The following is a 57,671-nucleotide window of genomic DNA, read 5'->3' on the forward strand; positions in this document are numbered from 1 at the left end:
AAATCGAGTCTTAATTATCAGCGATAAAGGCTATCGCTCAAACTTTAGTGTCTTTATCAGCGATACTATTGTCGATCTTCATGCTTTGGCAGGCGTTGATACATTTCAATGCTTTCCATATTATGTCTACAACGAAGATGGCAGCAACCAACGCGAAAACATCAGCGATTGGGCGCTTGAGCACTTTCGCAGCCAACTTGACGAGCCAAGCATCGAAAAATGGGACATTTTTTATTATGTCTATGGGCTGCTGCATGCGCCGCGCTACCGCGAACGCTACGCCGCCAACTTACGCCGTGAACTACCGCGCATCCCGATTGTGGCCTTGGCTGATTTTCAGGCCTTGGCCCAAGCAGGCCGCGAACTGGCCGAACTGCACATTAATTACGAAAGTCAGCCTGAATACAACTTACAATGGCTCGAAAACCGCGACGAACCACTGAATTGGCGGGTTGAAAGCATGAAACTCAGCAAAGATCGCACAACCCTGCGCTACAACAACTTTCTGAGCTTGGCTGGCATTCCGGCGGCGGCCTTTGAATACAAGCTGGGCAACCGCTCGGCACTCGATTGGGTGATCGACCAATATCGGGTCAGCACCGATGCACGCTCGGGCATCAGCAACGATCCCAATCGCCACGACGATCCTGAGTACATTGTGCGACTGATTGGCAAAATCATCACCGTCAGCCTCAAAACCGTCGAGCTTGTGGCGCGAATTGGGGAGCGTTCCCTCACCCCCTAACCCCCTCTCCCGCCCAGCAGGCGAGGGGGAATCGCTCTAGGAATTTGCTCCCCTCGCCCGCCGCCGTGGGCGAGGGGCTGGGGGTGAGGGCATGCTGGCTGTTGTCAATCCAATGAACCATTTATACTTCGTGCACTTCGTGGATCGCTATTAATAACCCTCAAGCATAACGAAGCATGTAGAAGGAGAGTTCATCAATGAATCTTGATCAATTATTGGACGAGTTCGAGCAATTAACCTATAGCCAACGGATCAAACACATAGTGCAACTTGGCCAACAAGCCACCAATGATCCGCAGATTGACCAATTAATTGCCCAATTAGCCCAAAGCCCCAGCATTTACCAACGCCGCTTGGCCTTATTTAGTTGTTATGGCAGCCATAATAGTAGCCTGATTCGCCAATTTATCGGCGATCCGGCGCAATCGTTGGTGCAGCTTGCGATCAAATTAATTGTGGTGTATGGCAGCGATGCCGATGTTGAAGCCAGTTTGCACCAGCTCGCCCCAGCCTTATGGCGCAGCATGCTCAAATTATTAAGCCAACAACAACGCTTCGAACTGATCGACGCATTTTTAGCGACACTTGAGCCAGAGCAACTGCCGCGCTACCAGATTTTTGGCTCACAAGCCTATTACAACCAGCACCAAACTGCGATTATCAATAGCTTACAACCCCAAGCCTGGAGCCATTTTGCCCGCTTCAAGCCGCAGGCAGCTGCCGAAGCCTTAGCAATCGTCTTACAAAATAGCGACCTCAGTACTTGGCATCGGCAGACGATTTTCTATCAAGCGCTGCCCGAACTCGCCAAGGATTATCCCGATCAAGCGCTTGCGCTAGTGCAAATAGCCTTAAATCAACAAATACCCTTAAAATCCATGCCATTGCAAGAGTTGGCCTATCGCCGACCACAAGCAATCGCCGATCTCATTATTCAACACCAGCAAGCAGGCGCGATCAAATGGGGCAATTTACTGAAAAAATTAAGCTTGGAGCAAGTGTTGCGGCTGGCCGAACTAAATCTTTTGCCACGGCCAGCCTTATGGCTTAGCAAAACCCCGATTGAATATCGATCAGCCATCTATGCTGCGCAGCATCGCCAATGGTATCAAGCTGATGAACAACAAGTGCGCTTGCGCGAAGATGCACTCTGGCAGGCCTTACCACGCCAAGAGCGCCAACACGAGGCTCGACGAGTGCAGCAGATGCCAGCTTTAAATTTTGATCTGCGTTTGAATATTCGCCATGCTGCCTATTTGCCTTGGGACGAAGCCTGGGAAACCTTGCAACCAGCACTCAAACATAGCGATGCCGAATATCGCGGCGAAGCACTTGCCGCATTAATCAACATTGTGCGCTATCAGCCTGAACAAGCTCAAGCCGCCTTAGATCTCGTGCAAGCTCGGCGCAACGAACAAGACCCAGTACGGGTGCAGATGCTGACCGCCTTGAGCGAACTGCCAGTGCGGCGTTGGCAAACCGAACACCTACCCAGCATCGAACAAATTATTCGGGCTAGCCTTGATGCCCGCGATTGCTCGGATGCCAGTATTCGCTTGTTGCAACGCTGGCTCAGTAAATTGCTAGCAGTGCATCCACAGGCTAGCATTGAATTAATTGGCCAAATTAGCCGCGAACGAGGCAAGATTTTTGTACAAAGCTATGGCCGCGAACTCAACGCCAGCGAAGCCCAAGCCTTGTGCACCGTGCTTTTGCCAATTATGCAGCCATGGGAGCGCCGCCAACAAATCGAAGATATTCTGAGCATTGTCAATTTTATCGGCAAAGCGATTAAAGCTGTACCCGAATTATTGCGCATGCTCGAGCAAATCGCCGATGAACAACTCGATTGGGCGGCTAGTCGGGCTTTGTATGCCCTTCACCATCATGCTCGTAAAACCTTTAATCAAATTGTGCCACGGCTGCTGGCCAACGACCCCAGCTGGATCACCCAGCCACTAGTCCACAATTTTGTGCATACCAAACGCCAAGATTTACTCACGCCATTTTTGCCAGTTCAACGCTACAAAGGCAAATTCAGCACTGGCAAATCGGCCTATCTGTTGCCAATTCAACGCGGTTTTGAACGCTGGACAACCAAACAACAACAGATCTATGCTCAAGCGCTGATCAAACAAACCGAGCAAACCGATCATCAACACCCACATTTGGTCGAGTATGCCCAACGCTTGGCCTACCTGAGCGAAGTCGCGCCAACCCGCTTAATCGAATTGGCCCAACTTGATGCCCCAATTGTAGTCTTACGCGATAAAGCGATCGAGGCCTTGAGCCGCCGCGAAACCAGCGATGGCGTGGCAACCTTAATCGAAGCCTTGGATGATGCGCGGGCACGCGTGGCAATTTATGCCTTGCGGCGGGTTTTGCTGCGCATGCCAACCGATCAAGCGCTTGCAATTTTGCGCAACGTCCCAAACACCAAAATCACGGTTGCCAAAGAAACCCTGCGACTGATCGGCGATCTCAAAAACCAAGCGGCCTATCAAGAGTTATTACGCTGGAGCACACTCGAGTTACATCGTGATGTCTGGATTGCCTTGGTGCATGCGCTGAATAATTATCTAAGTCAAGCCGAAACCTGGGCGATTTTTGAACGCTTGCTTAACCATGACGAACCAACCGTCGTCGAGAGTCTCACGACGATTTCGTTAGCAGGCCAACCACCAAGCATGCTGCCTCGATTGATACAACTGTTCAAAGCATTAATTGAGCATCCCAACCTTGAGGTGCGCAAAGCAGCAATCGGTCGCTGTTACTATTTTTATGGTATTGATACTCAGCGAGTCCTGGCTGAACCATTGACCAAGGCTCTGAATTCAGGGGTTGAGAAGCTCCGAGATTTTGCGGTTACAGCGCTTATTAATATCTATGCAATTAAGGATATAGCGGTTATTAGTAAAATTGTGCACGACAATTTGGCAAATCGGGCTGTTATCAACGCACTGATGAGCAGGCTAAATAGCCAAGTACGATTCGGGCAAACGTCCCATGCAGCAGCAAACGCAGTTATTGCCGAACTAGCTCATGACCGATTAACTACCCACTTGCAAATTCAATTAGCGGGGCTTTACTACGATGAGCAAGCGTGGTTTAACTTCATACAACAGCTGCGCCAACAAGATTTGTTGAATGTTGATAATTTTCGGGCAGTGTTGGAAGTGATGGAAAACGTCACAAATACCATTTGGGTTGGCCAACCTGAGCAACTTGAAAGCTACTTCTACCAAGCCAGCGATCCCTATCTGCGGCGCATTGGTTTGGCGGCTTTTTGCTTCAAAACCAAACGGCGGGGTTGGTATCCTGACGATTATCAACGGCTAGCTGAATATCAGGCCGACCCTGATGAACTGGTAGCAGCGACAGCTCAATTTATCTTTGCGCCGCAACCTGATGCGGCAAAGCCAACTAAGTAGAGTGATTTCCCCTCACCCCCGACCCCTCTCCCACTGCGGCGGGCGAGGGGCGTTTCAATCGTCATGATGGGATGGTTCCCCCTCGCAAGGGTAGGTCTTAAGATCCCTCACCCCCGACCCCTCTCCCACTGCGGCGGGCGAGGGGAGCACTGCTGGATCGGTTCCCCCTCGCTCGCTCGGCGGGAGAGGGGGCTAGGGGGTGAGGGCATGCTAATCGCCAGTGAATTCCACCCAACCACTGTTAAAAACCAACCCTTGTAAAGAGGGGGCTAGGGGGTGAGGGCATAGCTCTATTCGCTCGCACTACTCATCAGTAAAGCGCGAATTTCCCGCGCACTCATAATCAGATCGGAGATGAGCATACCCAGTCGAAGGGTCGTATCGCTATAGCAAATCAAGACAGTATGTGAATCGACGGCAAACAACGCAAACGTCTGCTGCAAATCACGGAATATGATGTAGGTGTTGATCGGCTCATTCAAGGTAAGAATGAGATTTTTGGTAAGCTGAATGCCGTGGGGCAAGCGCACAATTGCATGATTGTCGTTTGCAGCAGCCATAAAATCGGGGTGCGAAAGCACAATATTATGCAAACTTGGTAGTTTTTGCTGAAGATCAAGCACATATTCTTTGATCAGCGTATAGGTCATCATCGAATGCCTCACCTATATCCCTATATTGGGCCACCAGCATTGCTACACGCATGGGATGAGCGTTCGCAGCGCCACATCATTCGTACTATTGCCGATGTTGATCAATGGGTTGCAACCCAACCAACATCGCGCCACAAGCAGCACCTAACCGCTAGCTTTATTATTGATCCCAAAGCCACGCTTTGGATCGCTGATCAGCGTTCTGAGCATGTGGCTTGTGCTCGTGGTGACCATGTTTTGGCGGCTGGCGAAATCACATTTATTTTTGAGGCAAGGTTATTAGTAAGCTGTGAACTGACCAATCAATCAACTGGCTATTGCCCAGAGCCAAGCACATGGTCTGTCGTTCAGCCAGTGCTTGATCAAATTGGACTGCCGCATGCTGGCGGCTGGGCAACAAGCTACGATTTTCGGCGTTGCCCAGCCTGTGACATGATTAATCTGATCAAAGATCAATAGTTTGTCTGTGCTATCTGTGAACATGAATTGCCATTGGAATGGAATTGTTGAAGTACAAAAATCAGGCATTCTAGGCGCTAACCTGATCACCACCCCTCCGCCCCGCCTCAAGGCGGGGAACGCAGGGTGTTTTCATCCCCCTGCACCCCCTAAAGGACAATTAACGAATGCCAAAAGCACAAAGCTAAACTTAACTATTTCAAGCTCTGGCAGCCGCAAGGTAGGCATTTTTCAGGGCGATATAATTTTCGGCAGTGCGGCGAATCCGCTCAAGATGCGCATCATCTAAAGGGCGAATTTTGCCTGGAATGCCCAAAACCAGCGAATTGGGCGGAACGATCATGCCCTCGGTAACCAAAGCCCGCGCCCCAATCAACGAGCCGCGTCCAATCTGAGCATGGTTCAAAATCACCGCGCCCATGCCAATTAGCACATCATCGCCAACCGTACAACCATGGACAATCGCGCCATGACCGATGCTTACGCCTGTGCCGATCGTCAGCCAAGCATCAGGGTCGGCATGCAAAATCGAGCCATCTTGAATGTTACAACCTGCGCCAATTCGAATCAGGCCTTTATCGCCGCGAATCACAGTCATCGGCCAAACGCTCACATCGGCGGCCAACTCGACTGCACCACAAACCAAAGCTTGAGGCGCAATATACACCCCTTCGGCGCATGAAACCCGATCGCTGATGCAAGGAAATTGATACTCCACCGACACACCTCTAGGCTAAAACATGACCACGCAGAATCGTCAAAGCCTCGCCGCCAATCCGTGAGCTAATGATTTGGGCCTCTTGATCGAACTGCACCGCCACTTCTAAACGACCAGGTCGGCCCATTGCATCGCCTTGTTCAGCGCGATATTGCACCAAATTACTGCCATCGGCTTGAGCGATCGCCCCAACCCCAACCAATAACGCACCCAATGGGCCTTGGGCCGAGCCAGTCACAGGGTCTTCGTCGATACCAATCACGGGGCCGAAGAAGCGTAAATGCACGGCACTTTCAGCATCAAGCCCTTCGAGGCAGTAAAGCACCAAAGCTGTTAATTCATGGCTTTGGCAGAGAAAGCGCACATCGTTCATATTGGGCTTAATCGCCAAAAGATTGGCCAAATTATGACAACCAATATAGCCGTAATTGCCACCCCGAGTTGGTGGAATATCGCTGCGAATATCGGCTTCATCTAAACCGAGTGCGGCGGTCAGCGCCACAATTTGCAGCTCAAGCGGCTCAAATTCGGGCACTGGAATATCCAACCAAACTTTACAAGCCGAGGTCTTGCTCTCTTGCAACTCGACCGCCAAAATCCCCGAGGCGGTTTCAATTTGATAGCGCCCAGGAATCACTAAATGGCCGCGTTCGGCCAAGGCATGGCAAGCAGCAACCGTAGCATGGCCACATAAAGGCACTTCGACCGTCGGAGTAAACCAACGTAATTGCAAATCGGCTTGGCTGCTCGGTAATACGAAGGCCGTCTCAGAAACATTCATCTCGCGGGCTAAACGCTGCATCACCACCGGATCAAGCCCAGCAGTATCGAGCAACACCGCCGCTGAATTACCAGTAAACGGAACATGAGCGAACGCATCAACTTGGACAATTTCTCGCCAGCGTGGCATGGAACGATCCTCAAACTAGGGTTAATCTAGCTTCATTCTAGCACGATGGCTGCTCGTTGTGGTTGCCATTGCTTCGTTCAAGCACCTATTTTGCTCATTTTGGATACAAACCGCCCCGCATCCTGTATGCTGGATCTTTCAAGAATAGGTTTTTAACAAAAATCATCAACGATCACCACCCTTCCGTCCCGCCTCAAGGGGCTTTAATCTCTTGCGTGGGTAGGTTTTTAAAACCCGCCAGCATGCCCTCACCCCCGACCCCTCTCCCACGGCGGCGGGCGAGGGGAGATCCAATAGTCATGATCCAGTGTTTCCCCCCGCCTGCTGGGCGGGAGAGGGGGCTAGGGGGTGAGGGCACAAACAAGACCCAGCACATATGATGAGCGATCATTAATCCCCCTGCATCCCCTCAAGCGCAATCAGGGGCATCACGCATCCAGCAATGAATTAATGAATTGGTCGTTCGAGGTGGTATGCTATAAAAACCTACTCTAGTCCCAAATCAACGGTAGAAGGGCAGGTCATAACTCATAAGGCTTGTTTACGCAGCCGAATCGCGCCATCAACCAACCCAACTACAGCCCAAATCAAGCAACCACCAAGTAATTGCAGGCTCGAAAAACCCAAGCCAAAGCCAATGACCAACAAACTCAGCACAATCGCCACATGCAGATAGATGCCACGGGCTTGATACTCGGCGGGATTGCTGGTCAAACGTTTGGTCAGCCAAAGCATACCAATCGCCACCACCAAGCCTAAAACTGCATACAGTTGGTTGCTTTGCAGGCTAGGATAGAACAACATGAGGATTAAACCAAAACTTAGCGCATTCAGTACCCGCGCAATCAGCAAACTCCAGCGCTTGTTAGTGGGATGATTAACCGTTCTCATCGTAAATCTCCAATCAGATATTAAACTTGATTTAGTATACAAGCTTAATCTACGCGCAACCAAGCTTGTTGGATACAGCCACGTAGACGATGATGAATGGTATACTATGCACTTAAATCATCCTCGGACTTGACCAACGTTTCGCCATAACCAACCGCATAGTCCATTGGATACGCCCGAGTTGGTCGGCCCAAACCTACGCAATCTAGGCGCATGGTGGTAGCCCGGCCAAAGCACGAAACCCGAGATCTGTGGGGGGTGCACGGCCAATTAATTGACATTTAACACCAACCTGTTATCATGATATCGTTTCCGGTATCGTTTCCAGAGCTTTTCATGTACATATTGAGGTAGCGCTGTGCGTTCAAAACAATCGACAGTCACCATCCACGATGTAGCCAAGGCAGCGGGCGTTTCGGTAAGCACAGCCTCGCGAGTGCTTAATAATAAAGATGATGTATCGCCTGAAACCTATAAAAAAGTGCGCCAAGTTATCGACGACTTGAATTACACTGCCAGCCTCGCCGCCAAAAGTATGCGCAGCCGAACCACCAACGTGATTGGTTTGTTGGTTCCAGAGTTGATCGAAGTTTATTATCATGAAGTGATCAAAGGCGTGGGCGCAGCAATTGAAAATTCGGGCTACGATTTATTGATTTATACCAGTGGCAGCCCGACCCGCAACAAACGGGCCTCGTGGGAGCGCGAGCATGTGGCCTTATTGAGCAGCGGCCTAACCGATGGCTGTATTATCGTCTCGCCCTCAGCCCCCACCTTCCAAGAAAATGCCAAAATCGTGGTGATCGACCCCCATGGAGCGGGAGCCGAAGTGCCCTCCGTCGTGGCAACCAATCATGAAGGGGCAATTCAAGCCGTCGATTATTTAGTAAGTCTTGGGCATCGCCGAATTGGCTTTGTGCAAGGCCATCCCTCGGCATGGAGCGCCTTACAACGCTTCGAAGGCTACAAAGATGGCTTAGCAAAAGCCGGAATTGAATTCGAAGCAGCTCTAGTATGTGAGGGTGATTTTACCTCAGCTTGTGGCAAAAACGCCACCTATCGCCTGATGAATCAGCCCAATCCACCAACCGCCATTTTTGCCGCTAACGATCGCACAGCCATCGGAGTACTCGAAGCAGCCAAAGAACTAAGCTTGAATGTACCCCAAGATCTCTCGGTAATTGGCTTCGATAACATTCCCGAAACCATGCAAACTACACCCCGCCTGACCACGATCGATCAATCGATTCGTGAAATGGGGTCGTTGGGGGTTCAACTATTAATTGATATGTTGCAAAATCGTGAATCAAGCCAGTTATTGCATACCGTGCCAACCCGCTTAGTCATTCGCGATTCATGTTGGATGCTCAAACAATAAACCAGCTTCTAAAATTTCGCGAGATCTAGATCGCTTAGGTATATCATTGCTCTATGAGTGACCCTGATGGTGCAGGCATCAGGGTCAGGTAAACGGATTAATCGCGGTTAGTGGGCAAACTCCTGATCTGGTGCATCCTCTTTATGGTAGAGACCAAGGCCATCGACGATCGTAGCACTGGCATGGTTCAGGCCGATAACCTCCATGAGTTTGCCTTGGCGACGACCCTTGAGCACCACTTTATCAATCGCCCCAACCGCCGCACTATCCCAGAGATGGGCATGGGTCAGATCGATAATCATTTGCTGCACATGCTCATGCCACGGAATGGTTTTCAGGAAGGTCTCGGTTGAGACAAAGAAGAGTTGGCCATGCACATGAATCGTCATGACCTGTCCTGTCGAATCCAGCGCGGTGGTAACGCTGAAGATCTTGGCAACGCGTCGCGCAAAGAAGATCGCACTGAGCAAAATGCCAATCCCAACCCCAATCGACAGATCATGGGTGTGTACCACCGCAACCACGGTGGCAATCATCACGATCGTTTCACTGCGGGGCAGTACCCGTACCTGTTTCAATGCTGCCCAGTCGAAGGTTCCAATCCCCACCATAAACATCACCGCCACCAAGACCCCCATCGGAATCTCGCGTAACCAATCGGCGGCAACCAGCATCAAGAGCAAGAGCCAAGTTCCTGCCGCGAAAGTCGAGAGCCGCCCACGTCCGCCTGATTTCACATTAATAATCGATTGACCGATCATGGCACAGCCCGCCATCCCGCCAAAACACCCTGCAACAATATTGGACAAGCCTTGACCAACCGCTTCTTGTTGTTTGTTGCTCGGAGTATCGGTCACATCATCAAGTAAGGTCGCAGTGAGGAACGATTCCAATAAGCCAACGATCGCCATGGGAAAGGCATAGGGTAGGACAATCCAGAGGGTTTCCAACGTTACGGGAACCGCTGGAAGGGCAAAGATCGGCAAACTCGTGGGCAATTGCCCCAGATCACCAACCGTGCGCACCTGCAATTTAAAAACCAACGTGATAATCGTCATAATCACAATGGCCACCAACGGCGATGGCACGGCTTTGGTAAGGCGCGGCAAGCCATAGATAATCGCCAAACTGCCAACCACCATTGCATACATCACCCACGATGCGCCCGCAAACTCCGGCATTTGGGCCAGCACAATCAGAATCGCCAAGGCATTGACAAAGCCGATCATCACTGCCCGCGGGACAAACCGCAGCAACCGATCAACCCGCAGGATACCCAAACCAATCTGCACAAACCCAGTCAGAATCGTCGCAGCAAACAGATATTGTAGCCCATGCTCCTTGACCAAGGTTATCATCAGCAAAGCCATCGCTGCTGTCGCCGCCGAAATCATCCCAGGTCGCCCACCGACGAGCGCCGTCACAAATAAGATTGCTACTGAAGCATACAAGCCCACTTGGGGATCAACTCCCGCAATTAACGAAAAGGCAATCGCCTCAGGAATCAGGGCTAACGCCACGACCAGCCCCGATAAAAGATCCGCACGGATATTAAAAAACCATTGCTTCCGCCAAGATGTACCAATCACAAAAACTCCTTAGCCCAATTAATGAAACGCAGACACCCGCCTATAGCTCATGCAGAAGCAACATACGGGAAAACAAACCATACGGAGCAATCATGCGAGGCCCGAAGCACAGGGTTCCACCATCCATGGATATCAACGCCTATCCGACGTTGGATAGCGGGTGCTTCCGGCATCAAGAGGAGCAATCAAGATTAACATGAATCTCGATTGCAATCTGAATACCATCGTGGAAGAACTTACACAAGCATAGGAAGTTTTAGAGATTTTGTCAAGATTTTGAGAGATTTTGCGAAAAGACAGAACTCCGAGTATACTCAGGCTATGAAAGTATCAATTCGCGAAGCTGCCGATTTACTTGGGATGTCGCAAGAAACCTTGCGGCGCTGGGAAGCAGCGGGCAAAATTAATGCCGATCGGACGAGTGGCGGCCATCGGCGCTATGACATGGGCGAATTACGTCAAGTTCTGAGTCAGTTGTCGCAACCAACCCATCGGGTCACAGTGGCGTACATCCGTGTAGCCAGTGTTGATGATCAGCCGCTTCTCGCCCAACAACGCCACATGCTCGACGGATTTTGTCGAGCACATGGCTGGGACTATGAAGCGATATACGATTTTGGCTCAGGCCTAAGTGGCGAAAAACCAGGCTTACAACAGCTCATTCAGCGCATTTGTGCCCGCGAGGTCGAGCGGCTCGTGATTGCCCATCGGCAGCGTTTGCTCCGCTTTGGTGCTGAGGTGATTCTAAGCATATGTGCCAGTTTTCAAACCGAGGTCGTTATTGTCAGTCCTATGCTTGACCTCACCGATGAAGCGGAACTGGCAACTGATGCGGCTGAAGTCGCTGCGTTGCTTGCTGCCCAGCGTGCGAGTCTTCAAAGCCAACATGCACCCGATCAATAATGCGCTTAAATCGCTGTCCTTGAATTACGAAAAAAGCGTTGTTGGAAGCGCAACGCCACCCCAACCAAAGCAATCATCACGGGAACTTCAATCAAGGGGCCAATCACAGCGGCAAAGGCTGCGCCCGAATTAATCCCAAACACCGCTACCGCCACCGCAATCGCTAATTCAAAATTGTTGCTTGATGCGGTAAATGCGAGGGTGGTAGTTTGAGCATAGGTTGCACCCAAACGCTGCCCCATCCAGAAACTCAGCAAGAACATCAACACAAAATAGAACAACAAGGGAATTGCAATCCGTATCACATCCAACGGAATTTGCACAATCAAGTTGCCTTTGAGGCTAAACATCACCACAATCGTCCAAAGCAAGGCAATTGGCGTAATCAGGCTGAGGCGTGGCAAGATATGGGTCTCATACCATTCATGGCTTTTGTGGCGTAGGATCAGGTAACGCGTTGCTATTCCAGCCAGCATGGGTAAACCCAAATAGGTCAAAACACTCTGGGCAATCTCGCCCATCCCAATCGATACAATACTGCCTTGCAAGCCAACGATCGGCGGGAGCAGCGTCATAAACACCCATGCATACACACTATAGAACAACACTTGGAAAATGCTATTGAATGCGACTAATCCAGCAGCATACTCGGTATCACCCCGTGCCAAATCATTCCAGACGATCACCATCGCGATACAACGGGCCAAGCCAATCAGAATCAGGCCAAGCATATATTGCGGGTAATCACGCAGAAAAAGAATCGCCAATAGAAACATCAGGATTGGCCCAATCACCCAATTTTGCAGCAGCGAGAGGCCCAGCACGCGCCGATTGCGGAACACCTGCCCCAATTGTTCATACTTAACTTTGGCAAACGGCGGATACATCATCAATATGAGTCCAAGGGCAATTGGCAGATTGGTTGTACCAATTTGGGCACGATTGATCAGCTGCTCGACATCGGGGACAAGCGCACCAATCAAGACACCAAGTGCCATCGCAAGGAAAATCCAGAGCGTCAGGTAGCGATCAATCAACGCGAGACGGCCATGGGGCCGAAGTGGAATCAGCCCACCATTTGAAGCATTCATGAAAATTATTTCCTTACCCCAAGCAACGTTGGTGGCTCGTTATCCCTCAGGAGGGTCATCGATTGGCTGTGCTTGCACCAACGTTATGGGTAAAAGTGGTGCTGCACAGCGTCCACAGCGTTCTGGGACACCTTGACAACATTCACTGGTCAGATACCAAATCACGGAATCCATCAAGCTAAGATTGGCCCGATAGCGTAAAAAACGCCCTTCTTGCGCGACGATCAAGAGATCAACCGCCACCAGGGCTTTCAAATGAAACGATAAGTTGGATGGAGGAATCTCCAGTTGGCTGGCGATTTGGCCTGCAACTTTTCCCGCTGGTTCGGCGGTTACCAGTAAGCGATAAATTTCTAGTCGAATCGGTGAGGCCATAGCCTCAAAAATCCGCGCAATTTGGTTTGTATTCATATTTCAATAGTACAACAACTCTTGAAATATCACAATAACCAATCAATTGTTTCGTGATTAGAGTACGGCAACGATCGATTATGGTCCTGATCTGGTTGGGTTAATCAACGGTCATTTAATCAATTGGCATAATCACCCTCAGATATGATACGCTGCTACAATCTCGTTTAAGCATTGCATACGCCGATGATTAGCGCTTGGAGTGTCGCATGGCAGAACCTTCAGTCCAGTTAAGTGCCGCTGATTTAGAGTTGAGTGCCGCTGATTTAATTGATGAACTTTTTCATGTGATCCGTGATGTTGCCACCGCATCACAGGGAATTCATTATGCCCTCTATAGTTCTTTGCGCAACAATCCATTATCGGCTGATCAAGAGATGTTATTCAGCTTACTCAACTCGTATGATCGGAAATTAGCAGCCTACGCCGCCTTTGTTGATCAATGGCGCAGAGCGCAAATTTCTACTAAGTCTGAGCTTGATCAAGCACCTGAATAGCGGAGAGATCGTAGTTTTTTCGCAAAATTATGCTTAGCGCTAGGCTAATCGCGCTTAATTTCCAGCAAATTAATGACTTAAATCAAATGGGCGACCGTACTGGTCGCCCATTTACTTATCCAACTTGAGTATAACACGGCTGTCTAGGCGATAAAACGGCCCAACGGCGATTTTTTTTGCCCCGCCAATTCGCTACAATCCTCAGCATTCACCGCATAGATCAATTTCAATCAGGGCAGATTAAAGGGGGCAACTGATGGATTCCCAAGTATTTGAGTTTCAAGCGATCGATCCAAGCAAACCCATATTGGTTGGCGGCAAGGCTGCAAATTTAGCGGCGCTTACTCGCATCGCAGGCATTAATGTTCCTGATGGTTTTTGTGTTTCAACCGAAGCCTTCAACAACTTAATTCGAACAACCCCAGCCTTGGGTGAATTGATTGATCAAGCAAGCTTGCTCACGCTTAACGATCGCCATCAAATAGGCGAGCTAAGTACAAGCATTCGCCAGTTAATCGCAGCAATCACGATTCCGACAGAGCTTCATACAGCAATCAGTCACATGCTTAGCACGTTTGACCCAACCACGGCTTTTGCAATCCGCTCAAGTGCAACCACCGAGGATTCTCCGACCACCTCGTTTGCTGGTCAGCACGATAGCTACCTTAATATTATCGGCGAGGCAGCGATTCTCAAGCATATCAAACTCTGCTGGGCATCGCTCTTTACTGAACGTACGATGATCTACCGAATCCAACAGAGGCTGGATCACCGCAACCCAGGATTGGCCGTCATTATTCAAACCATGGTGTTGGCCCAGGTTGCTGGAACCATGTTTACCGCTGATCCAATCACCGCCAATCGAACGATCGTATCCATCGAAGCAAGTTTCGGGCTGGGCGAGGCCTTGGTTAGCGGGCGGGTGAATGCTGATACCTATCGCATGCAAAACGGCAAACGAATTGCGACAAGCATCACCAGCAAGCACCTAGCAATCTATCCATTAGCTACTGGCGGCACGCGTGAACAGCCAATTAGCACAGAACAACAACGCCAGCCAGCGCTGAACGATGCTCAAATCGCGCAGCTTGAGCAAATCGGCAGAACCATCGAGCGGCATTTTGGCCAACCTCAAGATATCGAATGGTGTCTGGCCGATAATACTTTTTATATTGTTCAGAGCCGTCCAATCACCACCCTCTATCCGATTCCTGAGGCCAACGATCAAAGCAAGCATGTGTATATCTCGGTTGGGCATCAACAAATGATGACCGATGCGATCAAACCTTTAGGATTATCACTATGGCAGTTAACAGCGGCGCGACCAATGGTTCACGCTGGCGGGCGCTTATTTGTGGATATCTTTGCTGATTTAGCCTCGCCTATCCGAAGAGTAAATATCATTAATGCTTTGGGTACGGCAGATCCGCTGCTTAAAGATGCGCTGATCAAATTGATTGATCGTGGCGATTTTATCCCGGCATTGCCTGATGATTCGCACAGCCCAACCCTTAGTCAGCCGAATTCTGGGGAGGCCTCACTCGAATTTCAATCCCAAATCGAAAACGATCCAACAATTGTCGCCAATTTGATCAAACAGAGTGAGCTGGCGCTCGCTCAATTAAAACAGGGCATCGTAACTCAATCGGAATCGGCGTTATGTAAATTCATTTTGAAAGACATCCAACAGCTTAAGCAGTATCTTACCAATCCTCAAAGCTTTGGGGTGATTATGACCGCCATGAATGCGGCTGCTTGGCTTAATCAGCGAATGCAGCAATGGCTGGGCGAAACTAATGCTGCGGATACGCTCTCGCAATCGGTGTCAAACAATATCACCTCGGCCATGGGGCTGGCACTGCTGGATGTTGCTGATCTGATTCGACCCTACCCAGCCATCATTGAATATCTAACGGCTACAAATGATCAGGCTTTTTTGGATGAGTTGGCTCAATTTGAAGGCGGCGAGGCAGTTCGCAAGGCAATTATGAACTATCTCGAAAGCTATGGCATGCGCTGCACCGGAGAAATCGATATTACCCGACCACGCTGGAGTGAAAAGCCAGCGACCTTGATTCCAATGTTGCTCAACAATCTCAAAAGCTTTGAGTATGGCGCGAGCCAACAAAAATTTGAGCACGGACGACAGGCAGCCTTGGATAAAGAACAGGAATTATTGGAACGCTTGCAGCAATTACCCGATGGTGGGCAAAAAGCAGCAGCAACCAAACGGGTGATCGATCTGCTACGCAATTTGATTGGCTATCGTGAGTACCCCAAATATCATATTGTCAGCCGCTATTTTGTCTACAAACAAGCCTTGCAAAAAGTAGCCGATCAGCTGGTTCAGGCCAAGGTGCTGCGTGAGCCAACAGACCTGGATTATCTAACCTTTGACGAGCTTTGTTCAGTGCTCAACCACCAAACTCTAGATTATCAATTGATCAATCAACGCAAAGCTGAGTATAGCCACTATCAAAAACTAACGCCGCCACGGGTCATGACCTCTGATGGTGAGATTATAACTGGCAGCTACCAACGCGATCAACTGCCAACTGGAGCACTGGTGGGGTTACCAGTCTCAGCAGGAGTCATTGAAGGTCGTGCTCGCGTTATCTTAACAATTGAAGCAGCCGAGCTTGAAGCCGGAGATATTCTAGTCACCACCTTTACCGACCCAAGTTGGACTCCCTTATTTGTTGCGATCAAAGGTTTGGTCACTGAAGTTGGTGGCTTGATGACCCATGGGTCGGTTATTGCCCGTGAATATGGGTTAGCAGCGGTGGTTGGGGTCGAGAATGCTACCAAGCTCATCCAAGATGGGCAACAGATTCGGGTCGATGGCACAGCCGGCTCTATCGAACTACTTTAGGTTAATTCCGACGCTGTTGCGGATTTCGCGCAACAGCGTCGTATTTCAAGCAGATTCAGCCCAGCGACCGAATGACAGATGCCACAGCTATGCTAGCATCAACCCAGCGCAGGATTGGCCTGCGCCATCTAATGCTAGGAGATGTAATGAATCTCGTTATTCGGCAATATGCCGACCAAGACCGTGCCGCAGTCGTGGATCTCTCGATTCGAGCTTGGACACCAGTGTTTGCTTCGATGGAAGCTGCCATGGATGGCGCTGTGTTCAAGCATTTCTATCCCGATTGGCCGACCAACCAACAACAAGCCGTCGAAATGGTTTGTGCCGCTGAAACTAACCAAACCTGGGTCGCCTTGATTGATCAACAGATTGTCGGCTTTGTGGCGACAACCTTGCATCAAGCCAGCAGCATGGGCGAAATTGTCATGTTGGCGGTTGATCCCGATGCTCAGCAACAAGGAATTGGCGCGGCCCTAACCCAGTTTGCGATCGAGCATTTTCGCAATGTTGGGATGCGGGTAGCCATGGTTGAAACTGGCGGCGACCCAGGCCATGAGCCGGCTCGTCAAACCTATGCCAAACAAGGCTTTCGCTTGATGCCAATCGCTCGCTACTTTCAAGCCCTGTAATTAAAGGAGTACCCGATGCATTCTTGTTTTCATGGCGCATTACAACGCTGGCGCTAAGCACCTTCGGCTGAGGCCTGATCGTGATAGCCCGTAGGAAAGCGATCAGCAACCAGATTGAGGGCAATCCCATGTTCAAGCTATGCTTTAAGCCCAGCCAGAATCAAACAAAAACCTTCAGTTGAATCAACTATGTGTTTGCCCATCGCCTCCGCCAGCCTATGTGCAATGGATTTAGACTAAGGTCGGACTCTGATCAGTGCCTGACCATCCAAACCACCCTGATCCCTACCAGAAGTTTACGCCTCACCAACCGTGATTGTTATGTATCAGAACTTATCGTCACGAAGAATCCGGCTCAGCCAGTCACGTGGTGCCTCCTCTGCATTACCCCTGCGTGCCACGTACCCGACATCGTTGCCCAACCTTATCTATCTCACGTACCCATAGTACGCTGCTTGCGACGAGGAGGCAGGTCAGCCAGTCTCGCGCGTTTAGAGATACCGTACTGAAGGCACGCTGCAATACTGGCACGGTGATCACCATCGTATGGAGTACAAGCGACATGATTACTGCACCCCACAACCAAAGATTCTGGAAAGGATGGAAGAATGCGCTCTGGGTATAGGAGCGAGCATTGAAGACGTTGCACATTTGGAACAGCATCAGGGTCGTGAATGCCATCGTCCGCGCATACTCCATCGTCTGTGACCCATTGATTAGGCCATCAGGCAAGGCAGCATCAAGCACCAACAACGTTCCAACTGCCATAACAACACCAACCAAGAGAATGCGCATCCACATCCCGCGCGGAATGATCCTGCTCCCGTGTGAGCGCGGAGGCGCATGCATAACGGCGGCATTCGCTGGCTCAAGTCCAAGCGCTAGGGCGGGAGCACCGTCTGTGACCAGATTAATCCACAAAATCTGGGTTGCCAGTAGGGGAACAATAATCGCATCATTGCCAGCGCTCAATCCCAAGACACTGGCGAATACGACCCCGCCGAACATGGTTAAGACCTCGCCGATGTTCGACGAAAGTAGGAAAAACAAGAACTTCTGAATGTTCGCAAAGATGGCACGACCTTCTTCGACAGCAGCCACAATCGTGGCGAAATTGTCGTCGGCGAGAATCATGTCGGCGGCTTCCTTGGACACATCGGTTCCGGTTATTCCCATCGCCACCCCAATATCAGCTGCTTTGAGCGCTGGCGCATCGTTAACGCCATCACCAGTCATCGCGACCACCGCACCGTTCTGTTGGAGCGCTTTGACGAGGCGGAGCTTATGTTCAGGGTTAACTCGTGCATAGACTGAGCAGTCTTGCACGAGTTTGCGGAGGGCCGCTTCTGACAACGACTCCACCTCTGCTCCCGTTACCACTTCAGCAGTCTCAGCAATGCCTAACTCCAGCGCAATCGCCATCGCCGTTTTGGGATGATCGCCAGTAATCATAATCGACCTAATGCCAGCCATTTTCGCCCGTTCGATCGCTACCTTGGCTTCGTCGCGCGGCGGGTCGATCATCCCCACCAAGCCAAGCAACACCAAATCATGTTCAAGCTGATCGCTGAGCGCGTGGGAATGCTCAAGCGCATCACGAGGCAGGACGCGGCTGGCAATCCCGATGATCCGTAATCCTTCACCCGCCAACTGCTCGTTTATTGCCCGCAGTATTGTGCGACGCTCCTCGGTTAAGCGACGTGGAGCATTCGCAACCCATTCCGCCGTACACTGGTTCAGCAGGACATCGGGCGCACCTTTGGTAAAGACCAACAGGCGCTCTGGATGCGTACTATCGGTATGGACGGTGCTCATAAGTTTGCGTTCTGAGGAGAAGGGGACTTCGCCTACACGTGGGAGGCGGACGGCAAGTGTTTCCTCCGTAAGACCGGCCTTCTGTGCGGCAACGATCAGCGCTCCTTCAGTTGGATCGCCGAGAATCGTCCAGCGTCCGTCACGTTCCTGCACTACAGCATTGTTAGCGCGATTCGCTGCCGATAGTGTGGCGGTGACCTCGCTGTCCACGGCCTCGTTGTATGGAGCGTCACCGACCTGCCGAAGTTCTCCATCCGGCCCATAGCCCATGCCCAAGATCTCGACACGACCACTCGCAGTAACGATGGTGCGCACCGTCATCTCGTTCCTTGTGAGTGTCCCTGTTTTGTCAGAGGCAATAATGCTAGCCGAGCCAAGCGTTTCCACTGCTGGCAACTTGCGGATGATTGCTTTGCGGCGTGCCATGCGTTGCACCCCGAGCGCCAAGACTGCCGTCACGATTGTCGGCAAGCCCTCTGGTACGGCAGCCACCGCAAGCGCAACCCCCAAGATCAGCACAGCAACGATGGTTTTGACATCCCGAACCTCTTCTAGCAACAGAATGGTACCAATCATCATGATGGCCATTCCCACAACGACTATGCCGAGCCATTTCCCGGTACGATCAAGTTCCTGTTGCAGGGGCGTGTGCTCACTCTTGGTCTGCCGAAGTAGCCCAGCGATTTTGCCCATCTCGGTCTGCATGCCAATGGCAGTCACGACCATTCGCCCACGGCCATAGCTCGCCGTCGTGCCGCTAAACAGCATATTTGAGCGATCGCCGAGACTTGCGGCTGTGGTGAGCGGGTCGATATCCTTAGAGACGGGTAGGCTCTCCCCAGTCAACGAGGCTTCGAGGGTATGCAGAGAGATCGATTGGATAACACGACCGTCAGCGGGAATCGTCGCACCTTCTTCGATCAGGATAATATCGCCCGGCACCAGTTCTGTCGCCGCGATACGCACGGGTTCCCCATTGCGAATAACGGAAGCTTCAGCCGCAGCCAGCGCACGTAACGCAGCTACAGCACGCGCTGCACGTTCCTGCTGAATAAAGCCCAAGATTCCGTTCAGCAGCACAATCGCAACGATCACAATCGCCTCATAAGGAAGCGCCTGATCACGCTCGTAGAGCCATGCCACGAGTGATATCGCCGCCGCGATCAGGAGTACAATAATGAGGACGCTCTGAAACTGTGCTAGGAACGTCCGCCAAGCGGGGATCGGCGGCTCGGCAGTAAGTTCATTGGCTCCATATTGGCTGTGGCGACGGTGCGCCTCTACCGTCGTCAACCCATGAATCGCGTCGCTGTCTAGTGTAGTGATCACCACATCCATCGGTTGCTGAAAGATAGCGACAGCAGGGCTACTCGTCATATAATGTCCTCGTATACGCTATTCAAGTCGCATCAATGGTGGTATGTGGGGATAGTCTTTGCCGACATAACTGCGTTGAGGGACATATATGAACCACAGGTGATAACAGCCATCCTATCATTCTTGTCTGTGTATTACGCATAACGGCCCTCAGCTTGAGCACAATCATCCAGAATGGTTACTGGCTGACGGGCTGGATACCAAAACGTGCGGCAAGATCGGGAGTGATCAAACCTAGTAAGGCATAACCAAACCCAGTAATGATAATCCCCAGAACCAAGAAGCCAAGACCAAGTGCCATTACGCCATATGATGCCCCAAAAGCCATTGCGGAAAGGCTCAGTGATGTGACCAGCCCAGCAGCCGTCAATTGGGTGTTGCGAGCCGCGTTGGCAACGGGTTTGCCATTGGCATCTTTCAAGGCTTCATCAGCATTATTCGTTCCGGCTGGTGCGCCATCGGGAAGGGCAAAGCGCCCCATTTGGGCATACGATAGGCCTTGACCACTTTCAGCAGCATGGTGTTGAATGATGTCGGCCATGCTCAAAGCAGTTGCAATATCGGTCACTGGCGTATTCGGAATCGACGCATCATCAGGTGTGGTAATTTGTTGAGCTGCAAGTTTGTCGCCAACAAAATCATTAATATAGATCCCAGCGCCTGCGGTGACCAAGCCACCGCAGGCAAAGACAACGCCAATCACCATGACGACCGTTGGAAAGAGTCGTATCGTTTTCATACCGACCTCCACGCTGCGATGCAGCATTCATAGCGGTTAAGTATAGGCTCCCGCACAAACATGATCATTGCGCCTCAGTCGTTTGCGCCATACTGATTGGCTCCATGTGATGGATGGTCAAGAGCATCGTGCTTGCAATCTCGGCCCGCACGCTATGCGCAACGGCAGGATTGAGGAGAAGGATCTGTCCCGCATCCAAGGGATGATCGATCCCTGCAATGTGGATGGTCAACCTGCCGTCAAGTGCCTGAATGCTGACGATTCCTTGGGCAACGTGGTCAGGAAGCTCACCTCCCGCATCAAAAGCAAATAAGATGAGCGTGACCGGTGCTTGACGGAATAGGGTTATCTGACGATGCCCCTGAATCGCGGGGTGCGCCTCATTTAAGAGGTGATCAACAGCATCAGCAAGATGCAGAATCTGATTGTTGCCAATACCGCGTGTGACGGGATGGTCGCGGAGCCGAGGTGCTCCGTTAGGTAAGAGAGTAGGTTCGATCATAGAACATCCTTAGTATGAGCGCATGTGCCAACATGCAGATAATCGGGCAGCCATCCAGCCCACGCACCGACGATAGTCTCCTTGGTTTCTGACATGGATAAGCAAATTGGCAAGCGTTGGATCAAGCAGATAGTACGACGGATTAGTGTAGGTGATTTCCAAAGAGCACGGAAGGCGGGTGGAAACCGTGCGTTGTCGGATAGCAGCTAATACGCACTTTGGTCGTTCAACCACTAAGGTTATGGTCAATTTTGTGCGACCTAGCTACCCAAGTATGAGAAGGATGGTGAGGTGGGCGCTGCGAAAGCACCGTTAACGTAATACTGACCTTGTTCCATGGTCTATAGCACGTTCGAGACCATGGGTTTGAGTAGGTTATCCATTTCTATCGATTTTGGATCGAATATGTTAGCTTAGGTAGATTCATTTCGAACATCCCTACGCGCTTTTTCGTAGGCTTTCGGCTGAAGATTAATACATGTTGTATGTTAGTAAATTTTTAAATGCCGAATACACCATGCTACACCATTGCCTTGATAACACATTATGTATTACCCACCTAAGCCAAAGTGTGAGCCACCACCGATGTCGGGAAAGCACCTGACAATGTGTGACAACAGCTTCGCAAAAATTAACGCTAAGCTAGGTTAGCATTATTGGAAGAACCGATGGCCTAATACTCAAACTCCATTCATCCTTACAACTAAATCCATAAAAGCGGCAGTCTTTGTAAAGACTGCCGCTCCAAGTAACTGATAATGCAGGTTATTCGGTTACTGGTTGGAGACCAAAGCGTTTGGCAACTTCGGGAGTGATCAAGCCTAGTAAGGCATAACCAAGCCCAGTAATAATAATCCCCAGAACCAAGAAGCCAAGTCCAAGTGCCATTGCGCCATATGAAGCACCAAAGGCCATTGCGGAAAGGCTCAGTGACGTGACCAGCCCAGCAGCCGTCAATTGGGTGTTGCGAGCCGCGTTGGCAACGGGTTTGCCATTGGCATCTTTCAAGGCTTCATCAGCATTATTCGTTCCGGCTGGTGCGCCATCGGGAAGGGCAAAGCGCCCCATTTGGGCATACGATAGGCCTTGGCCACTTTCAGCAGCATGGTGTTGAATGATGTCAGCCATACTCAAAGCAGTTGCAATATCGGTCACTGGCGTATTCGGAATCGAGGCATCGTCGGGTGTGGTAATTTGTTGAGCTGCAAGTTTGTCGCCAACAAAATCATTAATATAGATCCCAGCGCCGATTGTGCCTACACCGCCTAACGCAAAGATAATACCGACGGCAACGACCAGTTTAGGAAACAAACGTAAGGCTTTCATAACATCCCCCTGTTTTGAATGTTGTTGAATATCGATCCGCTGCGTGAATGGTGTGTATCTGTATCGATTCGCTGTTCGAACGTTGTTTGTTATCGATGTATGCAGTATACGCCGAGCTACACCACAATTAAGTTAAGAGACGACTACCACAGGAGAACACGTCACAATCCTTTAACCACTTGGTGCTTAATCATACATAGCGAGCTTGATCTCTTAGAATCAGGCCATAAAATCGCTAATTTCGCAGCCAGTAGGAGTTTTCAATGGATTGGCAAGCATGTTCAGAACGTGCATTGATCGCTGAGATCGATCATCAATTACGCCATCGTGCCCGCGCCTCACTACAGCTCTGGCAAATACTTGCCCCGCAGATTGACCCAGCCCAACAAGCCTATGGCGATTTGCTGCAAAGCCATTTAGCGCAAACGCTCGAACTAGCAGAGTCAATCAATGAGTGGCTTTTGGTACAGATGGCCAAACAAGTTGCTGATTAATTGCTTGGTGCAGCAGGATCATTAATCATGGTTAAAGCCTTGGTCGCGATCGCTTGAAGTAGCTCACGTAATGCGGCAGGTTGCAGCACCACCACTGGAATATCAAGCTCCAGCAAGCTAAAGGCGACCCATTCTAAGTGCACGGCGGTGCGGCACAACAGAACCCCATGTGGCGTTGCCTCAAGCCTGCCCATAGCTGGCGGAATAATGTGGCGGGCATGTTCGATGGTTGTTTTGAGCAGCACCTCAACCTCGTTAGGCTGATCGGTAGCATTCAGGGCTGACTGCACAATCGCGATGATATCAATTGAGGCTGGCCGTTCGAAGCTTGAATCCAACAGTTGCATTGCCTGAATGCGATCCAAGCGAAAAACCCGTATGGCCATACGCAAATAGCAATAGCCCACCAGATACCAAGCGCCTTCGTTAAAGACAATGCCATAGGCATCGATTGTGCGTTCAGTTAAAATCTGTATAGCAGACAAATATTCAATTTGAACTTGTTGGCAGCGTTGCACCGCCAAACTCAACTGCATCAACCAAGTAGGTTCAATTCGCCGCGAGCGCATGCCCAGTTGCATGCTGATTGCCGCTTGTAGGGCACGGGCATGCTGCACCAAACCAGCAGGCAGTACCCGCTCGATCTTGGCTAAGGTTGTTTCAGTGGTCGATCGCTCAACCGGAAATTGCAATTCCCGAATCGTTAATAAACCTAAACTCAAGGCGAGCGTTTCTTGTTCGGTAAATAACAGTGGTGGAACCCGCTGCCCTGGTTTTAAACGATATGAGCCGTGAATCCCTCGTTCAGCCTCAACCGGAATCCCCATATCTTGTAATTGTTGAATATAGCGGCGAACAGTGCGCGGATGAATTTCGAGCCGCTGAGCTAGCTCGGTTCCGCTAATGTGTTGGCGCGATTGTAAGAGTTCGAGCACACCCAAAAGCCGACTGGTTGGCGAATACATAACATTTGCTCCAAATTAGGGCCAATATTGTCCTAATTCTAGGCTATGCTCAAACCATCAGCAAATAATTAAAGGAGCAATCTCATGGGATATGTACCAGCCGGTTATTGTACGGTTAATCCATTTATTATCAGCAACCAAGCCACTCAGCTTAATCAATTCTTACACGTGGTGTTTGGGGCACAGCCAGTTGAGCAAGCCTATACCGTCGATACTGATGGCTTAGTGCTGCATTCAGAGCTTAAACTTGGCGATTCGACCTTGATGGTGGTTGATCGCAAGCCAGATTGGCCGTGGACACCTAGTTTCTTACAAGTCTATGTTGCCGATCTAGCCCAAACCTTACAAATTGCTGTGGCTCATGGTGCAACGATTGTGACCGAGCCAACCCCGATGTATGGCGAACTTTTTTCGCGTTTCGTTGATCCATGGCACAATCTTTGGTGGGTCTATCAATATATTGGTATGGATTCGTGGGAAGCAACTGATTCTGCGGACGAAACATGGGATACTCAATCACCTGAGTTGAATTATATTCATCGCACGCTGATGCAAACCATGCCACGTTTAGGCCAAAAGGCGTAGTATTCAGCCTAAGAGTGGTTAAATTAAACATTAAAAAAGACTGGCAGCTCGTTGCATTACTAGCTGCCAGTTTGGCTATTTAATCGCCTATTGAGGAATTGGCGGGGTTGGCGTGACAGTTGGTGTTGGGTCAGGGTTGATCACGGTTGGCTCAGGATCTTTGCCATAGGGGTCGATAATCAACATGCCCAACTTGCCATTCAAATATTCGCTGGTATCTGGGTTGTAGCCAATTAGCAAGGTAGTAGCGGTAGTTCGGAATTTGATCATCGTTTGGCTTGAATTGGCATAGGTTATATCGCCGTGAATGTTGGCATAGCCAGCATATGGCGCTGCTTGGGTAACTGGACAGGTTTGAACTGAGCTAGAACATTGACCAACTGCCAAGCGATTATCGCTAGTCAAGCGAAAGCGTCGAATCGTGTTTGATTCAAATAAATCGGTGGTATGGCGATATTGCCATTGCAAATTGCCATATAAGCCATTAACACTAACATTCATCCGTGCATCAGGATGGTATAAGAGCGGATGATCACCGTTCGTGCTAAATTGCACCTGAGCATAGCTCCAAAAATCAGGGTAACTCTGCAACAAATCGTTTGGCAGATCAAGTTCGCACGAAAGGTAGCCAGCACCTTGAAAACGGGCATAATCGGCTGGGCTGAAATCTACATTGCCAACCACGCTACAGTCAATCGTGTTCATTAATAAAATTGGTGGATCTTGGCTTGGAATGTCGGGTGTACCAAGCCGAACCAAACAACCATCAGCCGTCTCAAAATCCCAAACTGCCATCCATGTATTTGGGGTTGAAAGGTCAACTCCGGCCAACCCGCAACCTGGTGGTGGGGCTGGCGTATCAGCCTTAGCTTGGTTGGGTTGATTGAACCAGAATGAACCTAACCCGCAAACCAGCACTGTTACTATCAATACAAGCCGCATCTATAGCCTCCCTAATCGCATTTGAATCACTAGGGTTTCAGTATAGCGGACTTGTGGCTCAAAAAAGTCTCATATTGCACCCAAAAAGTCTCACTTAGGTTTAAACGAGCCAAGCAGCAGCTGCTTTAGGTTATCGAGGAGTGTAGAATGGCGCATGTACTTAACCCAATCTTACGTACAGTACTCAATCAATTTGATCAGCCAACCCAGCTTGGCAACATTCAACCTTTGGCAACGCCAGCCTTACTTGGGCAATGGTACGACCTGTTTGGAGCGCATCCAAGCGAACGCCAACGTGGCCAGATTATTCAGCTGGTGGTGGTTTATGCCTTGTTGGGCGATACCCATATTCGACCCGAAGATCCGCATGATTTAGCTGAGCTTTTGCAACAACTTCGCGCCGGCAATCGCGATCAGCGCTTGATTTACTGGCGCTTTTTGCATGAACATAAACTTCCAGTCCACGTCCTAATCGATCAGCTTGGTTTAGCCAAGGCTACCTTTCATCGCGATATGAAAGATCGTTTGCCCTTGATTTTGGATCAAGCTGCTGATTGTTTATTAAGCATTTTACAACCTGCGCTGCAATTGGAACGTCCACCAGTGCCAAGCCACTTGTATGGTCGCAGCCAATGGTTGGTCGAAGCTCAGGCACTGCTCAACCATCAACGCCATCTTTGTATTATTGGTGCACCTGGCGCGGGCAAAAGTGCTAGCGCCGCAACCCTCGCTGCTGCTTGGCAAGGCCCAGTGTTTTGGCTCAGCTTACTCCCCGATTTGAATGATCAGATCGAAAGTTGTTTACCCTTGATCGGGGCATTCCTTCAGCACCATGGAGCCTACAACTTAGCCCAACATTTGGCAATCGAAGGTGGTAAGTTGAATAGCAACGTGGCGTTAGGCCTGATTCGACGCGATTGTGCCAGTTTGCCAGCAGCTCCCTTATTTTGCCTTGATCAAGGCGAGGTTATGTTAAACCAACCTCAGCATAGCGCCTTACACTCATTTTGGCGAGCCTTAGCGGCAATTCCCAATCTGCATCTGCTGATTATCGGCAATCAGGTTTTTAGTAACGATCTGCCAACTATTACGCTAGAGCCATTGGATAGCACAGCCTTGCAGGCATGGTTCAATGCTAGCACAACCGCTCAGACCGATTATCCGTGGGAGCAATTTCTGGCGCTGATCGCTGGCAATGCTCATCTGATGCGGATTGTGATGGTCTTAATTCAGCAAGAACCGAGCTTGGCAGCGATTTGTGCGATGCTGGAGGCGCATCCAAGCGTTGGCTATTTAATTGAGCGAATTATTACCATGCTCAGCCCCAACGCCCAACAACTATTAACTGTGTTGACCAGTTTTCAGCAACCAGTGCCACGCAGTTTATGGCCAAACAAAGATCTACAACAGCTTGAGCATTTTGAATTGCTACAAACTGGCTATCACGATACGCTTGAGCTTTGGCCGTTGCTGCGCAAACATTTTTGGCAACAACTGAGTAATGAGCAACGCCAGCCATTGCATGAACACGCTGCTCAAGTTCATGCAATGCTCGGCCAATGGACGCTAGCCGCTGAACATGCGATTGCCGCCGGGGCGTATAGCCAAGCAATTATTTGGTGGTTTCCCCAGCGGCATAATGAAATTCGTGCTGGCTACTTTGGGCGTATGCTGCATATGCTGCAATTAATTCCACTTGATCAAGTACCAGCCCGCGAGGCTCAAACTTTAGCAATTGGCCAAGCAGAGTTGGCCCGCTTTACCGGAAACTACGAGCAGGCTCGGGCTGGTTTAGCAGCAGTATCATACACGGGCAGCACTTCAATTCGTGCTTATATTCGCCAATTAGAAGGCGATTTATGGGAAGCTCAAGGCTATATTGAGCAAGCAATGGCTAGTTATGAGCGGGCAATCACCATTTTGGATACCAACCAGCAGCATCAAGAAGCAATTTTGCACGTCAAACGCGGCTTGATGCACTTAAACCATGAGCGTGATTTTGCGGCTGCCCATCAGGCCGCCGCCAAAACCCACTTTATTGCGGCGTTGCTCAGCGCTGAAATTGCTGATGAAGAGGGCAACTATGCGTTGGCCTTGCAAGGCTACCAAACCGCGCTTGACCATGCCTGCACCCTCAACGATCAAGCCTTACAAGCGCGGGCGCATGCGAGTTTAGCAATTGTCCATGCTCGCCATGAAAACCCTCAGGCAATTGAACATTTTAATGTTGCGATTCGCTACTACCATTCGATTGGCAACAATGTGCGCGTGGCCCGCAATCAAAGCAACTTGGCTTACTTTTTGGTAGCAATCAACCAACCACACGAGGCGATTACGCTCGCCGAGCAAGCCTATAGCTTTTTCAAACAGATCAATTCACGGTTTTGGGTTTCGTTAAACGCCATGACCTTAGCCGATGTCCACTTAAGCCTTGATCAATACCCAACTGCCGAGCAATATGCCCAAGAAGTGCTCCACTACGAAGAAACGGGCCATGTTCCCTTTGGGGTCTATATCTTAGGTCGCGTCGCAACCCTCAAACACGAATTTGATCTGGCGGAGCGCTATCTACAACAATCGATTCAACTAAGCCAAGCCATCCAAGATCGATTTATCGAAGCGCGGGTTTGGCGCGATCTGACTAAGCTTTTTCATCAAACCCAGCGCCATACCGAAGCCAAACAGGCCATCAAACAAGCCTGCGATTTGTATCAGCAATTGGGCTTGAGCAAAGAGCTTGATCGCAGCCTACAATTGGCCCAAGGCTACAATTTGCAATTAATCGCAGGCTAAACTCGATTAACGATCGAAGCAGGTGGAATTTTACAATCCACCTGCTTATGTCAAATTAATTCCAAGAATTAAGCACGGTGTTATGTGTTAAGTGCCATACCTGCTGCGGGACATTCCAATTTGACATGCCTACTAGATCGTGCTATAATCCTAGCGCCTTAGTAAACAAGGCAAAAATAAATGTGGTGGCTGTAGCTCAATGGCAGAGCGCCTCACTGTGGCTGAGGATGTTGAGGGTTCGAGCCCCTTCAGCCACCCCATTCACACTAATACCCTGATTGTGGTGATCTTACTTGATCAAAACAATCAGGGTATTGTGTTATATTCAGACTTTACCACATGCCAATTTGCAAATTTATTGACAACATGTGAGGTTTAGCGCAGAGGCGCAGAGAAGAACTCTATTTCGCGTTCTTCGCGGTTCACCCTTCGTGCTCTTCGTGGCCTTCGCGGTTTCGTCCTTCGTGCTCTTCGTGGAGCAAATATTACTGCGGTGCATCGGCTAGCACAAAAATATCTAAATCACGGTCGCTATTGATCAATTTGGTTAGCAACGAGCCGCCACGCAACTCGTCCCAACGTGAGCGCACAGGCCGCCCAATAAAGATACCAGTCGCATGTTGCTCATGGGCAACTTGTAGCATTGCCGCCGCTACATCTTTTTCCTCGATAATCACCACTTCATGGCACAACTCTTCGGCATAATCGAGATGTTCACGCGCCGCCAAACGATAGCCACTCGAGCCACCACCAGGCGGGCGAATATGCACGCCGATCAGCAATGCGCCCATCCCATAGGCCAAGTCGGCGGCCCGTTGCAGCAAATACATCGCACTAGGATTAAAGCCAATGCCTACGAGCCAACGGGGGCGTTCGGCACTATCGCTCAATGGGCGGCGAATTTCCAGTAAGGCATGGGTGGCGGCGCGGAGTTGATTGAGCACATCAAGCCGCAGCGCAGTCTGGCGAGCCTGCTCAGCATCGGGTGGCGCAAGCAAAATGCCCTCATCCAACTGACGAATAATATCGGCTGGCTCAGGGTCAATCAACACCAGCTCACTGGCCTGCTCCAAGGCACTTTCAGGGATAATCGGACTAGGCGTGATGTTGGTTAGGCGGGTAAAAATTGGCGCAATTGTGGTCAGGTTATAGGCATAAATCGTTGACCACACCGCAATTCCAGCCATGCGCAATTGTTCAACCAACTGCAATGGCTCAATCGGCTGATTGGGCAAGCCATGTTGATGGGCTAAATTACCTAGCACAATAATTTGAGGCGGGTCGTTGAGGATTGTTGCTAGATCAAGCGCCTCGATTCGTTGATTGTTCTGGCGCTCATAAATTAACGGTAAAGGCCGCAAACCACGGGCAAAATCGCATAAATAGTCGCTCGAAGCATTAAAGGCAATCCCAACATCATAGCCTTGGGCTGCCAATAATTGGGCATCGGCCATTAAACGTCGGGTGCAGCCAATGCCTGGCGCTAAGCTCAAATAAATGCGATGTTCGCCATAACGGTATGAAGCGGAATCAGATCGCATGAAGACCTCATTGGCATGAATTGAGCTTTATTATACTCGCTGCGTCAATCGCGTGCCAAGAGCATTTCAGGCAAAACTCGTACCACAATCGGGCGACCACGTAAATCGCGTTGGCCATAGAACAAAGCTCGTCCAGCTTCTAATTGCTCAACTTGCTTGGCCAACGTCGGGTTAGCCAAGCCAAAACCTAGCAAAAACGCCCCAAAAAAGATTGTAAACGCGCCGCCAAAGGTGTAGCCGCTGGCAAACGCCATCACTGCCCAAATCCCCCAGACCCAAATTGGTAAGGGCTTCATATCAGGCAATGGCTGAAAATCGCGAGCAGTTTCGGCCTTCAACAAGCGTTGGCGCAGTTTGCGCCAATTAATTTTGGTTTGATAACCATAAATTCCAATCGGAATGATTACGCTAATCGCTAGCATACCCAGCAAATCATTCAGCTTAAAGCCGAATTGGCTAATTTCCGAGCCAAGAAACAGCAGGCCAAGCGCGATCAAAACACCACCAGCAATACTCAGCCAACGCCCAACTTGGCGTAATTGTTCAGTTAAGCGCATCGTGTGCTCCTATGGTTGTACTTGGTAGATGATCCAGCCATCGGCTTCGTAAACTTTGCTAGCAGCCTGTTCGAGCAAGCCAATATTGGCCTGCGGATAGGCTTTTTGCTCGTTTGGCCCCCACACCACATAATCGACCCGCTGGCGGGTCAGCACTTCGCGCAGTTGATTGATATCGGTAGCATTATAAATTGCGCTGATATCGCCTTGGCGTTGCGCAACTTGCTGATTTGCATCAGGCTGTTTGCTGCGCCACAAGCTTTCGTGTGAGCCTGGCCAAGCCAATAAGGTTGGCCGACCACTCAAGGTTGCTAACTCACCGCCATCTTGATAGCTATTGCCTGGCGCAGTTGCTAAAACACTATCGATTGGGGTATTGGTTTTGAGCCAAAGCCCAGCCTTACGAATCGCCTCATAAAAATGGGTTGAACTTTCCACTGCATCAAGCGTCGCGCCACTTGAATCCCACGAGGGCGAGGTTTCGGGGTTAAGCACTGAAATTGGGTAGACCAACGCCCCAGCAAAGAGCAAACCAAACAAGGGCAACCACAGCGCATTCGTCCAGCGTCGCCATTGAGCATTGCTCAATAAACTCCAAATACTGGTAGCAGCCGCAATTCCCAACAGCATCCATGCTTGATAGTAAACCTTGAAAATCGTGTTCATGCGATTATCAAATAGATCGCGCAGATAGATAAAATCGACAACCACAATAATTAATGCAGCTAAACCAACCAAGACTAAGCTAAAGCCTTCGGCATCGCGCTGGTTACGCTGCCACGCTGTTTGCCAACAAATCACGGCAATCGGCAAAAAGACGATCGCAGGAATTCCAACAATCAAGCCTAGTAGCAGCACTGCGCCAGTCACGGCCCATAATTGCCAAACCTTGATCGTGCGGCTAAGCCAAGCGATAATCGGCACTAAGAACAAGCCAAAGATCGCCAGTAAATCGGTCCAGCCGGAATGATCGCGGGCGGGAGCCATAATTTTACCCAAACTGCCAATAATTGGAATATTGGCAAATGGTTCGGGTACGTTATCGCGGCCTGCAAACGAGCTAAAGGTCAGCAGGAACGGCATATACAACAAGGCCGCCGCCAAGACCACCAAGCCAACCTGACCTGCAAGCTGTAGCCAATCGCGGCGATTCGGTTGTGGCGTATGCCCACGCCATAAGCCTACCAAACCCACAGCATACAACACGCCAAAGGTTGGCGCATCCCATGAATTGGCTGCATACAAGCCGCCAATCACCAAGCCAGCCATGGCCAATTCAAGCCAATCGTGCTTGGAAAAACGCACCATCGCAGGCCGCACAAAAATTGCCAAGGCCAAAGCAATCGCCAGCAGCGTCAGCGGAATCGACAAGACATGCGGGTGCATATCGGCAAGATAAAAACTGAAGAACGGAAATTCGGTAATAATCTCACGCTGATGCATACCAAGCCGTTGCTGATTATCGACAATGATCATGGTTTCTTGATTATCATCGAAAATTGCGCGTGATGGCGGCCAAGCCTCAAATTTCTCGCCCATTGGCGGCAAGGTCGAGCTTTTAGAAGCCTCTGGAGTATCCGATTTGAGCGTATTCGGATCGACGGTTACTGGATGAATGCCTTGTAGTGCTTGCCACAAGACTGAAACTCGTTGGTCATCGGTTAGACGATTAACTTCTGGAGAATTGACGATCTTCTGCAATGCGCCAATTTGGTTGCCTGCAAACAACACCAGCACACATGCCAATAAGCCTAATGCTGCAATCAGCACCAACCGCAACCGTGATAGCAAATACTCACGCCACCATAAACCGGCCATGGTTGTAACCAAACCAGCAACCCCAAGGCTGGCCAAACCCATAATCGTGGCCAAACCGAGATTGAAGGTTTCGCCGAGCGTTACACCACTAAGCACACCCAAAACACTGATGAGCACATAGCCAAAATAATAATAATTAACGCTAAACCCCGCCAACCATAAATCGCTTGGCGGATAGCTAGGGCTATTCAGCACAGCGCTAAACAGCATCGCTTCCATCGGTTTTTCAGTGCCATGAATTCCTGAACCATACATTCCATGCAAACGCAACTGAATGCCTAGCCAGAAAACTAGGCCAAACAGCAACTCATAGGCCAGCCATTGCGGCCAATATTGGCGCATTGCTGCCAGCAAACGCGCTTTATCGAAGGGTTGTTGCACAAACCAACCGAGTGTGCCAAGGCCAATTAGGCCCAAGCCAACCGTCACACCATCGAAGCCCGAAAGATTGAGCATAGCTCCCATCCAAGCGATCCATGCAACAACCAACAAGCCCAGCGCTTTGCTCCATGCCAAGCCCCGCCCTGGCAAATGCCCAAATAGGCGCATACTCAAAGGCAGCGCGAGAGTTCCAATTAAAACGATGCTTAGCCACCAAGCAATCATAACAACTCACTATGGCAGATTCTTCAAGCGCTCCTGCGCCGAACCTACCCACAAGCCCTCGGGCGGGGCGATACTCAAATAAGTTTCGTATTCGCGGCGAGCTTCGGCGTTATTGCCTTGCAAGCGATAAACTTCAGCCAGATGGTAGTGCGGGTCGGCAAATTGGCTATCGGCAATAATCGCTGCACTAAATTGTGCTGCCGCTGCATCAAGTTTGGTACGATCAAGCTCGGCCCAAGCAAAATAGCCTTGACCAAGTTTGGTTTGGTTTTGCGGGGTTGGTCCAGCGTTATAGGCTTGTTCGTAGGCTAGCACCACTTGATCGTAGCGTTTCAACGAGAGCAACACATCGCCCAAAAGATGGTGCAAGCCAATGTCGTTGGGGTGTACATCAGCAGCCCGACCCAAAATCGCCGCCGCCCGATCAGCCTGCCCCGATTGCCACAATTGCTTGCCCGCCTCGAAGGCATAGCCAGCATTATTGGGGTCGCTCTCGTACAAGGCTACCGCTGCCTCAACTTGGTTGCCCGCCTGATCAACTGGCGTATTCGCCACAACTGGCGCTGGCACAACTCCATCACGCCATTGCATCGCCAATTCGCGCAGTTGCGGCGTGGTTTTGTAGATTGTAACGCTATTATGTTGATAAACTTGCTGTAAACCAGCCATGGTTACAAATTTATCAACGCCCATTGGGTCACGCAGGCGCTCAATTTGGCCAACATACACATAATCAACGCCATATTTATTCAGCAACCATTGAGTGCGCAACACATCAAGGCTACTATACATCTCCATCACATCGCGGATGCGTTGATCAACCAATGGGCCAGGCCGTTGTTCACCAGCGTGCAAGGCGCTAATTACGGTTGGCAAGCCAGTGTTAGCGGTAATCCGCACTCCAAAAGCCCGATAAAATTCTTGCTCCGATTGCAGCAAAATTTCGGTGCCAGTGATGTTTTCGGTGATCCAGCGAATTGCAGTCAAATCGTCGGCCAAATTGACCACACCATTGTTGACGCTATATTCGGCAGTTTGCATATAGGCTAAGCCATCGAGGGTCAAGCCTTGCAAAGGTTTATCGAAGCGCATGCCAACGCGGCTGAGCGTGCCAAAAATTGGGAAGAACAGCGCCAACACCACTCCAGCACTAACCGCCGTTTGCCAGCTATATTTGGCGACGCGTGAGTTACGTAAAGCTGAGGCAATATGCGGCAAGAGTAAGGCCGCACTCAAAGCCCACAAGACCCAAACTTGATAGCCAAACTTGAAGACCGTGTTCATGCGCTCGGAATCGCCCGGGCCGCCGTCCCACGAACCAGGCGCAAGGTGATCGCGGATGAAAATCAGCTCGACACCCAAGGCGACCAAGCCACCAACCAAACCGAGCACAATCGCCCAACGCGCCGAGGGTGAGGCTACGCGGTTGATAAAGCGCCGAATTAAGCCCGCCAATAGCAGGCCAATCAGCCAACGCACCGGAATGCCAGCACTAAAAATTGGCTTGTAAATCGTCGCCAGATCCGGCAAGACCGAAGGCTCAGTAATCGCGCTCTTGGCTGCATCACTGCGCGTCAAGTAATAGACGATCACTGCCGCTGCTGCCAACCCATAGCCAATCAGCCAACGCCCGCGCGTCGCCTTAACCCAGTTCCAGAATGGCGTTGGCTCGGCTCGTTTGAGCGGCAACAACAACCACGTTGTGATCACCAGCAAAAACAGCCCATAAATCGCCAACCATGGCACTAAAGCCGTGCCCACCCGAATCGGCCAAACCCCGCCCACCGGAGCTTTGTAGCTGCCCAAGAATGGCGCATACAACAGCAAACCAAGCGCAACCGTGGCCACGCCCAGCAAACTATAGCCTAGCGTCGTCCACCAACGGCGTTGCGGTGCTTGCCAACCACGCGCCATCAAGCCGATAATTAGCACCAAGCCATAGGTTGGCACATCCCAAGCATTGGCTGCCGCCAACGAACCCACTGCCAAGGCCGCCAAACCAAAGGCTGGTAATTGTCGGCGCAAGCGTCGTCGCCGGCTCACTTCCCACGCCAAGGCCACCACCAGCAAAGTAATTGGCAAGGCAATCAGGTGTGGGTGCAAATCGGCAAAAATGACGCTCCACAGCGGAAATTCATTGATCGTATTCAGGCCATCGCTAACCGTGACCCGACTTGGCCCCCAGAACCATGGCACGCCGCCAGCCAAGCGCCGCGTGAAGTTTTCGCTCGTACCATTGGCCAGCCCATCGCTGATCATCGCAGCTAAGTTGCTGTCGCCATCGAGCGGCGCACAAGCAGTTTCGCGACCTTCGCCACCCAACTCGCAGGCCTGCCAAGCTCGCACCACGCCGCCAATTCCAGTTGAGGTGCCAATTGGCAATACACCTGCTAGATTGCCGAGCAAGGCCACAGCAACCAAGGCCATCGCCGCCACTTTGAGCCGCCGCGTCACCACCAAGCCCACCGCCCAAGCGCCAAGCCCGATCAATGCGCCAACTGTGGCAACCGCCAAGTTGAAGCCAATCGCCGAGTTGAGGCCAAAGAGTTTCATCGGCAAGGCCATCAGATACAGACCATAGTAGTAGTAGTTGATCGTGCCTTGCGAATAGAAGGGATCAAGCGGTGGCATATTGGGCGAACGCAGCACCGCATTCAGGAAGCCAAATTCAAAGGGCTTTTCGCCGCCCCAATACGGATGCCACAAATCAGGGTTGGCCGCCCGAACCAAAGTCCAAAGCGCAAACAAGCTAATAAACAGCAATTCGCTGATGATAATTGCCCGCCGTTGTTGCCGCCACGCTTGGCGAATCCGTTGGGCTGCGCCAAAATACCAAGCCGCCAGCGCCAACGCCGCCAACATTGCCAAACCAACAATCACGCTCAGCCGTGTCCATTGCCAGAACCCTAAACTGGTTGGCAACCAAATCAGCCAACCAAGCAGCAAAATGCCCGCAATTTTGCTAGCGCTCCAAGCCGCTGCCAACGACGAACGCAAGGCCTGCGCCACAATCGGGAAGGCCAACAAGCCGACAACTTCAAAAAACAGCAACCACAACAGCACTGCCGCTGCTTGATGTTGGTTGATCCAAGCCCAATCGGCGAAGCCATCGACCCCTGGAGTTTCGACGTTATTGTCAACCGTTGCTTGAGGCAAGGGCTTTTCGGCCAAGCTAATCGCCGCAACTGGATTATCGGGCGGAATGCCTGGTAGTTCGACTGGTGGCAAGGCGGTTGGTGCCGCAACTTTGGCATCGGTGCGCAGGTAGATTTGGGTTGTGCCGCTATCATAGCCAATTCGCCAGCGCCCTGAAGCCTTGAGTTGCTCAAAAACTGGCAACAAATCGCCATACACCGCTCGTTCCAAACCGCCAAGGTAAATCACGCTCACGCCATAACGATCAAGGTAATTTTGGGCAGTGTTGGCATCAAACGCGGTATAAATTTGCTGAATAATATTTTTGCGGTTGGCGATAATGCCTGCTGCTTCAGCGGGCGCACGTTGCTGATTTTGATGCCCATCCCAGCCAATTAAGGTTGGCAGGCCAGTCCAAGTCGCAATTCGGCTGTTCCAGCGATAGGCCGAGGTGCTGGCTTCGAGCACGGTTGGCGTGCCCTCAATGTTCGCTCGCATCCAGCGAATTGCCGCCGCATCATCTTTAATCGCAATTTCGCGATTTTCGACCCACGTCGCGCCTTCCATCCAAGCCATGCCATCAAGCCCACGCGGCGCGGCGGCCACATAGCGATCGGCAACTTTGGCTTGGGTCGCGGTAATTGGGTAGACCAAAGCACCGAGCACCAACAAACTGGTGACGGTTGCCCACGAAATGCGCAACGGAGCGGCCAAGGCCGAACGTAAAACGCTACGGAAGGCGCTCAAGGTCAATGGCAGAACGCTGGCAGCAGCCAAAGCCAAGAGTGCCCAAGCCTCGTAGCCAAACTTAAAGACCACATTCATGCGGCCAGCGCCCGGCAACACAATCGTTTCGGTTAGCAGCAAGAGCAAAATACCAGCACTGGTCAAGGCCAACGGCACAACCTCGCGCCGTCGCGTCCGCCCAGCCAAGGCGCTCCACAAGAGGGCAATGCTAAAGATCGCTAATGGTAACAAAATGAAAATCGAAGCCGCCTGTTGATTAATTGGCTCCATAATCAAATTATTAAACAACGTTGGCGGATTCCCAAGTTCAATCCCATCAGCCATTGCACGGCGAAATCCGCGCCGAGAAATGAACCAAATCACAGCTCCGCCAAGCCAAATCCCTCCCGCAATCAAACGCGCACGAATCTGACGATATGACCAAACTCGCCGTGCGAGCAGCAGCATCCATGGAATCAAAATCCAGAACCACAGGCCATACAACACTGTCCATTCGCGAATGCTCATGCGTTGGTCGTTGGTCAGCAATTGAGGTTTGCCATAATCGCCGGTGGCCAAATAGCGATTGAATGGCGACCAAACCACGGTCATCACCACAAATAGGGCAATTGGCGGAAGCACAAACCACAGCCAACGCTTGGGCCAGGCCACGGTGCGGCTTTGCTGCCAGCCCACCACCAGCAAGGCAACGGCGGCCAAGGCGAGGCTCAGCGGGTAATCCCAAACATTGGTAGCTTTGAGTGCGCCGACCAAAATGCCCAGCGCCACGCTCCAACCAGCCAACGCTCGGCCTGAAATCGTTGGCGCTTTGTACAAGCCAACTAAGCTGAGCAATAGCAAAACCAGCAGTGAAAGCCCAATAATGTGGGCATGCAAATCGCCATATAAAAACGAGAAGAAGGGAAATTCGCTGATTGTGCTGGGCGGAATCACCCGCGTGGCGTTCCAATACGGCCATTCTGGGCGCAAATTGAACGATTCGCCATCAAGCCGTTTGGCAAAGCCTGCGGCAGCATCAGCCACGGGCGAACCACCCTCAAGCCAAATCCCTTGGCTCGATTGCTCAGGATTCGACCAACTCAATTCGCTATTGCCCAAAACCCGTGCACTGTTGAAATAGAAAACTGGCTGCACCAAATTGCCCAAAAGCATCAAGGCTACCGCAGCGCCAACCGCTGTAAAGCAAGCGCGACGTTCGATTTTTTTTGCAACTCGCCCAAGCGTCGAGAGCAAGTTATAGCCAAAACTACCACTTAATTGGGCGGTCATAGCAAATAAGCTAATTAATGCCAGATTAAAGCCAACCTCAGGCCGAATCGCCAACAATTTCATTGGCGTGCCCATCAGCACATAACCCCAATAGTAGTAGTTCATATAGCCGCCAGCAAACCATGGGTCATACGGCGGAAATTGCACCGATTTGAGCGTGGCCGTCAGGTAAGCCAAATTCATGGGCTTTTCGCCACCCATGCCTGGATGCCATAAATCGGGGTTGAGGTAGCGAATGGTTAGCAGAATTGCAAAGCCAGCCAGATAAATCGCTTGCGAGGTGAGAATTGCCGCGCGGCGGGTTTGCCACCACACTCGCAATTCTTGGCGCGAACGCAGCAAACTGAGGCTGCCCAACGCTACCAACACCAGATAGACCCCAGCAATCCAGAAGCGATTGAACGACCACCAATGCCAAGCAGCTGGCAACCAAGCAATCAAGGCAAGCGCAAATAAGCCGACCAGCCGCGCCATACCCAAACCGCGATCAGGCAAAGGCAATTTCAAGCGCCAGAGCAAGCCAAACGCCGCTAAGCCCAATAGTTCAAGCGCCAGCACCCAAAAGATCAAGGGGGCACTATTGGCAACCCCTTCAAACACCCACGCCCACGAGCCAGAAGTCAACTGTTCACGCCATTCGGCCACAGTTTGCTGGAGCATGGTTGGCATTGGTGTGGCAACTTTGGGTCGCAGTTTATAAATCTCATCAACATTCACATCTGCCAAAATTTGCTGCCGCGCTGCATCAATATTCCAGCGTTCGGTGCGCTTCCAAATCGTCACCCGTGGATGATCGTAGACGCTCCAATCTTCGGTGGCGTGATCATCGGCGATGCGAATGCCCAAAAATGAGGGATAGGAGCTAAAATCAGCAACTTTTTCATAGCCTAGCGTACCATCAAAAATGCCTTTGAAGAAATTGAGGGTTGCCGGAAAACGCATCGGCAATTGATCAAGCGAATCGTAGGCGCGATTTGAGGTAAAAGCCAAATAGTTGGCTTGGTTGGCAACTTGCAGAATTTGCTCAATCGAGCCAGCATCATTTTCGTTGACAATTGGCAACTGGATATCAGTCCAGATCCAATTTTCCATGCCTGGAATACCAATATCCCACGAATCTGAGGTATGGGTGCTGCCTGGGGGAATGTTGGCGTGGGCCCATGCTGAGGCTTGGGTGCGGGTATGGGGGCGATCATAAATTCGGCTAAAACCCCAGCCCCACAGCAAGGTTACAATCGCGACAATGCTGGTTAGGCCAACTGCAAGGCCATGCAACGGCACTTTGCGAAACAGCAATGGTGTACCTTCGCGCCGCGCCCAATCGACCAAACTAATCAAGCCCCATGCTGCAAATAAAATTAATGGGCCATAAATCGGCAGCAAATAGCGCATCGGCTTGATCATCAGGCCGCCCTGCCAGAAGAAGTAAATCCCGGTCCAGAGCCAGATTGGCAAGAGGCCCAACAAGCGTTGACGTGAACTCGAACGAGCTAAACCAATTCCAAAGGCGAGCCAACCAAGCCAAGCCGCCACGCCCAAAGGCACACCCATGCCCCAACGAATCATGTTGGTCAGTTCGTAGGTGTAGTTGCTGCGGCCAGCCCACTGATGTGATGAAGGTGCATCGACATCGCCCGATGAGGTAGCACTTGCGCGGCCAATTGCTTCAATGAAACGTTCATCAAACCAAAAACCATTGAAGGCATCGGGCATGCTAAATCGCAGGGTAAAAAGCATCATCAACAGCGCCAAGCCTGCAAATGGCAAGGCATGAATGCCGCTCCACAAGAGCCTATGGAAGATTGCTGCTGGTGAATGATTGCCACGTAAATAGGCTGGATTATGCCAATAAGCTACCATCGCAGCAATTGCAATAATCCCACCAAGCGGAGCAAGCGTGATTTTGCATGAAACTGCTAAGGCCAACGCTGCGCCAGCAAAAATCGTGTTGAGCAGAGCACTCAATACACGCCGCGATTGAGCTAAGCGTGTGCTGGCATACAAGGTCAACAAGCCATACATCGCCGCTTGACCATCGACCACAAAAAAGTGGGCATGTTGAATCAGCGCTGGCGACCAAGCAAAACAAAACCCTGCCAATAAGCCAATTCGGCGGCTGTTGAGCGTGCGGCCCAGCAAAAACAAGATGACGATTGAAATCAAATCGGCAATTGAGGAAACGCTGCGGCCAACCACGGCAATCGTGCGGCTGGTCAATTGGTCGGGTTCAATTTCAGGGTAGAATTTTTCGGTTAAATAGCGTACCGTGGCCACAGGCAACGAGCCATAGACATAGCCACGATCGACAGTGCGTGGGTTGAGTGAGTTACAGCCGCTGGTTGCAGTAGGGCGTTGTTTGCTAACATCAGGTTCTTCAGGGTTACGCGCATTTTTGAGTTGGGCCACGCCTTGATCGTTCAGCACAATTTCGCATTCAGTGTTGAGATAACTCCAAAACGAATCGGGCACACGCAAGTTGGGCGTGATCGCATCCTTTAAATAATACTCATCAGGGTGGATCAATGGAGCATAGCCATCCCAATCGGCTCGATGAATCGAGCGAACGCCCCAAGCCATCCAGAGAATACCCAACAAGCAGAGCAAACTGATCAAATCGGGGAAGCGTCGCCCCAAGGCACGCAGCGCAGCGAAACGTGGCATAGTTATCACCCTGAACTCAACAACGGGCGAATTATAGCGCAAAATCGGCTTGCATGGGGGAAGAGGGTATGAAGGATATAATTCCCTCACCCCCACCCCTCTCCCACTGCGGCGGGCGAGGGGAGTTCCACCATTCATGATTGAGGGTTCCCCCTCGCCTCGCGGGCGGGAGAGGGGGTGAGGGGGTGAGGGGATACTGGTGGTTGCCAACCGTATAAACCATTACATCTATGCTCTATGTTCTATGCTCTTTCTAGGCATAAATATACTCATAGCACACCAAGGTCAAGTCGTCGCGGGTGATCGTGCTAACAGGGCCGCTTGGCTCGACGCTGCTGCGGCCTTGGGTTTGATAAAGTTCACGCAATACATGAAGCACTGCAATCAGATCGTTGTCGGCGTTGTAGCGATTGAGTGCTTTACGCAAGCGTTGCACGACTGCGCCAACTTGTGGCTCTTTGAGCATTTTGCGCAACTCGCGCACTTCACCGCGATCAACGCCAGGCTGCGCAAGATTGTTGTGGAGCAATTGGGCGATCACGTTTTGTTCTGGCGCAACGATTTTATCGACTACCGTCGCCGTAACTTGTTGCTGCACATCGCGCAAAATGCTGTTCAAAATGGTGTCGTGGATGGCGAAAATATCGACTTCAGTATAGGGAGGGGCAAAGCGTGGCGTATCTGGGCTACAGGCGATCAGCTGCATAATGGTGTAGCGATTATCGGTAATCGTTTGTTTTTCAAGGTCGTAGTAGCGCCAAAAATGGGCGGTGCTGCCATCACGCGGTGCAGTAAAATAGAAAAACAGGCCTTTGGCATTACGACGCTCAATCCCCGAATGAATCCCATCATCAAGGTCGGTAAGCCAGCGTTGGGCATCGGTCGCTAGCACATTTTGCAATTCAGCAAATAATGATTCGCTACTCGCTAGCTCCAAAAATGATTCTTGTTCCTCAATTACGCTATGATCTTCGTCGGCGATGCGTTTGAGCGTATTGAAATCGCGCGGCGTAACGACTTCGCCTAACACGCTGGCATCCAAAAAGCCCGTTTGGTTGATCAAATCGATTTTGCTGGTTAGGCTGCGCACCAAGCCCAGCAACGCTTCGAGTTCGCGCTCAGGAAACATATTGTACACATGCAACAGATCGAAATTCGAGCCAAGCCGATCGATCCGGCCTGCCCGTTGCACCATGCGCGTTGGGTTCCAGTGTAAATCGTAGTTGAGCAAATGGCCGCAATCTTGCAAATTATGGCCTTCGGAAAGCACATCGGTGGCGATCAAAATTTGTACTTCGTCGCTTGTGCCAACCAATTCGGGTTGGTTGCTGGCACGTGGCGCAAAATGGCTAACGATTCGCGCTCGATCAGACGTTTTGACGCTGCTATCGATGCGGCGAATCGTTGGATTGCCAAGGCTGGCCAGCCATTCAGCATTACTTGCCTCAGTCAGGGCTTGATACACATAGCGGGCTGTATCTTTGTAATAGGTAAAAATCACGACTTTGCAGCCGTTGAGTTGGTTGGCAAGCAGGTTTTGCAATTGTAGCAATTTGGCATCATGGCTGGCTTGAATGTGTTTAATTGCATGCCAAATTTCGTTCAGCGCATCAATATCTGCTTGCAAAGCCCGATGCAAACGCCGCCGATCGTATTTGCTAGCCTCAAGTTTGGGCAGTTTGGCAATAATCAGGCTAGCGGCGGCATGCTCATCAAGTGCCGAGGCCTGCGAACTGGGCGTGCTATCGTCGCTATCTTCTTCGTCGGCTTCGAGCAAGCGCATGGCCTGCTGAAACGAACCCGAATCAAGCACAATCCCATCTTGCACATATTCGGCAAAGGTTTTGACAAAGGCCAACGAGCGCCGAATCGAAATCCGAAAGGCTTCGATGCTCGATTCGAGCCGTTTGAGAAAGCGACTTTTGAAAATACCAACCAAGGCCGCCTGCCGCCCAAGCTCAAATTCGTCTTGGTCGCTTGGGCGCAGTTTGTAGGCTTCAAGGTTGTAGTGCGCTAGGTGTAAGCCTTCGATTGAGCCAATAATATTTTGATATAAGCCGCTGTAGGCCGCTTGTAAATCGTATTCGACGCTGTGCAGTTGGCGGGTTGGCCAGCGAATTGGCTCGCCATGAATTAGCGCTTCGGGGTAGGCTCGTCGAATAAATTGGCGGGTGCGGCGAATCACCACTTCTTCGAGCAGGTTGAAGATGCGAATTGAACCAGCTTCCAGCGATTCGCGCCGCGCAGCTAAAAAATATTTGTATAAATCGCCAATACCTGCCGAAGCAAAGTAGCTGCGGTCGTTGCCCGTAAACAGGTTAATTTGGTTGTAGAGATCGAAAATATTGTTGTTAATTGGGGTGGCGGTGAGCAAAATCAGCTTTTTGCGGCTGCCGCTGCGCCCGCGTCGCCCATTGGCCGCCAGCAACAGCTCAAGTTGTTGGTAGCGTTTGGCGCGTTTGTTGCGAAAGTTGTGAGCTTCATCGACCAAAATCAGATCAACATCGAAAAACTCGCGGCCATCAAATTCGTCGAGGCCCAGTCGTTCTTGGGTCAGCACTTGGGCGGCAATCGTGGCGCTGCGCAATTCGCGCTCCCACATCCCACGCAGCGAGGCCGGACAAATCACCAAGGCTTTTTGGCGCTGATGGTAGGCGTAATCTTCCAGTAGTTTTTTGCCAATCCAGGTTTTGCCCAAGCCCACCGAATCGGCAACAATTGCACCGTCGTATTGGGCTAAAATGCGCCGCGCCTTGCGCACTGCATCTTCTTGAAATTCGGCTAGCTCAACCGCCGAACGGGTGGCTGGCTGTTGGTCGCGCTCAGCTAAATCATCTTTAAAATAGGTATACAGCGCTTTCATGTAAATTTCGTAGGGGCTATATTCGCGCCCACCAAATTTGGAGTTTTCCAGCAGTTCGATCAATTGTTCTTTATAATCGAGCGCATGCTGCCATTGTTGCTCATACCAACGCGAAAGATCGAGGATGGCACGCGTGCCAATTTCGCTTTTGAGCATGCGTTCATGTTCAAGTTCAAGCGGCGCAGCACTCAGTTGGGCGGCATGTTGGGCAACCGTGGCTTTGGCTTCAGCATCATCAAGCTCGGCATCGGTGAGCAGGGTTTTGTGCACCAAATTTAATTCATGATTGCTGACCAAGCCTGGCCCAGTGAAATTGCTGCTGCCCACGATGCCCACAATCGGCGTAAGCGGATCAAAAATATTGGCATCCGGCAAGCGCCCATACAATAAATAGCATTTAGCATGCAAAAAGGCGCGGCGGCCTTTTTCGCCAGCCAACAAGCCTGTATACAAACGCACGGCAACTTCGTCGCGGCGCAAAAAGCGAATCAGCTGTTCGACCAAGCGCAAGGTGCGTTCAGTAAAGGCTTCGGCGTTCAGTTCATGGCGCAAAAACGCGCTCGAATCGGGGCGCATGCCCAGATCATCAGCCGCCACCGGTTTATCGCCCAGCAGCAAGCGCACTTGGCCCGTGGTTTCCAGCTCGTGGCGCACGTGTTCAAAGCCGCGAATGCTGAAATAGGCTGTGGCAATATCCAGCGATTGGTCGCTCGCTCGGCTGAGCAAATAGCGCAGCACATCGGCTAGACGCTGCTCAATATTATCAATCACATAGGGAATTTGCATGGGCTTACCTTTTTGTATGATTCACGAAGGGCACGATGGCGTTACGTTCCCTCACCCCCAACCCCCTCTCCCACTGCGGCGGGCGAGGGGGCACGATGGCGTTACGTTCCCTCACCCCCAACCCCCTCTCCCACTGCGGCGGGCGAGGGGGCGCGATGGCGTTACGTTCCCTCACCCCCAACCCCCTCTCCCACTGCGGCGGGCGAGGGGGCACGATGGCGTTACGTTCCCTCACCCCCAACCCCCTCTCCCACTGCGGCGGGCGAGGGCATGCTCATTCACTCAACATCTCCCGAATTGCTGCTAGTGCATTGGGTAAATCGTGTTCAACCCTATCAGCACTCAGGCGTAATACCCGATAGCCCAAGCATTCTAACAAGGCTTGGCGTTCAGCATCGGCCTCATATTGTTCGGCATGAATTGCTCCATCAACCTCGACAATTAGCATTTCCTCGAAACAGATAAAATCGACAAGGAAACTGCCTATTGGATGTTGTCGCCGAAACTTCCGTCTATCAAGCTTCCGCCCTCGAATCGCATCCCACAATATTGCTTCGCTCGGGGTTGCCTCTTTACGAAAGGTCTGAGCAATCGCTTGGATTTGTTGGGCAAGTTTATAAGGAATCTGCAAACGATCCATTTGTAATTGTTCCTTTGATTGTGCCCTCACCCCAACCCCGCTCCCTCGGCGGCGGGCGAGGGGCTTTCCACCGTTCATGATGACAGGATTCCCCCTCGCTCGCTCGCGGGAGAGGGGGCTAGGGGGTGAGGGCATCCCAATCGTCGTTCCCTCACCCCAACCCCGCTCCCTCGGCGGCGGGAGAGGGGGCTAGGGGGTGAGGGCATCTCCTAAATCCGCAATAACTCGAAGGCCCATTCGCGCAGTTGCTCGGCTTCGCTGCGTGGGATAACTTCGTCGTGGGCGGCTTTGTTGCGCAGCTTGAGCATGGCTTGGTTACCCAGCACTTCAACCAAACCGCCAGCCCCAAACACGTTGCGGTTGCCAAAACGCTGGCTGATAAAACTACGCAAGGCTTGCTCTTTGCTGCTGCGCAAGATAATCGGGTAGTTGCCCAAGGTTAGGTGGCGCTTGCCTTGTATAAAATCGGCTAAAAAGTCGTTGCGGCAGTCGTTGACACCAAAGCCCGATTCGTCGCGGAATGGCTTGAAGATCGTTTCATGCAGCAGGGTTTCGACCGCTTTGGTGAAGGGAATTACGCCGATCGAGAAATCCATGGTTTCGTCGTCGGTCAGTAGGCTATATTCGCCGGTGCGCAAAAATGTGGGAATATCGGGCGGTAGGTTGCGCCAATCGGGCAGCGCTGCATCAAGCGTCGCTTCAATGCTGATCGGCTCGACTCGCTCGAAGAAGCGTTCAGCCGCTGGCAGAATTTCGGCGGCAATTTTGTCGATCACGGCATCGGTTTGTTCGTCGCTGGTCGCTGCACCCAATTCTTTGAGCACATTGGCTTTGGCTTCGCTCAGGGCTTGCTCGTACTGCGGACGTTCGATCAGCTCAATCTCGGCGGCACTCAAGCCATACAAACGATAGACAATTTTGTCGATTAAGGCATCAGTGCGGGCTAAATCGGCTTTGATTGGCAGTAATTCGTCAAGCGATTGGCGGTAGGCTTGGGCAATGCTGGCTTCGATTTCGCTGAGGTTGGCGGCAAAGCGATTGCGGTTTTGTTGCAGCCGATACCAGAAGTCGCTCCAACTGACGGCGCGTTGGCCTTTTTGGTAGTCGCCAAGGTAGCCTTGGATGATCGTTTTATCTGAAAGGCTGTCGAGGCCAGTTTCGCCTTTTTTGGGTTGGATGCGCAGTTGACTTTCGAGCCAATCCAAAAAGCGCTTGGTTGCTTGTTGCTTGGCTTTGTTGAGGTCGATCATTTGTTGGGCGAGGTAGGCTAATAAATCGTGGACGACATCGCCATAGCGGATTGGATTGGATTGGATTGGATTGGATTGGATTGGATTGGATTGGATTGGATTGGATTGGATTGGATTGGATTGGATTGGATTGGATTGGATTGGATTGGATTGGATTCTCAACGGTGAATAATGTATTGACAAATGTCAATACATTATTATCATTTTTTTGCGTATACAAATCAATAGCGATCTGTGTTAATCGCTCCCGTTCGGATTTTCCGGTTGTGAATTCGATATAAAAAATCGGAATTTCCCCTAAAGTAAAAGCTTCTATATTAACTTGTATATATCTTTCTGAATACCAATGATTAATAAATTTAGAGTTACATATAGCAGAAATATACCCTAAGCTAAGACCCAATTCTTTAGCAGTCAAAACAACAAAATTATTTGTCAAGACATATCTATATAAATAATCTCCTTTTATTGAGTTATCCCAATAACAAACAACTCTATATTCAACGCTTGGCTTCTTCATTGCATGAAAAAATAATTTATCTAAATCATATTTAATTCTCTCCTGTAATGGTATGTCATTATATCTAACAAAACTAATAAAATTATTATTACTTTCTATAGAATATCTTTTCATCTCATCGGCAGAAATCAATATCGGTCTTTCCTCATTTGATATAATATCATCAATAATAAGTGATTTATATATACCATCAGATATATTTATCGTACTAAGTGAACCCATTTTCAAGGAAGTTTCTTTAATCCTTTGATATAAATCTAATAATTCAGAACTTTGACATAATGTAAAAACAAAATAAGGCTCATTATACCAATCTGATTGCATAATATGCTTAGAATCTTTCCATTCAAGTTTATTTAGTAATTTTATAGGTCTATTAAATCCATAAACATTAACTAATGTATTTTTAATTTCATTTTTCTTTTCAACTATACTAATTACAGGAATAATATCAGGAGCAGCAGAAAAAACGTTTTTCCTCAAAATACAAATATTTATTATATGAATATTATCTAGTAAAAATTTCCTAAAATATTGTTCTGATTTATTAACCGTCCATCCTTCGGGTGTAATCATACCTATTTTACCTTTATTTGAACAATTTTCTAAAGAAAGCATCATAAATAAAGTATATACATTGATTTCACCTTCCAAAACAGGTTTTTTTGTAAACTCAGAGATAGAGGATACACCATATAAAATTCGCAAATAATGTTTAATAGGGTCATCAATCTTTGCTCCCCATGGCGGATTACCAACCACCGCATCGAAGCCGCCGTTGGGGTTGAGCTGCACATCTTGGCCGCCAGGCCTGCTGGGCGCAAAAAAGATTTCGGGAAACTCCAGCTCCCAATGGAAAAAGTGCTTGCTGCTGGCGGCTTCAAGTGCAATCTGGCCAATCTGGCTGGCAGGAATCAAGCTATCATCTAATTTAGCTGTGGCATCGTGCAACCACGGCTTGATGCTGGGCATGCGCAAAAAGATGTTGACCCAATCGCTTTTGCTCTTTTTGGCGGGCTGATTGCCAAACCAGCGCGAGGTATAAACATCGAGCATGCGCTTGAAGGGCGCGAGATGTTGGTCGGCATCGCGAAACGCCACCGCGCTTTGTTGAGCTTGCTCAACCGTGTTATCGCTCAAAAAACTGACTTGGCGCATCAAATCGGTGGCCAGGCTCAGGCCAGCAAACTCGTTGCCCGCCAACATATGGCTTTGGCTACCACCAACATCAAGGTAGGTTTGCACCTCGGCAACCCGCGCCCCAATCAAGCTATTGCCATGCTTCAAGTGGTGGTCGAGAAAACTCAAAGGAGCGCCGAGAGTAAAGGCATCAAGCCACAAACTGACCTTGGCCAACTCGACCGCCATCGCATTCAGGTCAACCCCGTAGATACAGCGTTTGAGCACCGCCCGTTTGAGCAAAGCCACCCGCGTGAGCCGCTCGGGGTCGATCGTCACCCCTTGGCGCTCCATATCGGCCACAATCTCGCTGCGGGTGCGGTCGATCATCGCCCAAACTGGGTTTTCGCTCCACGCATTCAAAAAGTGAATCAAGCGATTGCTAATAAAATCGACGACTTCAACCAAAAAGTGGCCGCTGCCCATAGCTGGGTCAAGCACCCGCAGATTCAAACAATCGTCGAGCAACTGGCCCATGGCACTATTCGGGTCAGTCCAAAACACCGCCGGATTTTCGGGGCGCTTGCTGGATTTAGCCCGAGCAGCGACCAAATTGGCATAATTGCGATATTGTTTCTGCGCCTCGTGCAAGCGCGGAGCCAAGGCCTTAAATTTCTCATCGAGCACCGCGCCAACCGTCTGCTGCACAATATATTTCACAATATAATCGGGCGTGTAATAGCTGCCCGTGGCCTTGCGCTCCTTTTTATCGTTGACCAAATAGGCCATGCCCTGCTCGATAAGCGCCAGTGGTTTGGCAACTTTGGCAGCTGGCTGATAGACCTCTTTGCCCTTTTCCTTGGTCACGGCCAAGCGTTCGCTGGCAATGTGCAACTTAAATTCCAGCAAACCTTCGTAAATGCTACCAAGCTGGCGCACGCCCAACGACTTAAAATCAATCAGCACCAGCGCTTGGCTACGATCATCAAGATCGCGAGCGAGTCGATCCAGGCCCAAGGCCAAGTAGCGATCGGGCACGGCATAAGTTTGCAAAAACTGGCCGCTAACGCTGGTTGCACTGAATAAACCACCGTTGTAAGTTGGCATATTCAAATCGGGCGAGCCACGATCGATCACCGCGCACAAATCGAGAATACGCTGATAGAGCGCGGTTGAAGTGTCGCTGTAGTGCGCTTGCAACTTGGCCGAACGCTGATCGAGCAAGCTACCAGCAATTTTAGCGATCTCACGTTTGAGCGTGTACAAACTGCGTTCACGATAGCCGTTATGCTCATTCAGCGGCAGCAAATCAAGGCTTTCGGCATACAACACAAACATCAATCGATACAAAAAGGTCAATGTGGCTTCAAACACCGTGTTGAGTTGCTGCTCAGAAACGTCGTTAGCGCCTTGGCGGCGCATATCGGCAATAAAGCCTTGGGCAAATTGGGGAAAAATCTCAGTAAACACCCGATCTTTTAAGCGTTCGCCCAAGCCCTTGGCATACTCCGCCGATTGTTTGAGCAAGCGCTCCAAAAAGCCACCAAAGGCCTGAGCACGAAAAAACAACCACCAATATTTGAGCGCAACCACCGCATCCTGCGCCCCGAAGGCCTCTTCTAAATCAACTTCGTAGTAGTTGGTAGCCTTATTGCTGGCAGTTGTTGAATATAAGCGCCAATATTTGCCATTGCTCACAATCACCCATGGCACTGTGCCAGCCTCAAGCGTCGAAACCACCTCGGCTCCAGGAATAATCGTGGGCGTGGCGGAATCGCGCTGGCTATCTTGATCGTCTAAATTACGATTCCAAACATAGCCAAAAAAAGCTGCTACCGGTTGGGGATTATTGGGCACAACCAAATCATAGCGATAGGCTGGCTCACCCGCGACTGGTTGGGCCACAAAGCCCAAATCGGCCAAGATGGGAGCATAAAATTGCTTTTGCATCGTCGCAAGTGGCTGATCAGTTAATTGTTTTCGGGCAGTTTTGAGCAATGGGTTGATTTTGCGGCCAATCGGCAACACATCTTCATTCCATTCAGCATTTAATTTGGCATCAGTCAAACGCTGCGTCAAATAATAGTCCGAGAACAAGGCCCGATTATTGAAATATTGCTCACTCCACTCAGCCAACACAAAGGCCGAACGCAGCTTATCCCACTGATACAGCGCATCAGGTTCAGTCATAGTAAAGCGTTTGAGCACGCGCAACGCCACATCCGAAACATTCAAACGATTGATCGTGAGTGGCACAGGCCGCAACATTTGGCGAATCGCCGCGCCACGCTGAGTATTTTGCGCCAACTCGCGCAGCAATATCACAAATTCCAACGTCTCATAATCTTTGGTCAAAATAACCAAGGCCAACTCAGGCCGATCGCGAAACGCGCGGGCGATGGCATTGCGTAACGCCGCCGTGAGTGAGCGCACTTCTAACAAATAAATTTTTATTTCTTGATCGTGGGGATCGCTTGCCAACAGCTCCACATGCTTAATTTCTTGGCGCAAATAGGCACTATCGAGGCCAACTTGAGCATACGAATCGATCGTTGTGCGCAGATCGATCGCATACTGCAAACGCGCCAAAAAGCCCGCCAAGGCATCGGCATTTTGCAATTGACGAATATCACTAGCAGTTAACTGAACATCATTGGAGGCAAATGTTTGGGTCATCGCACAATCTCCCACAAACCACAACATGGCATCGAGTGTTAGCGCAGTGTAGCATATTTTAGCGAGCAGAGAACATAGAACATAGAACATAGCCATGAAGGCTGAAACCGCGAAGAACGCAAAGGGCACGAAGGCCGAAACCACGGCGGCGGGTGAGGGGCGTTCCAATGATCATGATGGACTGTTCCCCCTCGCTCGCTCGGCGGGAGCGGGGGCTAGGGGGTGAGGGCATCCAAATCCACTCCAAATCCTACCCAATCATTGTTAACAACCTACCCTTATAAGGCGAGGCTAGGGGGCATGCCACACATTAATCCTTGTTAGCGCAGAATTAAATAGGCAAATAGCGCAACCCCCGCAGTCAATATCCACAGGTAGAGGCGTTGATAATAGACAAAATAGCGATGACTTAGCGCAAAATCAGGGATCACCTGCCAATCCTGAGCGGTAGTTTTTAGTCCAGCACATAACGCCGCAGCCACCGCTTCAGGCTCATCCCAACCCTCCAAGGTAAGCGTGCGCTGTTGTTCTTCAGGGATCAGTTCAGGGATTTTCACACTGGGCAAACCACGGATTGGCACACGCAACACAATATACGGCAGATCGCGCCGCGTATACCTACTGATCCCAACCGATTCAATCTGTTCCCACGGAATTTCAAAATATTGCCAGCCTCGCCGCATCACCAAGCCACGTGGGGTAAAATCAAGCGACGAAATCAGATCAACCAGCATGCGGCTGGCCAGCAGCAACCACATCAACATCCCCCACCAATACAATATACTCAGGTCTGGATCATTCACACGAAACACTGACCATCCAGCGGCAACGATTGCGGCGATCAAGGTAATCCACTTTAGCCAATATTCGCGAACGTGGAAGTGGGCAGTTTGCATCATCGTTCTCTCGTTCTATAGCAAAATCACCACAAATACGCTAGCTCAGCCAGGAAGTTGCTTTTTAACTGCGCTACTCATCGGCATATGCCTGATCAAGGAATGGGTGTATGATGCAGCGAATAGGGATTTAGCCGATAATCGACTGCACCATAACGAGGGATTGCAATGATCCAATGGTTCCGACAATCACTTCTCCGCCAAGTATTCAGTGGCTATTTATTGTTTGGGAGTGTGATTATTGGGGTTGGTTTAGTGATGAATGGCATTGTTCGGCAGCAACTGATGCGTGAGTTTCAGGCCAGCGATCAAGCCTTAGGCCAAGCCATCGCCGTGCAAACCGATAGTCGGCTGCAAAATGCCCGTGATTCTTTGGTTGCGCTGGCCGCCTTAGATCCCGAAATCTTTACCGCAAGTGCTTATCCTGCCATGGAGAATGCCTTTAAGGCCTTCAAAGCAGCGCGTCCTGATATCGATCGGGTTTATTGGATCGATCAGCTTGGCCATATGCAAGTATCGGTTCCCTACGATATTCGCACGCTTGGCACTGATTTTAGTGAAGAACGGATTTTTCTGCGGGCAAGCCAAGCCGATACACCGTTTATCAATGGCGGATCAGTTGATCTAACAACATTTAATGCCGTGGCAATTATTGCGATTCCGATTCGCGATCAACAAAACCAGTTTGTCGGAATTTTAGCAACCAATGTGCTTTTGGCCGATTTTAGCCAGCCCTTAAATCTGATTGTGAATCAACCAAGCCAGCAAGCCCAAGGTCTGCGCCTAAGTATGCTTGATGATCGCGGGATGTTAATCGCTAGCCAAGAACGTGAGCGCTTACTCCAGCCGATTGGTAGCGAAATACCTGGAGTTGAGGCAGCACTGCAAGGCCAACCAACCAGCCAACTTGGGCTTGATCTCCAACAACAGCAGTGGTTATATAGCTCGGTTCCAGTTCCCAGCGTTGGTTGGGTGGTGATTGTGCAACGGCCTGCGAGTGCGGTTTTCCAAGTTGTGAATCGCTTTAGCACCTGGTTGCTGGTGGTGGCTTTACTGTTTGCAGGTGGTGGTTGGTTATTCTGGCTTTTTTTGGTGCGCCATATGATTCATCCCTTGCATCATTTGGCCACAAGCTATCAGCTGGTCGAGCCTGCGGTCAATCGCCCGACAACCAGCCATCTTAGCGTTCGCCACGATGAAGTTGGGACCCTCGCACGTTCGTTGCAACGACTTGATCAGGATATTAGCAAACGCCTGAGTGAACTTCAGATTTTATTGGAAACCTCGAATGCGGTTGTGGGCACGCTTGATCCGCAAACGGTGATTGATACGATTACCCATGAAGTGCAACGCTTAGTCGATAGCCAAGCTGTGGTAGTTTTAGTGCCCGATGATCATGGAGCGTTGCGCGTTTTAGCTAGCACAGGCCGCAGTAAAGCCTATGATCAAACCGTTTCAGTTCAACCAAATGATCCATTATCGCCCTCGGCTACAGCTTTACGTCAAGGCCAACCAGTCCAAATGTTGGCTGATAGCGGCGAGTATTTCCCAGCTTCGATTGCACATCAAGGCTTTCGCGCCTTATTAGCGATTCCAATTATTAGTCATCATGTCGGCAATGTTGTAGTGATGGTCTATCGCACCAACGCCCAAGCATTCGATGCCAATGATTTAAAATTGCTCTTGATGTTTGCCAACTATGCAACCCTAGCGTGGGAACATGCGGTGTTGTATGAACGCAGTGATGTGCGGTTGCAGGCGGTTGCCCACGAAAATGAGCAACTTTATTTGGCGGCAACCCATGAAAAACAAACCTTAGCCGCGATTATTGATAGTATGCGCGATGGGCTGATTCTGGCAGGCGTTGATGATCGCTTGCTGGTGGCCAATCCCCGCGCACGAACACTGCTAGCACTTGGCGATGGGGCAATTGACCAACTAAGTTTAACCGAGATTTATCAACGCCTACGCCAGCAAACGGTTGATCAAGCGCAGTATGATCGCGGCTTTGCCCAAGCCCAAACTCGCCAGCCCCAGGTTTGGCTGCTCGAAACGGTCAATGATACCAACACCACCGTCTTCGAGATCCACCATTTCCATGTTGGCGATCAGCAGCAGTTGATTGGCTATGGCTTGGTCTTACGCGATATTACCCATGAACATGAGGTTGAGCAATTCAAAACAACCCTGCTAGCAGCGGTTGGCCATGAGTTACGCACCCCGTTAGCCGCAATTAAAGGCAATGCTTCGACTCTGTTACAAGATGATATTGACTGGCCGCTGGCTGAACAACGCCACTTTTTAACTACCATTAGCAGCGAAGCTGATCGCTTGGCCAGCATGGTGACCAATTTGCTGGATATCTCACGCTTTGAAGCTGGGTTATTGCCGCTTCAGCGGGCATGGTATCAACTTGATCAACTGATCGCTGCGGGAATTCAGCGGCTGGCCCGCCCAATCCCACGCCTAGAGCTTGATTTGCCGACTCCGACCCCAGCGATTTTTGTTGATGCTGCTCGCTTTGAGGTTGTGATTCGCAATTTGGTTGCCAATGGTTTAGCCTATGGCGAAGGTTTTATTCAAATTCAGGCTCGTTGTGAGCAACAGCATTTAATTGTTCAGGTACGCGATGATGGCCCAGGCATCGCCAACCATGATCTTCCCTATGTTTTTCAGCGCTTTTATCGAGCACACCATGGCATTCAACGCCGTTCGGGTGGCACTGGCTTAGGATTAGCGATCTGTAAGGCCTTTATTGAAGCTCATGGCGGTAAAATCTGGGGTGAAAATGATGCAGCTGGAACAACGATAGTCTTGCGAATTCCAATCGCGGGCAACACCGGATAATACCGATTAGCTGATCGCTTAATTCAAGGAGCACTCTGCATGGCAACGCAGCCAGTTCGGGTATTACTTGCCGAGGACGAAGATGTTTTGCGGGATTTTATTCGGCGGAATCTCCAAGTGCGTGGGTTTGAGGTGTTGGAAGCCACCAACGGGCTTGAGGCCTTGGCGCTTTGGCATACTGAACAACCCCAATTAATTATTTTGGATTTAATGATGCCGCGTTTAACTGGCTTTGAGGTTTGTCAACGGATTCGCGAACAATCAATCGTGCCAATTATTGTGCTAACCGCCTTGGATGCCGAGCGCGATAAAGTTATGGCCTTTGATTTAGGCGCTGACGATTATTTATGTAAACCATTTGGAGTCGATGAGTTGCTGGCGCGAATTCGAGCAGTCTTGCGGCGCAGCCAATGGAGCGTTCAACCCCAAGCTAATGGGATCAAACGCTATGGCGAGTTAGAGATTGATCTTGAAGCGCATAGCGTTCGGCGAGCAGGCCTTGATGTGCGGTTAACCCCAACTGAATTTGCGCTCTTGGCATATCTCAGCACCCATCCCAATAAAGTGCTGACCCATCGCATGCTGTTGCAACATGTGTGGGGCGATCAATATCGCGACGAGGCCGAATATTTACGGGTCTATATTGGGCGTTTACGCCGCAAACTCGAAGCCGATCCCAGTAATCCGCGCCATTTGCTAACTGAAGCAGGCATCGGCTATCGTTTTGTTGGTTAGATAATGGCTTGGGCTTTGAATGTGTCAATCTCCGTTTGCGTATAGCCAAGCTCTTGCAAAATAGCCTGAGTGGCAGCGCCCAAGGCTGGAATGCCTTGCATCGCTGGCGTAAAGTTTGACCAATTGACTGGTGGCAGCAGTGCCTGAATTGGCCCAACCTCGCTCATCACGCTGCTCCAGCGCCCTCGGGCCGCCAATTGCGGATGCTGCCAAAAATCCAAAACGCTATTCAGTCGGGCGTTGGCAATTCCCAAAGCATCAAGCTGGGCAAGCGTTTCATCAAGGCTTAAATTGCGGGTATGTTGATTGATTAGCGCTTCTAAAGCCTGACGATTCGCTACCCGCTGACTGACCGTCGCAAATTCTGGTTGCCCGATCAGTGCTGGTCGGCGCAAAAAACCACCACAAAATTGCTGCCACTCACGCTGATTTTGCACCGCCAAAAAGACCTGCCCATCAGCACAATCAAATGCGCCATACGGTGCAATTGCCGCATGCTGCAAGCCAGTGCGTGGCAAATTCTGGCCGCTATAGCCACTGTAATATGCCGGAAAGCCCATCCATTCGGCTAAAGCCTCAAATAAGGCAACCTCGATCTGGCAGCCTTCGCCAGTTGCTTGCCGCTGGTATAAGGCGGCCAAGATACCAGTGTAGGCATACATTCCACCTGCAATATCGGCAATTGGGATGCCAACTTTGGCTGGTTGTTCGGCGCTGCCAGTTATCGAAACCGCACCAGCCTCGCATTGAATCAACAGATCATAGGCTTTTTTATGCTGATACGGCCCGCCGCTACTCCCATAGCCCGAAATATCACAGACAATCAATTTAGGATTTGCGTGACGCAGCGTTTCAGCGCCAAATCCTAAGCGTTGGCTGGCTTGCGGCGCTAAATTCTGAATAAAAACATCAGCCGTTGATAATAATTGGTGCATAATCGCTTGCGCTTGCGGCTGCTTCAAATCGAGCGTGATGCTCTGCTTACCACGATTCAGCCAAACAAAATGCGACGATAACCCGTGAACAGCCTGATCATAGTGACGAGCAAAATCGCCTGTATCAGGCCGTTCGATTTTAATCACCCGCGCCCCCAGATCAGCTAATTGTCGGGTGGCAAAAGGCGCGGCAACAGCTTGTTCGAGGGCGACAACCGTAATTCCAGTTAATGGCAGCATAGATACCTCATACGTGCTAACCCATTTCGATTCTAGATATACCTGAAATTTGGCTCAATTTTACAAATATTTATGCTTTGTTTATGCCAAGCCAGTTAATTTTTACGTCGTTTTTACATTGATCAACTAAGCTATGAGCCAACCCACCGAAGCATTGAGCCAACCTTCCTCTCAAACAAGCGACGGAGTAAACCCAATGAAAAGCCATTTCACGCGCATTGTGGCGCAAGTGTTCACTGTCGGACTCATGGCCTCGTTGATCAGTTGTGGTAGCACGCAAACAACGCCTACCGTCAGCCAAAGTGCTCAGTCAGCCCAAACCTCAAACGCCGATCCAGCTTTAGTTGAAGCCTCAAAACAAGAAGCCGCTGGTATTTTGATTTATTCAATTATGAGTGAAAAAAATTGGCAGCCAGTGATTCAAGGCTTTAATGCCAAATATCCTTGGATCAAGGTAACGACTGCTGATTTGGGAGCCTATGAGGTATTCGAGCGCTACTACACCGAAGCGGCTGGTAATGCTCGCACTGCTGATTTTATCTCCACAACTGCGCCTGATGGCTGGATTAACTTTATCGACAAAGGCGAAGTACAGCCGTATGTTTCCAGCGAAGATGCCCAAATTCCTGAGCTTGGCAAAATTGCCCAAGGGGTCTATGCCGCCTCAACCGATCCAATGGTCTTTATTTGGAACAAGCAATTGGTCGCCGATCCGCCGCAAACCATGGCTGAACTCGTCAGCATGATCGACAAAGACCCCAGCGCCATGCAAGGCAAGTTGGTGAGCTACGATGCCGATGGCGAAGGCTTTGGCTATGGTCTCAACTGGTTTTATACCAAAGCTAAGGGTGCTGATGGCTGGAAAACTTTAGAAGCGATTGGTTCAAGCCAGCCAAAAATTTTGACCTCTGGCGGCAAAATGATCGATTCAGTGCTTTCGGGCGAATCCAGCATCGGCTACTTTGTCTCAAATATCACGGTTCAGCCACGTTTGGAAGCTGCTCAACAATTGCTTGGCTATAGTTTTGTGCCTGATGCCCAAGTTGTGGCAGTGCGTGGCATGGCAGTTACCAAACATGCGGCTAGCCCTAATTCGGCCAAATTGCTGATCGATT

37 protein-coding genes, 1 tRNA gene and 1 pseudogene (2 of these 39 only partly in view) are annotated in these 57,671 nt (G+C 50.5%); 15 read left to right on the top strand and 24 right to left on the bottom strand.

The annotated features are described in order from the left end of the window. A protein-coding gene (locus ABEB26_RS09925; protein ID WP_345721828.1) for a type ISP restriction/modification enzyme crosses the window boundary here: on the top strand, nucleotides 1–745 show its 3' end. Its footprint begins 2,354 nt before the window's first position; 745 of the gene's 3,099 nt are visible here — the last part of the coding sequence; the start codon falls outside the window, past its left edge; the stop codon is at nucleotides 743–745. Between the two features lie 197 nt (nucleotides 746–942). Continuing rightward, nucleotides 943–4,176 carry a HEAT repeat domain-containing protein gene (locus ABEB26_RS09930; protein ID WP_345721829.1) on the top strand — a complete coding sequence of 1,078 codons (3,234 nt, stop codon included), beginning with the start codon at nucleotides 943–945 and terminating at the stop codon, nucleotides 4,174–4,176. Between the two features lie 290 nt (nucleotides 4,177–4,466). Here ABEB26_RS09930 and ABEB26_RS09935 read toward each other — a convergent pair whose 3' ends face one another. After that, nucleotides 4,467–4,829, bottom strand: a complete 363-nt coding sequence (locus ABEB26_RS09935; protein ID WP_345721830.1) for a hypothetical protein — start codon at nucleotides 4,827–4,829, stop codon at nucleotides 4,467–4,469. Between the two features lie 3 nt (nucleotides 4,830–4,832). On the opposite strand from ABEB26_RS09935, the gene ABEB26_RS09940 reads away from it, so the two are divergent. Next, nucleotides 4,833–5,288, top strand: coding sequence for a hypothetical protein (locus ABEB26_RS09940; RefSeq protein WP_345721831.1), 456 nt, complete (start codon nucleotides 4,833–4,835; stop codon nucleotides 5,286–5,288). A 199-nt stretch (nucleotides 5,289–5,487) separates the two neighbouring features. Here the strand turns inward: ABEB26_RS09940 and ABEB26_RS09945 are convergent, their stop codons facing one another. The 3 genes from ABEB26_RS09945 to ABEB26_RS09955 form a co-directional block, all read right to left on the bottom strand. Then, nucleotides 5,488–6,012, bottom strand: coding sequence for a gamma carbonic anhydrase family protein (locus tag ABEB26_RS09945; RefSeq protein ID WP_486348303.1), 525 nt, complete (start codon nucleotides 6,010–6,012; stop codon nucleotides 5,488–5,490). A 4-nt stretch (nucleotides 6,013–6,016) separates the two neighbouring features. Next, nucleotides 6,017–6,916, bottom strand: coding sequence for a PhzF family phenazine biosynthesis protein (locus ABEB26_RS09950; protein ID WP_345721833.1), 900 nt, complete (start codon nucleotides 6,914–6,916; stop codon nucleotides 6,017–6,019). A 528-nt stretch (nucleotides 6,917–7,444) separates the two neighbouring features. Next, nucleotides 7,445–7,807, bottom strand: coding sequence for a hypothetical protein (locus ABEB26_RS09955; RefSeq protein ID WP_345721834.1), 363 nt, complete (start codon nucleotides 7,805–7,807; stop codon nucleotides 7,445–7,447). Between the two features lie 358 nt (nucleotides 7,808–8,165). On the opposite strand from ABEB26_RS09955, the gene ABEB26_RS09960 reads away from it, so the two are divergent. After that, a complete protein-coding gene (locus ABEB26_RS09960; protein WP_345721835.1) occupies nucleotides 8,166–9,185 on the top strand; it encodes a LacI family DNA-binding transcriptional regulator in 1,020 nt (339 codons plus the stop codon). 107 nt (nucleotides 9,186–9,292) lie between these two features. Here the strand turns inward: ABEB26_RS09960 and ABEB26_RS09965 are convergent, their stop codons facing one another. Next, entirely contained in the window at nucleotides 9,293–10,774 is a 1,482-nt protein-coding gene (locus ABEB26_RS09965) for a SulP family inorganic anion transporter (protein WP_345721836.1), read from the bottom strand. 321 nt (nucleotides 10,775–11,095) lie between these two features. Here ABEB26_RS09965 and ABEB26_RS09970 point away from each other — a divergent pair, with 321 nt between their 5' ends. Beyond that, a complete protein-coding gene (locus ABEB26_RS09970) occupies nucleotides 11,096–11,677 on the top strand; it encodes an IS607 family transposase (RefSeq protein ID WP_345721837.1) in 582 nt (193 codons plus the stop codon). Nucleotides 11,678–11,682: 5 nt separating this feature from the next. Here the strand turns inward: ABEB26_RS09970 and arsB are convergent, their stop codons facing one another. Together arsB and ABEB26_RS09980 are read right to left on the bottom strand one after the other, a co-directional pair. Then, nucleotides 11,683–12,768 carry an ACR3 family arsenite efflux transporter gene (gene arsB / locus ABEB26_RS09975; RefSeq protein ID WP_345721838.1) on the bottom strand — a complete coding sequence of 362 codons (1,086 nt, stop codon included), beginning with the start codon at nucleotides 12,766–12,768 and terminating at the stop codon, nucleotides 11,683–11,685. A 39-nt stretch (nucleotides 12,769–12,807) separates the two neighbouring features. Then, nucleotides 12,808–13,179: an ArsR/SmtB family transcription factor gene (locus ABEB26_RS09980; RefSeq protein ID WP_345721839.1), complete on the bottom strand. Its 372-nt coding sequence runs from the start codon at nucleotides 13,177–13,179 to the stop codon at nucleotides 12,808–12,810. Nucleotides 13,180–13,388: 209 nt separating this feature from the next. On the opposite strand from ABEB26_RS09980, the gene ABEB26_RS09985 reads away from it, so the two are divergent. From ABEB26_RS09985 to ABEB26_RS09995, 3 genes are all read left to right on the top strand, one after another. Continuing rightward, a complete protein-coding gene (locus ABEB26_RS09985) occupies nucleotides 13,389–13,676 on the top strand; it encodes a hypothetical protein (protein ID WP_345721840.1) in 288 nt (95 codons plus the stop codon). A 256-nt stretch (nucleotides 13,677–13,932) separates the two neighbouring features. Next, nucleotides 13,933–16,548, top strand: coding sequence for a phosphoenolpyruvate synthase (ppsA, locus tag ABEB26_RS09990; RefSeq protein WP_345721841.1), 2,616 nt, complete (start codon nucleotides 13,933–13,935; stop codon nucleotides 16,546–16,548). A 146-nt stretch (nucleotides 16,549–16,694) separates the two neighbouring features. Beyond that, nucleotides 16,695–17,177 carry a GNAT family N-acetyltransferase gene (locus ABEB26_RS09995; protein ID WP_345721842.1) on the top strand — a complete coding sequence of 161 codons (483 nt, stop codon included), beginning with the start codon at nucleotides 16,695–16,697 and terminating at the stop codon, nucleotides 17,175–17,177. 53 nt (nucleotides 17,178–17,230) lie between these two features. On the opposite strand, the pseudogene ABEB26_RS10000 reads toward ABEB26_RS09995, so the two are convergent. The 5 genes and pseudogenes from ABEB26_RS10000 to ABEB26_RS10020 form a co-directional block, all read right to left on the bottom strand. Then, a pseudogene (locus tag ABEB26_RS10000) lies at nucleotides 17,231–17,368 on the bottom strand (hypothetical protein); the annotation flags it as partial. A gap of 193 nt (nucleotides 17,369–17,561) precedes the next feature. After that, the gene (locus ABEB26_RS10005) at nucleotides 17,562–20,369 is read right to left on the bottom strand and encodes a cation-translocating P-type ATPase (RefSeq protein WP_345721843.1); all 2,808 of its coding nucleotides are present in this window, start codon (nucleotides 20,367–20,369) and stop codon (nucleotides 17,562–17,564) included. 178 nt (nucleotides 20,370–20,547) lie between these two features. After that, entirely contained in the window at nucleotides 20,548–21,108 is a 561-nt protein-coding gene (locus ABEB26_RS10010) for a hypothetical protein (protein ID WP_345721844.1), read from the bottom strand. A 64-nt stretch (nucleotides 21,109–21,172) separates the two neighbouring features. After that, the gene (locus ABEB26_RS10015) at nucleotides 21,173–21,610 is read right to left on the bottom strand and encodes a cupin domain-containing protein (protein WP_345721845.1); all 438 of its coding nucleotides are present in this window, start codon (nucleotides 21,608–21,610) and stop codon (nucleotides 21,173–21,175) included. Nucleotides 21,611–22,375: 765 nt separating this feature from the next. After that, the gene (locus tag ABEB26_RS10020) at nucleotides 22,376–22,936 is read right to left on the bottom strand and encodes a hypothetical protein (protein ID WP_345721846.1); all 561 of its coding nucleotides are present in this window, start codon (nucleotides 22,934–22,936) and stop codon (nucleotides 22,376–22,378) included. Nucleotides 22,937–23,199: 263 nt separating this feature from the next. Here ABEB26_RS10020 and ABEB26_RS10025 point away from each other — a divergent pair, with 263 nt between their 5' ends. Then, the gene (locus tag ABEB26_RS10025) at nucleotides 23,200–23,430 is read left to right on the top strand and encodes a hypothetical protein (RefSeq protein ID WP_345721847.1); all 231 of its coding nucleotides are present in this window, start codon (nucleotides 23,200–23,202) and stop codon (nucleotides 23,428–23,430) included. Here ABEB26_RS10025 and ABEB26_RS10030 read toward each other — a convergent pair. Next, the gene (locus ABEB26_RS10030) at nucleotides 23,427–24,395 is read right to left on the bottom strand and encodes a helix-turn-helix transcriptional regulator (RefSeq protein WP_345721848.1); all 969 of its coding nucleotides are present in this window, start codon (nucleotides 24,393–24,395) and stop codon (nucleotides 23,427–23,429) included. The genes ABEB26_RS10025 and ABEB26_RS10030 overlap by 4 nt on opposite strands. Nucleotides 24,396–24,479: 84 nt before the next feature. Between ABEB26_RS10030 and ABEB26_RS10035 the strand changes: the two genes are divergently transcribed. Continuing rightward, on the top strand, nucleotides 24,480–24,980 hold the full coding sequence (locus tag ABEB26_RS10035) for a VOC family protein (RefSeq protein WP_345721849.1): 501 nt from the start codon (nucleotides 24,480–24,482) through the stop codon (nucleotides 24,978–24,980). A gap of 87 nt (nucleotides 24,981–25,067) precedes the next feature. On the opposite strand, the gene ABEB26_RS10040 is transcribed toward ABEB26_RS10035, so the two are convergent. Beyond that, nucleotides 25,068–25,922, bottom strand: coding sequence for a hypothetical protein (locus tag ABEB26_RS10040; protein ID WP_345721850.1), 855 nt, complete (start codon nucleotides 25,920–25,922; stop codon nucleotides 25,068–25,070). Between the two features lie 147 nt (nucleotides 25,923–26,069). Between ABEB26_RS10040 and ABEB26_RS10045 the strand changes: the two genes are divergently transcribed. Together ABEB26_RS10045 and ABEB26_RS10050 are read left to right on the top strand one after the other, a co-directional pair. Next, on the top strand, nucleotides 26,070–28,715 hold the full coding sequence (locus tag ABEB26_RS10045) for a tetratricopeptide repeat protein (protein WP_345721851.1): 2,646 nt from the start codon (nucleotides 26,070–26,072) through the stop codon (nucleotides 28,713–28,715). Between the two features lie 185 nt (nucleotides 28,716–28,900). Next, nucleotides 28,901–28,975, top strand: a tRNA-His gene (locus tag ABEB26_RS10050). 225 nt (nucleotides 28,976–29,200) lie between these two features. Here the strand turns inward: ABEB26_RS10050 and ABEB26_RS10055 are convergent. From ABEB26_RS10055 to ABEB26_RS10095, 9 genes are all read right to left on the bottom strand, one after another. Further along, nucleotides 29,201–30,256 (bottom strand): hypothetical protein, encoded by a 1,056-nt coding sequence (locus ABEB26_RS10055; protein ID WP_345721852.1) that lies wholly within the window; start codon nucleotides 30,254–30,256, stop codon nucleotides 29,201–29,203. Nucleotides 30,257–30,300: 44 nt separating this feature from the next. Continuing rightward, complete coding sequence (locus tag ABEB26_RS10060) at nucleotides 30,301–30,813, bottom strand: hypothetical protein (protein WP_345721853.1); 513 nt, start codon at nucleotides 30,811–30,813, stop codon at nucleotides 30,301–30,303. A gap of 9 nt (nucleotides 30,814–30,822) precedes the next feature. Further along, nucleotides 30,823–33,237: a DUF2298 domain-containing protein gene (locus ABEB26_RS10065; protein WP_345721854.1), complete on the bottom strand. Its 2,415-nt coding sequence runs from the start codon at nucleotides 33,235–33,237 to the stop codon at nucleotides 30,823–30,825. Between the two features lie 9 nt (nucleotides 33,238–33,246). After that, nucleotides 33,247–41,049, bottom strand: a complete 7,803-nt coding sequence (locus tag ABEB26_RS10070; protein ID WP_345721855.1) for a DUF2298 domain-containing protein — start codon at nucleotides 41,047–41,049, stop codon at nucleotides 33,247–33,249. Nucleotides 41,050–41,302: 253 nt separating this feature from the next. Continuing rightward, complete coding sequence (locus ABEB26_RS10075) at nucleotides 41,303–44,698, bottom strand: helicase-related protein (RefSeq protein ID WP_345721857.1); 3,396 nt, start codon at nucleotides 44,696–44,698, stop codon at nucleotides 41,303–41,305. A 274-nt stretch (nucleotides 44,699–44,972) separates the two neighbouring features. Continuing rightward, nucleotides 44,973–45,338 carry an endonuclease domain-containing protein gene (locus ABEB26_RS10080; protein WP_345721858.1) on the bottom strand — a complete coding sequence of 122 codons (366 nt, stop codon included), beginning with the start codon at nucleotides 45,336–45,338 and terminating at the stop codon, nucleotides 44,973–44,975. A 209-nt stretch (nucleotides 45,339–45,547) separates the two neighbouring features. After that, on the bottom strand, nucleotides 45,548–46,588 hold the full coding sequence (locus ABEB26_RS10085) for a hypothetical protein (protein WP_345721859.1): 1,041 nt from the start codon (nucleotides 46,586–46,588) through the stop codon (nucleotides 45,548–45,550). Then, nucleotides 46,470–50,903, bottom strand: coding sequence for an Eco57I restriction-modification methylase domain-containing protein (locus ABEB26_RS10090; protein WP_345721860.1), 4,434 nt, complete (start codon nucleotides 50,901–50,903; stop codon nucleotides 46,470–46,472). The genes ABEB26_RS10085 and ABEB26_RS10090 overlap by 119 nt, the downstream gene beginning before the upstream one ends. A 320-nt stretch (nucleotides 50,904–51,223) precedes the next feature. After that, nucleotides 51,224–51,802 (bottom strand): hypothetical protein, encoded by a 579-nt coding sequence (locus tag ABEB26_RS10095; RefSeq protein WP_345721861.1) that lies wholly within the window; start codon nucleotides 51,800–51,802, stop codon nucleotides 51,224–51,226. A 165-nt stretch (nucleotides 51,803–51,967) separates the two neighbouring features. On the opposite strand from ABEB26_RS10095, the gene ABEB26_RS10100 reads away from it, so the two are divergent. Both ABEB26_RS10100 and ABEB26_RS10105 read left to right on the top strand, forming a co-directional pair. Further along, on the top strand, nucleotides 51,968–54,646 hold the full coding sequence (locus ABEB26_RS10100; RefSeq protein WP_345721862.1) for an ATP-binding protein: 2,679 nt from the start codon (nucleotides 51,968–51,970) through the stop codon (nucleotides 54,644–54,646). A gap of 39 nt (nucleotides 54,647–54,685) precedes the next feature. After that, on the top strand, nucleotides 54,686–55,381 hold the full coding sequence (locus ABEB26_RS10105) for a response regulator transcription factor (protein ID WP_345721863.1): 696 nt from the start codon (nucleotides 54,686–54,688) through the stop codon (nucleotides 55,379–55,381). Here ABEB26_RS10105 and ABEB26_RS10110 read toward each other — a convergent pair. Then, nucleotides 55,378–56,556, bottom strand: a complete 1,179-nt coding sequence (locus tag ABEB26_RS10110) for a CaiB/BaiF CoA transferase family protein (RefSeq protein ID WP_345721864.1) — start codon at nucleotides 56,554–56,556, stop codon at nucleotides 55,378–55,380. The two genes, ABEB26_RS10105 and ABEB26_RS10110, sit on opposite strands and share 4 nt — an antisense overlap. Nucleotides 56,557–56,752: 196 nt before the next feature. On the opposite strand from ABEB26_RS10110, the gene ABEB26_RS10115 reads away from it, so the two are divergent. Then, on the top strand, nucleotides 56,753–57,671 hold the 5' portion of the coding sequence (locus ABEB26_RS10115; protein ID WP_345721865.1) for an ABC transporter substrate-binding protein. It continues 224 nt past the right edge of the window; only the first 919 of its 1,143 coding nucleotides appear in the window; it begins with the start codon at nucleotides 56,753–56,755; the stop codon falls past the right edge of the window.

This window comes from Herpetosiphon gulosus, from assembly GCF_039545135.1.
Classification (GTDB): Bacteria; Chloroflexota; Chloroflexia; order Chloroflexales; family Herpetosiphonaceae; genus Herpetosiphon; species Herpetosiphon gulosus.

Coding starts and splice junctions, on each gene's coding strand:
- ABEB26_RS09955 (WP_345721834.1), bottom strand. CDS start 7,807: ATGAGAACGGTTAATCATCCCACTAACAAGCGCTGGAGTTTGCTGATT.
- ppsA (WP_345721841.1), top strand. CDS start 13,933: ATGGATTCCCAAGTATTTGAGTTTCAAGCGATCGATCCAAGCAAACCC.
- ABEB26_RS09985 (WP_345721840.1), top strand. CDS start 13,389: ATGGCAGAACCTTCAGTCCAGTTAAGTGCCGCTGATTTAGAGTTGAGT.
- ABEB26_RS10080 (WP_345721858.1), bottom strand. CDS start 45,338: ATGGATCGTTTGCAGATTCCTTATAAACTTGCCCAACAAATCCAAGCG.
- ABEB26_RS10085 (WP_345721859.1), bottom strand. CDS start 46,588: ATGATCGACCTCAACAAAGCCAAGCAACAAGCAACCAAGCGCTTTTTG.
- ABEB26_RS10045 (WP_345721851.1), top strand. CDS start 26,070: ATGGCGCATGTACTTAACCCAATCTTACGTACAGTACTCAATCAATTT.
- ABEB26_RS10110 (WP_345721864.1), bottom strand. CDS start 56,556: ATGCTGCCATTAACTGGAATTACGGTTGTCGCCCTCGAACAAGCTGTT.
- ABEB26_RS10105 (WP_345721863.1), top strand. CDS start 54,686: ATGGCAACGCAGCCAGTTCGGGTATTACTTGCCGAGGACGAAGATGTT.
- ABEB26_RS10075 (WP_345721857.1), bottom strand. CDS start 44,698: ATGCAAATTCCCTATGTGATTGATAATATTGAGCAGCGTCTAGCCGAT.
- ABEB26_RS10065 (WP_345721854.1), bottom strand. CDS start 33,237: ATGATTGCTTGGTGGCTAAGCATCGTTTTAATTGGAACTCTCGCGCTG.
- ABEB26_RS10095 (WP_345721861.1), bottom strand. CDS start 51,802: ATGATGCAAACTGCCCACTTCCACGTTCGCGAATATTGGCTAAAGTGG.
- ABEB26_RS10030 (WP_345721848.1), bottom strand. CDS start 24,395: ATGTATTCGCCAACCAGTCGGCTTTTGGGTGTGCTCGAACTCTTACAA.
- ABEB26_RS09995 (WP_345721842.1), top strand. CDS start 16,695: ATGAATCTCGTTATTCGGCAATATGCCGACCAAGACCGTGCCGCAGTC.
- ABEB26_RS09930 (WP_345721829.1), top strand. CDS start 943: ATGAATCTTGATCAATTATTGGACGAGTTCGAGCAATTAACCTATAGC.
- arsB (WP_345721838.1), bottom strand. CDS start 12,768: ATGAATGCTTCAAATGGTGGGCTGATTCCACTTCGGCCCCATGGCCGT.
- ABEB26_RS10020 (WP_345721846.1), bottom strand. CDS start 22,936: ATGAAAGCCTTACGTTTGTTTCCTAAACTGGTCGTTGCCGTCGGTATT.
- ABEB26_RS10090 (WP_345721860.1), bottom strand. CDS start 50,903: ATGACCCAAACATTTGCCTCCAATGATGTTCAGTTAACTGCTAGTGAT.
- ABEB26_RS10070 (WP_345721855.1), bottom strand. CDS start 41,049: ATGCCACGTTTCGCTGCGCTGCGTGCCTTGGGGCGACGCTTCCCCGAT.
- ABEB26_RS10015 (WP_345721845.1), bottom strand. CDS start 21,610: ATGATCGAACCTACTCTCTTACCTAACGGAGCACCTCGGCTCCGCGAC.
- ABEB26_RS09970 (WP_345721837.1), top strand. CDS start 11,096: ATGAAAGTATCAATTCGCGAAGCTGCCGATTTACTTGGGATGTCGCAA.
- ABEB26_RS09935 (WP_345721830.1), bottom strand. CDS start 4,829: ATGATGACCTATACGCTGATCAAAGAATATGTGCTTGATCTTCAGCAA.
- ABEB26_RS10025 (WP_345721847.1), top strand. CDS start 23,200: ATGGATTGGCAAGCATGTTCAGAACGTGCATTGATCGCTGAGATCGAT.
- ABEB26_RS10005 (WP_345721843.1), bottom strand. CDS start 20,369: ATGACGAGTAGCCCTGCTGTCGCTATCTTTCAGCAACCGATGGATGTG.
- ABEB26_RS10055 (WP_345721852.1), bottom strand. CDS start 30,256: ATGCGATCTGATTCCGCTTCATACCGTTATGGCGAACATCGCATTTAT.
- ABEB26_RS10010 (WP_345721844.1), bottom strand. CDS start 21,108: ATGAAAACGATACGACTCTTTCCAACGGTCGTCATGGTGATTGGCGTT.
- ABEB26_RS10060 (WP_345721853.1), bottom strand. CDS start 30,813: ATGCGCTTAACTGAACAATTACGCCAAGTTGGGCGTTGGCTGAGTATT.
- ABEB26_RS10035 (WP_345721849.1), top strand. CDS start 24,480: ATGGGATATGTACCAGCCGGTTATTGTACGGTTAATCCATTTATTATC.
- ABEB26_RS09940 (WP_345721831.1), top strand. CDS start 4,833: ATGCCTCACCTATATCCCTATATTGGGCCACCAGCATTGCTACACGCA.
- ABEB26_RS09980 (WP_345721839.1), bottom strand. CDS start 13,179: ATGAATACAAACCAAATTGCGCGGATTTTTGAGGCTATGGCCTCACCG.
- ABEB26_RS09950 (WP_345721833.1), bottom strand. CDS start 6,916: ATGCCACGCTGGCGAGAAATTGTCCAAGTTGATGCGTTCGCTCATGTT.
- ABEB26_RS10100 (WP_345721862.1), top strand. CDS start 51,968: ATGATCCAATGGTTCCGACAATCACTTCTCCGCCAAGTATTCAGTGGC.
- ABEB26_RS10040 (WP_345721850.1), bottom strand. CDS start 25,922: ATGCGGCTTGTATTGATAGTAACAGTGCTGGTTTGCGGGTTAGGTTCA.